The organism is Acinetobacter halotolerans (assembly GCF_004208515.1).
Classification (GTDB): domain Bacteria; phylum Pseudomonadota; class Gammaproteobacteria; order Pseudomonadales; family Moraxellaceae; genus Acinetobacter; species Acinetobacter halotolerans.
The window spans coordinates 115,343-164,915 of record NZ_SGIM01000008.1; the positions used below are offsets into that span (position 1 = coordinate 115,343).

53 protein-coding genes (1 of these 53 only partly in view) are annotated in these 49,573 nt (G+C 39.2%); 24 read left to right on the forward strand and 29 right to left on the reverse strand.

Translation table 11 applies throughout. The features are described 5' to 3' along the window. Positions 1-69, reverse strand: partial view of a cytochrome b gene (locus EXE30_RS10780; protein ID WP_130162383.1) — the 5' end (the start) only. The gene continues 486 nt to the left of window position 1, outside the view; the window shows 69 of its 555 coding nt (coding positions 1-69); the start codon lies at positions 67-69; the stop codon falls past the left edge of the window. Positions 70-288: 219 nt separating this feature from the next. On the opposite strand from EXE30_RS10780, the gene EXE30_RS10785 reads away from it, so the two are divergent. Beyond that, positions 289-669 carry a hypothetical protein gene (locus EXE30_RS10785; protein WP_130162384.1) on the forward strand — a complete coding sequence of 127 codons (381 nt, stop codon included), beginning with the start codon at positions 289-291 and terminating at the stop codon, positions 667-669. A gap of 49 nt (positions 670-718) precedes the next feature. Beyond that, complete coding sequence (rnhB, locus tag EXE30_RS10790; protein WP_130162385.1) at positions 719-1,288, forward strand: ribonuclease HII; 570 nt, start codon at positions 719-721, stop codon at positions 1,286-1,288. A 78-nt stretch (positions 1,289-1,366) separates the two neighbouring features. Here the strand turns inward: rnhB and csrA are convergent, their stop codons facing one another. From csrA to alaS, 3 genes are all read right to left on the reverse strand, one after another. Further along, complete coding sequence (gene csrA / locus EXE30_RS10795; protein WP_005197554.1) at positions 1,367-1,636, reverse strand: carbon storage regulator CsrA; 270 nt, start codon at positions 1,634-1,636, stop codon at positions 1,367-1,369. Positions 1,637-1,872: 236 nt separating this feature from the next. Beyond that, positions 1,873-3,153 carry an aspartate kinase gene (locus EXE30_RS10800; protein ID WP_004670609.1) on the reverse strand — a complete coding sequence of 427 codons (1,281 nt, stop codon included), beginning with the start codon at positions 3,151-3,153 and terminating at the stop codon, positions 1,873-1,875. 63 nt (positions 3,154-3,216) lie between these two features. Beyond that, positions 3,217-5,907 carry an alanine--tRNA ligase gene (gene alaS / locus EXE30_RS10805; RefSeq protein WP_171457363.1) on the reverse strand — a complete coding sequence of 897 codons (2,691 nt, stop codon included), beginning with the start codon at positions 5,905-5,907 and terminating at the stop codon, positions 3,217-3,219. Positions 5,908-6,130: 223 nt separating this feature from the next. Between alaS and EXE30_RS10810 the strand changes: the two genes are divergently transcribed. The 6 genes from EXE30_RS10810 (at position 6,131) to EXE30_RS10835 (ending at position 11,310) form a co-directional block, all read left to right on the forward strand. Next, a complete protein-coding gene (locus tag EXE30_RS10810; protein ID WP_130162386.1) occupies positions 6,131-7,153 on the forward strand; it encodes a type I glyceraldehyde-3-phosphate dehydrogenase in 1,023 nt (340 codons plus the stop codon). A 109-nt stretch (positions 7,154-7,262) separates the two neighbouring features. Beyond that, complete coding sequence (locus EXE30_RS10815; protein WP_130162387.1) at positions 7,263-7,577, forward strand: hypothetical protein; 315 nt, start codon at positions 7,263-7,265, stop codon at positions 7,575-7,577. 81 nt (positions 7,578-7,658) lie between these two features. After that, complete coding sequence (locus EXE30_RS10820; protein WP_130162388.1) at positions 7,659-8,027, forward strand: hypothetical protein; 369 nt, start codon at positions 7,659-7,661, stop codon at positions 8,025-8,027. 353 nt (positions 8,028-8,380) lie between these two features. After that, the gene (locus EXE30_RS10825; protein ID WP_130162389.1) at positions 8,381-9,547 is read left to right on the forward strand and encodes an ATP phosphoribosyltransferase regulatory subunit; all 1,167 of its coding nucleotides are present in this window, start codon (positions 8,381-8,383) and stop codon (positions 9,545-9,547) included. A 56-nt stretch (positions 9,548-9,603) separates the two neighbouring features. Continuing rightward, a complete protein-coding gene (locus EXE30_RS10830) occupies positions 9,604-10,923 on the forward strand; it encodes an adenylosuccinate synthase (protein WP_004670618.1) in 1,320 nt (439 codons plus the stop codon). An 81-nt stretch (positions 10,924-11,004) separates the two neighbouring features. Beyond that, a complete protein-coding gene (locus EXE30_RS10835; protein WP_130162390.1) occupies positions 11,005-11,310 on the forward strand; it encodes a putative quinol monooxygenase in 306 nt (101 codons plus the stop codon). A 417-nt stretch (positions 11,311-11,727) separates the two neighbouring features. Here EXE30_RS10835 and EXE30_RS10840 read toward each other — a convergent pair whose 3' ends face one another. After that, the gene (locus EXE30_RS10840; protein WP_130162391.1) at positions 11,728-12,681 is read right to left on the reverse strand and encodes a hypothetical protein; all 954 of its coding nucleotides are present in this window, start codon (positions 12,679-12,681) and stop codon (positions 11,728-11,730) included. 107 nt (positions 12,682-12,788) lie between these two features. Further along, positions 12,789-13,793 (reverse strand): helix-turn-helix transcriptional regulator, encoded by a 1,005-nt coding sequence (locus tag EXE30_RS15970; protein ID WP_130162392.1) that lies wholly within the window; start codon positions 13,791-13,793, stop codon positions 12,789-12,791. Between the two features lie 218 nt (positions 13,794-14,011). On the opposite strand from EXE30_RS15970, the gene EXE30_RS10850 reads away from it, so the two are divergent. The 4 genes from EXE30_RS10850 (at position 14,012) to EXE30_RS10865 (ending at position 17,787) form a co-directional block, all read left to right on the forward strand. Continuing rightward, positions 14,012-15,562, forward strand: coding sequence for a circularly permuted type 2 ATP-grasp protein (locus EXE30_RS10850; RefSeq protein ID WP_130162393.1), 1,551 nt, complete (start codon positions 14,012-14,014; stop codon positions 15,560-15,562). Positions 15,563-15,657: 95 nt separating this feature from the next. Continuing rightward, entirely contained in the window at positions 15,658-16,260 is a 603-nt protein-coding gene (locus EXE30_RS10855) for an alpha-E domain-containing protein (protein WP_130162394.1), read from the forward strand. After that, positions 16,257-17,036: a transglutaminase family protein gene (locus EXE30_RS10860; protein ID WP_130162395.1), complete on the forward strand. Its 780-nt coding sequence runs from the start codon at positions 16,257-16,259 to the stop codon at positions 17,034-17,036. Before EXE30_RS10855 ends, EXE30_RS10860 begins: the two co-directional genes overlap by 4 nt. A gap of 16 nt (positions 17,037-17,052) precedes the next feature. Next, positions 17,053-17,787 carry a proteasome-type protease gene (locus EXE30_RS10865; RefSeq protein WP_130162396.1) on the forward strand — a complete coding sequence of 245 codons (735 nt, stop codon included), beginning with the start codon at positions 17,053-17,055 and terminating at the stop codon, positions 17,785-17,787. Positions 17,788-17,845: 58 nt separating this feature from the next. On the opposite strand, the gene EXE30_RS10870 is transcribed toward EXE30_RS10865, so the two are convergent. The 4 genes from EXE30_RS10870 to EXE30_RS10885 form a co-directional block, all read right to left on the reverse strand. Further along, the gene (locus EXE30_RS10870; protein WP_130162397.1) at positions 17,846-18,313 is read right to left on the reverse strand and encodes a DoxX family protein; all 468 of its coding nucleotides are present in this window, start codon (positions 18,311-18,313) and stop codon (positions 17,846-17,848) included. A 66-nt stretch (positions 18,314-18,379) separates the two neighbouring features. After that, positions 18,380-19,453, reverse strand: coding sequence for an alanine racemase (gene alr / locus EXE30_RS10875; protein ID WP_130162398.1), 1,074 nt, complete (start codon positions 19,451-19,453; stop codon positions 18,380-18,382). 59 nt (positions 19,454-19,512) lie between these two features. Continuing rightward, positions 19,513-20,958 (reverse strand): replicative DNA helicase, encoded by a 1,446-nt coding sequence (dnaB, locus tag EXE30_RS10880; RefSeq protein ID WP_121929666.1) that lies wholly within the window; start codon positions 20,956-20,958, stop codon positions 19,513-19,515. 119 nt (positions 20,959-21,077) lie between these two features. Then, entirely contained in the window at positions 21,078-21,413 is a 336-nt protein-coding gene (locus EXE30_RS10885) for a winged helix-turn-helix transcriptional regulator (RefSeq protein WP_130162431.1), read from the reverse strand. Between the two features lie 133 nt (positions 21,414-21,546). Here EXE30_RS10885 and EXE30_RS10890 point away from each other — a divergent pair, with 133 nt between their 5' ends. Next, positions 21,547-22,101, forward strand: a complete 555-nt coding sequence (locus tag EXE30_RS10890; RefSeq protein ID WP_130162399.1) for an NAD(P)H-dependent oxidoreductase — start codon at positions 21,547-21,549, stop codon at positions 22,099-22,101. Positions 22,102-22,192: 91 nt separating this feature from the next. Here EXE30_RS10890 and rplI read toward each other — a convergent pair whose 3' ends face one another. The 10 genes from rplI to ppsA all read right to left on the reverse strand — a co-directional run bounded on the left by rplI (position 22,193) and on the right by ppsA (position 31,871). Beyond that, a complete protein-coding gene (gene rplI, locus EXE30_RS10895) occupies positions 22,193-22,639 on the reverse strand; it encodes a 50S ribosomal protein L9 (protein WP_130162400.1) in 447 nt (148 codons plus the stop codon). A gap of 12 nt (positions 22,640-22,651) precedes the next feature. Beyond that, a complete protein-coding gene (rpsR, locus tag EXE30_RS10900) occupies positions 22,652-22,879 on the reverse strand; it encodes a 30S ribosomal protein S18 (RefSeq protein ID WP_004648825.1) in 228 nt (75 codons plus the stop codon). Positions 22,880-22,890: 11 nt separating this feature from the next. Further along, entirely contained in the window at positions 22,891-23,274 is a 384-nt protein-coding gene (gene rpsF / locus EXE30_RS10905; RefSeq protein ID WP_004670631.1) for a 30S ribosomal protein S6, read from the reverse strand. Between the two features lie 203 nt (positions 23,275-23,477). Continuing rightward, the gene (cyoE, locus tag EXE30_RS10910; RefSeq protein ID WP_130162401.1) at positions 23,478-24,356 is read right to left on the reverse strand and encodes a heme o synthase; all 879 of its coding nucleotides are present in this window, start codon (positions 24,354-24,356) and stop codon (positions 23,478-23,480) included. Between the two features lie 10 nt (positions 24,357-24,366). After that, positions 24,367-24,696: a cytochrome o ubiquinol oxidase subunit IV gene (locus EXE30_RS10915; RefSeq protein ID WP_121929670.1), complete on the reverse strand. Its 330-nt coding sequence runs from the start codon at positions 24,694-24,696 to the stop codon at positions 24,367-24,369. Further along, complete coding sequence (gene cyoC, locus EXE30_RS10920; RefSeq protein ID WP_130162402.1) at positions 24,696-25,316, reverse strand: cytochrome o ubiquinol oxidase subunit III; 621 nt, start codon at positions 25,314-25,316, stop codon at positions 24,696-24,698. Before cyoC ends, EXE30_RS10915 begins: the two co-directional genes overlap by 1 nt. A 4-nt stretch (positions 25,317-25,320) precedes the next feature. Then, positions 25,321-27,303, reverse strand: a complete 1,983-nt coding sequence (cyoB, locus tag EXE30_RS10925) for a cytochrome o ubiquinol oxidase subunit I (protein ID WP_130162403.1) — start codon at positions 27,301-27,303, stop codon at positions 25,321-25,323. A 3-nt stretch (positions 27,304-27,306) separates the two neighbouring features. Next, the gene (gene cyoA, locus EXE30_RS10930) at positions 27,307-28,350 is read right to left on the reverse strand and encodes a ubiquinol oxidase subunit II (protein WP_130162404.1); all 1,044 of its coding nucleotides are present in this window, start codon (positions 28,348-28,350) and stop codon (positions 27,307-27,309) included. A gap of 299 nt (positions 28,351-28,649) precedes the next feature. Beyond that, positions 28,650-29,426, reverse strand: a complete 777-nt coding sequence (locus tag EXE30_RS10935; RefSeq protein ID WP_130162405.1) for an RDD family protein — start codon at positions 29,424-29,426, stop codon at positions 28,650-28,652. 66 nt (positions 29,427-29,492) lie between these two features. Continuing rightward, positions 29,493-31,871, reverse strand: a complete 2,379-nt coding sequence (gene ppsA, locus EXE30_RS10940) for a phosphoenolpyruvate synthase (RefSeq protein WP_130162406.1) — start codon at positions 31,869-31,871, stop codon at positions 29,493-29,495. Positions 31,872-32,029: 158 nt separating this feature from the next. Between ppsA and ppsR the strand changes: the two genes are divergently transcribed. Together ppsR and EXE30_RS10950 are read left to right on the forward strand one after the other, a co-directional pair. Further along, the gene (ppsR, locus tag EXE30_RS10945; protein ID WP_130162407.1) at positions 32,030-32,866 is read left to right on the forward strand and encodes a posphoenolpyruvate synthetase regulatory kinase/phosphorylase PpsR; all 837 of its coding nucleotides are present in this window, start codon (positions 32,030-32,032) and stop codon (positions 32,864-32,866) included. 85 nt (positions 32,867-32,951) lie between these two features. Further along, a complete protein-coding gene (locus tag EXE30_RS10950; protein ID WP_130162408.1) occupies positions 32,952-33,671 on the forward strand; it encodes a hypothetical protein in 720 nt (239 codons plus the stop codon). A 43-nt stretch (positions 33,672-33,714) separates the two neighbouring features. Here EXE30_RS10950 and EXE30_RS10955 read toward each other — a convergent pair whose 3' ends face one another. Both EXE30_RS10955 and EXE30_RS10960 read right to left on the reverse strand, forming a co-directional pair. Next, positions 33,715-34,716 (reverse strand): LLM class flavin-dependent oxidoreductase, encoded by a 1,002-nt coding sequence (locus tag EXE30_RS10955; protein WP_165382405.1) that lies wholly within the window; start codon positions 34,714-34,716, stop codon positions 33,715-33,717. 141 nt (positions 34,717-34,857) lie between these two features. Then, complete coding sequence (locus tag EXE30_RS10960) at positions 34,858-35,361, reverse strand: glycine zipper 2TM domain-containing protein (RefSeq protein WP_130162410.1); 504 nt, start codon at positions 35,359-35,361, stop codon at positions 34,858-34,860. Between the two features lie 250 nt (positions 35,362-35,611). Between EXE30_RS10960 and EXE30_RS10965 the strand changes: the two genes are divergently transcribed. Then, positions 35,612-36,325: a pseudouridine synthase gene (locus EXE30_RS10965; protein WP_130162411.1), complete on the forward strand. Its 714-nt coding sequence runs from the start codon at positions 35,612-35,614 to the stop codon at positions 36,323-36,325. Here EXE30_RS10965 and EXE30_RS10970 read toward each other — a convergent pair whose 3' ends face one another. From EXE30_RS10970 to EXE30_RS10980, 3 genes are all read right to left on the reverse strand, one after another. Next, positions 36,326-36,769: a GNAT family N-acetyltransferase gene (locus EXE30_RS10970; protein ID WP_130162412.1), complete on the reverse strand. Its 444-nt coding sequence runs from the start codon at positions 36,767-36,769 to the stop codon at positions 36,326-36,328. Positions 36,770-36,868: 99 nt separating this feature from the next. Continuing rightward, complete coding sequence (locus tag EXE30_RS10975) at positions 36,869-37,177, reverse strand: type II toxin-antitoxin system RelB/DinJ family antitoxin (protein WP_004670645.1); 309 nt, start codon at positions 37,175-37,177, stop codon at positions 36,869-36,871. 109 nt (positions 37,178-37,286) lie between these two features. Continuing rightward, positions 37,287-38,195: a pseudouridine synthase gene (locus EXE30_RS10980; RefSeq protein WP_130162413.1), complete on the reverse strand. Its 909-nt coding sequence runs from the start codon at positions 38,193-38,195 to the stop codon at positions 37,287-37,289. Between the two features lie 117 nt (positions 38,196-38,312). Between EXE30_RS10980 and tsaE the strand changes: the two genes are divergently transcribed. The 7 genes from tsaE to EXE30_RS11015 all read left to right on the forward strand — a co-directional run bounded on the left by tsaE (position 38,313) and on the right by EXE30_RS11015 (position 44,873). Further along, a complete protein-coding gene (gene tsaE, locus EXE30_RS10985) occupies positions 38,313-38,789 on the forward strand; it encodes a tRNA (adenosine(37)-N6)-threonylcarbamoyltransferase complex ATPase subunit type 1 TsaE (RefSeq protein ID WP_130162414.1) in 477 nt (158 codons plus the stop codon). Then, positions 38,779-40,731, forward strand: coding sequence for a DNA mismatch repair endonuclease MutL (gene mutL / locus EXE30_RS10990; protein WP_130162415.1), 1,953 nt, complete (start codon positions 38,779-38,781; stop codon positions 40,729-40,731). The genes tsaE and mutL overlap by 11 nt, the downstream gene beginning before the upstream one ends. A gap of 6 nt (positions 40,732-40,737) precedes the next feature. After that, positions 40,738-41,682 (forward strand): tRNA (adenosine(37)-N6)-dimethylallyltransferase MiaA, encoded by a 945-nt coding sequence (miaA, locus tag EXE30_RS10995; RefSeq protein WP_130162416.1) that lies wholly within the window; start codon positions 40,738-40,740, stop codon positions 41,680-41,682. Positions 41,683-41,772: 90 nt separating this feature from the next. Continuing rightward, positions 41,773-42,294: an RNA chaperone Hfq gene (gene hfq, locus EXE30_RS11000; protein WP_130162417.1), complete on the forward strand. Its 522-nt coding sequence runs from the start codon at positions 41,773-41,775 to the stop codon at positions 42,292-42,294. A 184-nt stretch (positions 42,295-42,478) separates the two neighbouring features. Further along, positions 42,479-43,336: a solute carrier family 35 transporter gene (locus EXE30_RS11005; RefSeq protein WP_130162418.1), complete on the forward strand. Its 858-nt coding sequence runs from the start codon at positions 42,479-42,481 to the stop codon at positions 43,334-43,336. A gap of 245 nt (positions 43,337-43,581) precedes the next feature. Next, the gene (locus EXE30_RS11010) at positions 43,582-44,178 is read left to right on the forward strand and encodes a TetR/AcrR family transcriptional regulator (RefSeq protein ID WP_130162419.1); all 597 of its coding nucleotides are present in this window, start codon (positions 43,582-43,584) and stop codon (positions 44,176-44,178) included. A gap of 68 nt (positions 44,179-44,246) precedes the next feature. After that, on the forward strand, positions 44,247-44,873 hold the full coding sequence (locus EXE30_RS11015; RefSeq protein ID WP_130162420.1) for an NAD(P)H-dependent oxidoreductase: 627 nt from the start codon (positions 44,247-44,249) through the stop codon (positions 44,871-44,873). Between the two features lie 115 nt (positions 44,874-44,988). On the opposite strand, the gene nfsB is transcribed toward EXE30_RS11015, so the two are convergent. From nfsB to EXE30_RS11030, 3 genes are all read right to left on the reverse strand, one after another. After that, a complete protein-coding gene (gene nfsB, locus EXE30_RS11020; protein ID WP_130162421.1) occupies positions 44,989-45,642 on the reverse strand; it encodes an oxygen-insensitive NAD(P)H nitroreductase in 654 nt (217 codons plus the stop codon). Between the two features lie 180 nt (positions 45,643-45,822). Then, on the reverse strand, positions 45,823-46,539 hold the full coding sequence (locus EXE30_RS11025) for a UDP-2,3-diacylglucosamine diphosphatase (protein WP_130162422.1): 717 nt from the start codon (positions 46,537-46,539) through the stop codon (positions 45,823-45,825). 21 nt (positions 46,540-46,560) lie between these two features. Then, positions 46,561-47,070 (reverse strand): peptidylprolyl isomerase, encoded by a 510-nt coding sequence (locus EXE30_RS11030; protein WP_005197485.1) that lies wholly within the window; start codon positions 47,068-47,070, stop codon positions 46,561-46,563. A gap of 168 nt (positions 47,071-47,238) precedes the next feature. Between EXE30_RS11030 and EXE30_RS11035 the strand changes: the two genes are divergently transcribed. Beyond that, positions 47,239-48,966, forward strand: coding sequence for a glutamine--tRNA ligase/YqeY domain fusion protein (locus tag EXE30_RS11035; protein WP_130162423.1), 1,728 nt, complete (start codon positions 47,239-47,241; stop codon positions 48,964-48,966). A 92-nt stretch (positions 48,967-49,058) separates the two neighbouring features. On the opposite strand, the gene EXE30_RS11040 is transcribed toward EXE30_RS11035, so the two are convergent. Continuing rightward, positions 49,059-49,370, reverse strand: coding sequence for a hypothetical protein (locus tag EXE30_RS11040; protein ID WP_130162424.1), 312 nt, complete (start codon positions 49,368-49,370; stop codon positions 49,059-49,061). Between the last annotated feature and the right edge of the window lie 203 nt (positions 49,371-49,573).

Sequence of the window (49,573 nt, forward strand, 5' to 3'; positions counted from 1 at the left end):
AAAAATAGCAGCCATGAGCCAATGCAAAACTTGGGCAGTGCGTGTGTAGTATTGTGTAGAGGTTGACATCGCAACATCCTAGCTGAGATTTATGTGCTTTGATTTTAAATATCCGTTTTTCCTCCTCATATGGCGTATCTGTAACAGAGCGTTTTATCGTTAGAACGGTCAAGCTAAAATAGGCCAGTTATCACTGTTATATTATGTAAAGATAACTTTGAGTCATATCATAAAGTTTGCCTTTTAGGCACAATACGCCTGCCAAAAATTTAGATACAGGTTAAAAATATGAAAAAGTTGGTATTGGTTATTGCTCCCGTTGTTTTAGCATTTGCAGGATGTGCTGCGACAGATACAAATAATTCAGCGACGACTTCGCAGCAGCTTGGTGTCGCAGCACTTAAAGTTGCTGTAAACGCAAAATGTTTAAATGAAATCAATAATGTTGCAGCTTGGAAAACAGCGACACGTTATATGACTACAGAACAGCGTAATGATATTCAAACCAATGTTTGTGGTTGTGTCAGCGATAAAGCGCCAGAAAGCGTTACTACTTTTGAGTTAGCAACAGCTGCAATTGACCCATCTGCACGTGCAACGATTGTGAATAAAGTGGTTTCTGAAACTGTGAACGCGTGTGTAAATGAAGCTTTAAAACAAGCGAAGTAATAGAAGTAATATATGAGGCTGAGTCATCAGCCTTTTTGAGAGTTTAAATATGTTTGTTGCTGGTGTTGATGAAGCAGGTCGTGGACCTCTGGTCGGTTCTGTAGTTGCTGCTGCTGTGATCTTAGATCCGAATAACCCTATTGAAGGTCTAAATGACTCTAAAAAGTTAACCGAAAAAAAGCGTGAAAAACTTTTTTTAGAGATACAAGAGAAAGCGATTGCATGGTCGATTGCTGAAGCAAATCATCATGAAATAGATGAGTTTAATATTTTACAAGCCACTTTTTTGGCAATGCGCAGGGCAGTTGAAACTTTAAAAACTCAACCGATTAAAGTTATCGTCGATGGCAATCAAATTCCGAAAGGAATCACGATTCCATGTGAAGCTATTGTGGGGGGAGATGCGAGCCATGCTGAGATCAGCGCAGCGAGTATTTTGGCGAAAGTCACCCGTGATCGCCAAATGCAGATCTTAGATCAGCAATATCCTGATTTTGGTTTTGCCAAGCATAAAGGTTACCCAACAAAAGCACATTTCGAAGCAATTGCTGTTCACGGTGTGATCGATGAGCATCGTCGCAGTTATGGACCTGTCAAGAAAGCTTTGGGTCTATTGTGAATTAAAAAATACGAAGTCTAAAAATAATTAAAGCGACTAAGATAAGTCGCTTTAATTATTTGAGAAGAGTTTTTCATATCAACGATTAAAATTATTATGTTGAGTGAAATCGGTAGCATTCTCTTCTTCATACGAAGGATGTTGATAGTCTTGATCAAGATGTTGTAAATGCTCATGCATGGCACGTTCATGTTGGATACGTTGGTAAATTTCCTCACGATGCACAGAAACTTCTTTTGGAGCATTTACACCAATACGCACCTGATTGCCTTTTACGCCAAGCACAGTAACACTGACTTGATCCCCAATCATTAATGTTTCTCCGACACGACGGGTCAGAATCAGCATGTTTATCTCCTTGCTAAACGCTTAAAACTTGCGACAGGGAATTCATTATTTGAAAGCACAGCCTAATATACAGAAAATTCTAACAAAAATATGTAAAAAAATTTTTTTCGTAAGTTTTGTGAGAACTTTCTGAAAAACCTCAAGGCTAATATAACAGAGCCACTATAAAAAAAACTATAGTGGCTCTGTTTTTTTTACTATTTACATGAAAGTAAATATGTTTAACTAGCTAATAATTAAGCACGTACACTGCTTTCGCCGTGTTCGCGGTCTAAACCAAAAGCTGTATGTAAACAACGAACTGCTAGCTCAAGATAGTTTTCTTCGATGATGACAGAAACTTTAATTTCTGATGTAGAAATCATGAGAATATTAATACTTTCTTCAGCCAATGCTGTGAACATTTTGCTCGCAACACCAGCATGAGAGCGCATGCCAACACCAACGATAGATACTTTAACAATATCATCACGTGTTACAACTTCACATCCTTCAATGCTACTTGCTGTTTGATCTAAAATCGCTTTTGCTTTCGCTAGATCATTACGGTTCACGGTAAACGTAAAATCAGTTGTTCCATCTTCTTCTACATTTTGGATAATCATATCCACTTCGATATTGGCATTGCTGATCGGCGACAAGATTTTAGACGCAATACCTGGTTCGTCAGGAACACCCAAAATCGTTAATTTTGCTTCGTCACGGTTAAATGCAATACCTGCGATGATTGGTTGTTCCATATCGTCTTCTGCCTCAGTGGTAATTAGTGTGCCTACATTTTGTTTGAATTCTTCATCAAAAATACCATCATCATCATTGTCAAAACTAGATAATACGCGCAATGGAACTTGATATTTACCTGCGAATTCAACAGAGCGAATTTGTAAAACTTTTGAACCTAAAGATGCCATTTCTAACATTTCTTCAAAAGAAATACGATCAATTTTCTTTGCTTTAGGAGCAACACGCGGGTCAGTGGTATAAACACCATCGACATCCGTGTAAATTTGACATTCATCTGCTTTTAATGCAGCAGCAAGCGCGACACCAGAGGTATCTGAACCACCGCGACCTAAAGTTGTGGTATTGCCTTTGGCATCGAAGCCCTGAAAGCCCGCAACAACCAATACACGACCAGCGTCTAAATCTTCGGTCATGATATCTGTGTCAATTGATTCGATACGTGCTTTGGTAAATGCGCTGTCAGTTTTAATACCAACTTGACGACCTGTATATGATTTAGCATCTACACCAATTGAATTCAGTGCCATAGCTAACATGGAAATCGTTACTTGTTCACCCGTTGACACCATTTGATCTAGTTCACGTGGGTCAGGGGTGCTGGTAATGGCCTTTGCAAGCGCAAGTAAGCGGTTGGTTTCACCACTCATTGCAGACACAACCACAACCACTTTGTGACCATGATCATGCCAACGCTTGACACGACGAGCAACATTTAAAATGCGCTCAGGAGTACCCATCGAAGTACCGCCATATTTTTGAACGATTAAAGCCATAGTTATTCCATATAAGCCATGACCCTGAATGGCATCAGGGTCAGTTACACAAAAGTGAAGTTCTTATTGCTCAAGCCAAGCAGGCAGTGCTGCAATCACTTGATCAAACTTCTCGTTTAGTGGCGCGCCACCTTGTGCTAAGTCAGGTTTACCACCACCTTTGCCACCTAGCTCTTGAGCCAAGTGTTTGATGATGTCACCTGCTTTTAGATGTGCAGCATGTTGTTTAGCGACAGAGGCGATTAAACTCACTTTATCACCATCAACGCCAGCTAAAATAATGACTGCATCTTCCAATTTTGATTTTACGCTGTCATGCAAATTGCGTAATGATTTTGCATCCAAACCTTTTACCGTAGTAATCAGTGTTTGACGACCTGCAATTTCTTTCACTTGATCAAGCAAATCAGCGGCTTGAAAGCTTGCTAATTTTTGATTTAATTGCTCGATTTGCTTTTGCAAAGCGGAAGCAGTTTCAGCAATTGCTTCAACTTTTTCTACAGTTTGATCTTTTTGTGCTTTTAACAAGCTATTGATCGTTTGAATATCAGCATCTGCTTTCTGAATAACGTCAAGTGCTTGAGTACCAGTCACAGCTTCAATACGACGGATACCTGCTGCAACACCACCTTCAGACGTGATTTTGAATAAACCGATATCACCTGTACGCTTCACGTGGATACCACCGCAAAGCTCGATCGAGAAATTCTTTTCATCAATCACAGAACCCATTGAAAGTACACGAACCTCATCACCATATTTTTCACCAAAAAGCATCATTGCACCTTTGGATTTGGCAGATTCAATATCAAGCAGTTCAGTGTTAACGGGGGTATTGGCAATAACTTCAGCATTGACCAAACGCTCAATTTGTTGCAACTCTTCAAATGAAACAGGCTGATCATTGGCAAAGTCAAAACGTAAAATGTCACTTGCAACCAGAGAACCTTTTTGCTGTACGTGTGAACCTAAAATCTGACGTAAAGCAGCATGTAACAGGTGAGTCGCAGAGTGGTTACGCGCAGTCGCATCACGAATGTCTGCTTTAACTGTTGCTTCAACATTCTGCGTTGCTTTGAGGCTACCCACAGTCACGATACCTTGATGTACAAATGCACCACCAGATTTCTTGGTATCTTGAACTTCGAAGATGCCCGTATCGTTTTTGAAAATACCCGTGTCACCGATTTGACCGCCACTTTCCGCATAGAAAGGGGTTTGGTTTAAAACGATCAGTGCTTCATCGCCTTCATGGATTTCATCAACTTGAACGCCGTCTTTATAGATTGCAACAATTTGACCTTGACCTTGTGTTGCATCATAGCCATCAAATTGTGTTTCACCTTCAACTTTAACAATGCTGTTATAGTCAACTGCGAATTTGCCAGCATCACGCGCACGTTGGCGTTGTGCTGCCATCTCTACTTCAAAACCTGCTTCATCAATCGTCAGGTCACGCTCACGCGCAATATCAGCGGTCAAGTCAGTCGGGAAACCATAAGTATCATAAAGTTTAAATACCGTTTCACCCGCAATCACATTACCTTTAAGTTGAACAAGTTCAGCCTCTAATAGCTTCAAACCTTGTTCAAGTGTTTTTGCAAATTGTTCTTCTTCTTTAAGAAGCTGTGCCTCGATGCGTGTTTGCTGTGCTGCAAGTTCAGGATACGCATCGCCCATCACTTCAATCAGAGGTTGCAACATCTTGTAGAAGAATGAACCTGTAGCACCTAATTTATTACCATGACGTACTGCACGGCGAATAATGCGGCGTAATACATAACCGCGACCTTCGTTTGAAGGATTTACACCATCAGCAATTAAGAATGAGCATGAACGGGCATGATCAGCAATTACTTTTAAAGAAGCTGGATATTCAACAGGTTTATTTTGTTCTTTCGCTTCAGCCTCAAGTGCCGTTGTATCTAAACCAATGATTTCAGCTGCCGCTTTTAATAAGTGCTGGAACAGATCAATTTCGTAGTTTGAATTGACATGTTGAAGTACAGCCGAAATACGTTCCAAGCCCATACCAGTATCAACCGATGGTGCTGGAAGAGGGTGCATTACGCCATCTGCAGTACGATTGAACTGCATGAAAACGTTATTCCAAATCTCAATAAAGCGATCACCGTCTTCTTCAGGTGAACCTGGTAAACCACCCCAGATATGATCGCCATGATCAAAGAAAATTTCAGAACAAGGACCGCAAGGACCCGTATCACCCATTGCCCAGAAGTTATCTGAAGCGTATTGACCACCTTTATTATCGCCAATTCGGATAATACGTTCAGCATCTAAACCAATTTCTTTATTCCAAATATCAAAGGCTTCATCGTCTGTATGATAAACCGTCACGTATAAACGATCTTTAGGGAGCGCTAACCACTGTTCGCCAGTTAAGAAATCCCAAGCAAACTTAAGGGCATCACGTTTGAAATAATCGCCAAAGGAGAAGTTACCTAACATTTCAAAGAAAGTATGGTGACGAGCGGTATAACCGACATTATCTAGGTCGTTATGTTTACCACCAGCGCGGACACATTTTTGTGATGAAACTGCACGAACATATTCGCGCTTTTCTAAACCTAAGAAGCAATCTTTAAACTGGTTCATACCAGCATTGGTAAATAGCAAAGTTGGGTCGTTGGCGGGAACAAGTGAACTCGAAGCGACACGTGTATGCCCTTGCGATTCGAAGTAACGCAAAAATGCTTCACGGATTTCAGCGGATGTCATAAAACGAGTACTCACAACCAAGCGTCCATAATTTTGAAAGTGCTAAATTATAACGGAAATTACCTGTGCAACCAACGATTTTACAAGCAATATCATATAAAACTGTGATTAAGCTAAAAATCTATATTCAACAGCGCTACTCATGTTTTACCATAGAGGAGTTTGTTGATACTTGATAAATAGAGTATCAGTAGATATTGATACACAAAGATGATGTTTTTATGAATAAGGGTTCTACATGCAACGTATCGCGATTAATGGATTTGGCAGAATTGGTCGGAATGTATTACGTGCGTGGTTTGAAAACCCTAAGCATTTTCAATTTGAAATCGTTGCGATTAATGATATTGCTGACGTACAAACCTTAGTCCATTTGTTTAAATATGACACTACACACGGACGTTTTGCTGGGCAAGTCGAAATACAAATTGAAAATGAACAAATTTTTCTGAGTATTCAATCCAACCAACGTCAATTAAAATTACAAATATTTAAACAAGCTGAGCCTGAATTATTGCCATGGGATCATCTAAAGATTGATGTCGTACTTGAGTGTACGGGTTTGTTCCGTTCCAGAGCGGATGCGACACGTCACATAGAAGCAGGGGCAAAACGAGTCATTATCGGGGCTGCTCCATTTGATTCTGTGGATGCTGCAATTGTGTATGGTGTCAATCATGCCGATGTCAAAGCAACAGACCAAATTATTTCCAGTGTCTCGTGCACCACACAAGCCTTGGTTCCATTGGTCAAGATTATCGATGACGCATTCGGTATTGAAACAGCTTTAATGACTGAAATTCATGCAGTGACCGCAGATCAATCGGTACTTGATCACGCACATCGAGATTTACGTCGTGCTAGGGCATCAGGACAAAATATTATTCCAACAACTTCGAGTGCATTAGGTGCACTCAAGCGTGTCATGCCGAAAATGGAAAATCGAATTGATGGCTATTCGATCCGAGTACCGACGATTAATGTTGCTGCGATTGATTTAACTTTTGTGTCACATGCGCCGATTACCGTTCACAAAGTCAATGAAGTATTAAATAAAGCAGCGCAATTTGATTATGCACAGATCATGCAAGTCACGGATGAAGATCTTGTGTCTAGTGACTTCAATCATTCACCTTATTCTTTAATTGTTGATTTAACTCAAACTATCGTTGTCGGCCATCAAGCGAAAGTTTTTGCGTGGTATGATAATGAATGGGGATATGCAAATCGTTTGCTTGATTTATGTGAATCATTTGTGTGAATTATTTAGTTTAAAATTTATAAAATTCGATTACTTTGGTTTCTCGCTCTAGGTGAAATACGAAGTAGCTAAATAATGATGAAAGAAGGTTATTAACTTGGGGAAATAAATGACATTGATATTGATTTGGGGATTTATAACGCTTTTATTCTTGGCAGTTATATTCTTGTTTTGGTTGCAGTTTAAGAATGAAAAAGTGTCAAACTATGATGCTCAGGTTTTACAGGTCGAAGAAAAAGTTTTGCATTTAGAGCTGCATCTTAAAAAGAGTTTAGAAATTATGCAGGACCTAGCCAAGAAAATGCATACTCAGCAAGAAGTACTCGATAAAATGATCGCCAATGTTGCTGCACTGGAAAAGCAAAATGTTGAGTTGGTGAATGTTTTGGAAATGATGATTAAAACTGGGAATAAGAATTCTTGATACTAAGTTACTTATCGATCGACTAATTTGAATATTAAAAGCGATTAAGTTATAACCCGAAAGTTAGAAAAGAGCATAGTGATGGATTGGACTCCTATGGAAGAAGTCGAAATATTAGATACTATTAATGCATCTTATTCTCGAATGACTTTAGAGCAGCGAAGGCTTTGGGAAGTAATAAAACTATACCCTCAAAAGTGGAGCCAAGAACCGTATGGTGATATTGGTAATGGTTTTTGGGTGGTCGCGATTATTGGTAATACAGTTATCTGGTTTAATGATATTGAAGATGGTTTTAATCGTTCATCTTTTTTTGAGTTTGGGAAAATAAATGAGTATTACTGCAATCAAGATGATCTTGAATGGCACATACAAAACGTTTTAAACCAAATTCGAGATGGGTATGATGCTGCGGGCTATTGTAGTGGAGCAAAATCTTTCATTAAGTAAATTTATCATCTGTTTTCCCAAAATGATCAGTATCCACATTTAAATATAAATCTTATTTATTTTCTTTGACTCGTCCTTTTGTGAATTGGTCGTTCAGGTATTGGGCTGTTCTTTGGACAGCGAACTTGGATTTTTGAGCCAAATCTATAGTAATAATCTATTGAAAATATTGGTTAATTATATAAAATCTGTTTGTTTTTTAGAGAGTAGAATAAGCAGTTTTTATTCAAATTCTCAGGTGCATCGCATAAATCTTCATGCTACACTACGCTGAATCGGGCATTCACCCGATTTTTTTATGTGGCTGCTTTTTGTGTGGATGCTTCCACGGTGAACAGATTTTAGGTTTGAACATGACCATTTCAGAGACATGGTTGCTCCCTGACGGGGTAGCAGATGTATTACCCGAACAAGCGCAAGTGGTTGAAACTCTGCGCCGAGAAGCTTTAGATTTCCTCGCAGTTCGAGGTTATCAATTGGTCTATACGCCATTTATTGAACACATCGAATCGTTGTCCTCACTTTCCGAATCCAATCAAGATTTAGATTTAGTTACTTTCAAAGTGATTGATCAACTATCTGGTCGTTTGCTTGGAATTCGTGCGGATATGACACCGCAAGTTGCGCGTATTGATGCACATGTTCTTCCCGTTGAAGGTGTTGCACGTTATTGCTATGCAGGCACAGTGTTACATACAAAAGCACAGAACTTTAATGCAACGCGTACACCTTTACAGTTAGGTGCGGAGTTGTATGGTCATGACAGCATCGAAGCTGATGTTGAAATGATTGATGTGATGTTAGGTTTAATCGAACATGCGCATACCTTAGAAGGGGTTCATTTAGATTTGGGACATGTTGGTTTATTCCGCAGCTTGGTCAAACGAGCAGGATTAAATAAAAATACCGAAAACCAACTGTCGGATTTGTATCAACGTAAAGCATTGCCTGAGTTAGAGGAATTTACCCAAGACTTAGCAATGGGCGCTGATTTTTATGCATTAGGTCGTTATGCAAGTGATCTTGATGCATTACAAACGCATTTAAGCCCAGATATTTTGAATGATGTTGATTTTAAAAATGCATTTGATGCATTAAAAACAACATTTGCTCAAATTCAATCACAATGGTCTAACCTGAATATTGGGATAGATGTGATCGAATTACGTAGTTATCACTATCATACCGGTTTGATGTATGCCATTTATGCACCTAATCGTGCTGCGCCACTTGCACAAGGTGGGCGCTATGATGGAATTGGTGAACATTTTGGACGTGCACGTCCAGCAACAGGATTTAGTTGTGACCTATATGCTTTAGGCGCTACCCAGTTTGTAGAAATAGAAACTGTAGTTGCACCTAAAGGCCATGACCGTGACTTATTAAAAGCAATTGCAGATGCGCGAAGCCAAGGTCTACGTGTGGTGCAATTGTTAGGTAATGATGATTTAAGCTCGGTGCCTTATGCGACCCATCAAATGGTGTCTCACACTGGGCAGTGGATGATTGAAAAAATTTAATTGCTAAGCTCACAGCTTGGTTTCCAATTTTAACAGCATGATGTAATGAGGCTATTATGGGCAAAAATGTTGTGGTACTTGGTACCCAATGGGGCGACGAAGGCAAAGGTAAAATCGTCGACCTGCTCACAGATCAAGCGGCTGCGGTCGTACGCTATCAAGGTGGACACAACGCGGGTCATACGCTTGTGGTCGGTGGTAAGAAGACTGTATTACACCTCATTCCATCAGGTATCTTACGTGAAAACGTATTATGCTTAATTGGAAATGGTGTGGTTCTATCTCCTGAAGCATTAATCAAAGAAATGGCAATTTTGGAAGCAGAAGGCGTACCTGTTAAAGATCGTCTCCGTATTTCTCCAAACTGTCCATTAATTTTGCCAAACCATATTGCGCTTGATCAAGCACGTGAGAAAAAACGTGGAAATGCCAAAATTGGTACAACAGGTCGCGGTATCGGTCCAGCTTATGAAGATAAAGTTGCTCGCCGTGCTGTGCGTGTAGCAGACTTGATTCGTGGTGGTGCGTTACTTGAAGAAAAACTTCAGGAAATGTTAGAGCTTCATAACTTCCAACTTTCTCAATTCTATGGCGTTGACGAAGTGAAGTTTGAAGATGTGCTTGCGCTTTGCAATGAGTGGCGTGAAGTACTAGCTCCATTAGTCATTGACGTGACTAAAGTGTTACATGATTACCGCAAAGAGGGTAAGGCGATCATGTTCGAGGGTGCGCAAGGTTCATTGCTTGACATCGATCATGGTACTTATCCATATGTAACCAGTTCAAATACAACTGCTGGTGGTGTGAGCTCTGGTTCAGGTATGGGACCACTTCATTTAGATTATGTATTAGGTATTACCAAAGCTTATACAACTCGTGTTGGTGCTGGCCCATTCCCAACTGAGTTGCACTATGATGCAGTGACAGATCAAGGTGATGCGATTGGCCGTCATTTAGGAACGGTAGGTCACGAGTTTGGCGCGTCTACTGGTCGTCAGCGTCGTTGTGGTTGGTTTGATGCTGAGATTTTGCGTCGTTCAGTTGAAGTAAACTCTTTATCAGGTATCTGTTTAACGAAGTTAGATGTTTTAGATGGTTTAGAAGAAATCAAAATCTGCGTGGGTTATGAAGATGTAGATTCTGGCTGTGCTGGTTCATCAGATGCGATTTCATTTGAAAGCCTAAAGCCAATCTATGAAACCATGCCAGGTTGGAGTGAGTCTACCGTTGGTTTGACTCAAATTGATCAACTGCCTGCAAATGCATTGGCTTATGTACGTCGTATTGAAACGTTAATTGGTTGCCCAATTGATATCGTTTCAACGGGTCCTGACCGCGCAGAAACAATTGTTTTACGTCATCCATTTTCAGCATAAGCTGAGTCGATGATAAAAAAGCTCTCAAATTTATTTTGAGAGCTTTTTTTATGGAAAACTTTTGAATAAGGGGGAGGTTATATGACATTAAAATTAATTGCCGAAGATTTTATTCAGCCAGATAAAATTAAAATTGTTTTACCACTTTATCAAGAGCTTGTTGAGAAAACAAAAGCTGAAGCTGGGTGTTTAGCCTATGATCTTTATCATGATATAAAGCAGAAAGGGCACTTTGTTTTTATTGAAGAATGGGTTGATCGAGCTGCTTTAGATCAGCATATTCAGTCAGAGCATTTTCAAAGACTTGTAGCTAAAATAGATCAATATCAAGTTCATGCGGGACGTTTTACTCATTTGCATGGTTTTGAAAAATTATTGCAAGAATAGTTTTTGTGTATTTAACATCTATTTATAAAACCAGCAGCAATACTTTTATCATGGTTTAGCCGCCTTATATGTCTCCCAACGGGAGAAAAAAAGGGATGTATGTAAAAAGTTTAATAGCAAAAAATCAGCTTTTGAATCCTATCTTTGTTATTTCACAAGTAGAAAAATCCTCGTTATATTATTTTTACATTCAAAACAAAGAGGATTTTAATGATGACGATGAAAACGATTCGCTACAATGGATATGAATTAGCATGCCGATGCTGAATTATATTCCAGTGATGAAATGGCACAAACCAATTCTAATCGCATGGGGGGAAAGAATTGGTTTGATTATTTTAATAGAACAAAATTGAGCTTATTTCTAAATAAAAAATTATAAAAAGTTTAAGAGAACCAAGTGGTTCTCTTTTTTATTTATAATCCTGTTGAGCCATTGAGATACCCTATACCTGCCAGAGCACTATTGACTTTAGTATTGCTAAAAGTAACTTCATAATTGCTTGGGTTGTAGGATGTGTTTTGACATGGAGTATCTGTTGGATTGCAATAGATTGCTAATAAACTTGGAGATAAGGCAGGCTGATAATATAAACTTTCAACTTTATTATTTTGAATTGAAATAATTCCTGAGTCTTCAATAGTAGTTCCATCTCCCAAAAACAATTCGACTTTATTATGGTTTGTGAAGTCAAGTTGGTGGTAGTTACTTATTAGGTTTAAACCATCTTGATCCGATGGAGTAATTGACCATTGGAGCTGGTGAACTTGACTCGCTGGTAATTGAACTGTACTAGGTGCTTCTGTAAGAAACCCTTCAACAGAGCCCGCAAGGGTAATCGTATTGATCTGGCCATCTGCCCAAGATGATTTAGTTAACAATAGATTGTTAAAATCAAGCTTTGCTTGGCCCGTTTTCATATTGACTGAATTTACAATGTTAGCGCATGGATTGTTATTTTGTGAGCATTGAAATTCTTTTTTAAAAGTTATGCTTTGTCCACTTTTTTCAAATTCCATTAATTTGACTGAGTTTGGTGTGGCATTAATTAATGTATCATAATCCGCTTCTAAGCGATAAAGCGTATTTGCATCCATGTCAAAATCAAACTCTAATCGATAGCTTGTTTTGAATTGATCGTTTTCTTTATTAAAAATTTGAGTATAGCGATATACAGGAGTATCTACATTTGTCGATTGAGCAGAGGGTAGAGATGTATTTAAGAATTTTAAATCAGTTTTAACTTCACTCATTACTTTAGGAGAGGTGTAACTACTATTCGAACTTGTAGAGCTACCACCACAGGCAGATAAAAATGAAATCGTAGTTATGAGACCAAGAAAAGTTATACATTTATTGGGGCTATGCATTTGAATTCTTCCAATAGAAATATTTTAATAAATTATCTGTGTTTGATTAATGATAATTTTTTCAATGCAATTATATAGAATGTTATGTGCATATGACCACTTATTTATTAATCTTCATTGATTTCCTTCACCGCATTATAAACAACGGCTGGTTCAATATTTAATAACTTTTTACCAAAACTTCTTAACCACCATACCAGTTGCGAGGTAAAAGGGACAGTAGCAGAAACAACAACGATATTTTCCTCTAGAGGCTGAATGACCTGATCTTTGCTGAGCTGACTTTCATAGAAACTTTGAGCGGTACTTTCAGTCATGGTAAGTTTTAGTTCAACGAGCTCTGTCGCTTTACTATAATCAACTCGGAAACCCAGTGCTCCGGAATCAATATAGCTATCAATATCGAAATTTACAGGATGTAATGCACGGCTATCTAATACTGTAGCTGCTTTAAAACGGTGCAATGCAAAAGTTTGTACATCAGTTTTGTCATTTCGCGTACAGATTAAATAAATCACAGCACCCTTTTGAACCAAAGCTAGAGGATTCAAAATATAGCTCTTATCTTCACCTTGATTGATTCTTGCTCGGTACATGCACTCAATTTGCTTGTCTTGTAATAGTCCCTCATAAATTGCTTGTTGCGCATTTTTGTCCACCATAGGCGGAATTAATGGTTGATTGGCAGGGACAATACGAACGCGGTTGATCCATTGTCTAACGTTATTTTGTGTAGAGAGACTTCGTTTGGCTAGATCAAACCAAGGTGTCATTTCTTCAAGTAAGCTTGGTGGAAGCAAGTGACGTAAATGTTCTTCAACCATCATAAAGGTCACTGCTTGTGAACTGGTCATATGTGGCAAGCTTTGTATAGGTGCATCCGAACGCCAGCGCCAACCTTGTGGTACGGTCTTATTGCTTTCAATAGGAAAGCGTTGTGCAATTTGATTTAAATCACGTTGAATCGTTCGAAGACTAATTTCAATCCCTTCACGTTCAAGTATTTCTTGTAGTTCTCGTGTGCCCATCCATTTTCCTGTAGAAAGACGCGATAAGATCTGCCATTGGCGATAAAGGCTGTTTGAGGTTTCTTTTTCTTGTATGGATGACATAAGCTGGGTACGTAATTTAATGATCTAAAGCAGACACAATAAAAAAACTATATCTATTTAGCAAGCCCATCATATTTAGATTACGTATTTACGACTGAAATGTACTCAAACTTGCTTAAGTATTTTAGATCTGAACAAAAAAAAGAAGTCATGTATATGTGTGGCACTGAAATTGCTTATTTGATTTATGAATAAATAAATGGTGAGACGAGGTTTATATGTCAGAACAAGAACACAACCTAGATATCAGCACAGAATATTACGCTCCTGATCAGACAGCGACAGTCTCAGTACATTCATCTGCATTTATCTCAAAGCCGAATGTCACGAAAAATTTATTTGAGCAACTTAAATCACAGTTCTTTAATGAAATGCTAGATGATCAAAGTTTTAATGGTGAAGCATCAAAAAAAATTGAGCAATGGTTGAGCCTGCATAGTCTTGATGAGTTGAAAGCTCTTGGTGCTGAGGCAAAACAACATTTTTTATATCAAGGTATTACCTTTAATGTTTATGCCGATCAAGAGGGAGTAGAGCGAACCATTCCTTATGATTTGATCCCGCGTGTCATAGAAAAAAAACAATGGGAAAAGATTGCAGCAGGTTGTACACAGCGCGTCAAAGCCTTGAACTATTTTCTAGACGATATTTATCATGGACAAAATATTCTTAAGGAGGGGGTAATTTCAGCGCATCAAGTGATTACCCATGAAGCCTTTCAACCGCATATGTTAAAGCATCACTTACAAGGCAAAATTTACTCACAAATTAGTGGGATCGATATTGTTCGAGATAGTCAGGGCGATTTCTTTGTGCTTGAGGACAATTTAAGAACACCATCTGGTGTGTCCTATATGATTGAGAGCCGTAAGATTAGTCAAAAATTGATGCCTGATTTGTGTATCAGTAATAATTTACAGGGTATAGAGCAATTTCCAAGCCTGTTACGAGAAATCTTAGAAGAAAATGCATATGTGGACCATCCATTAATCGTGGTTTTAACACCCGGGCGCTTTAATTGTGCTTATTATGAACATGCATTTTTAGCACGTGAAATGGATGTGCCTTTGGTGACGAGTCGAGATTTATTTGTAGAGGATGAAAAGGTTTTTATTAAAACGATTCGTGGTCGCCAACAAGTTGATGTGATTTATCGTCGCGTGGATGATGACTTTTTAGACCCGTTAATCTTTAGACCCGATAGCTGTTTAGGTGTTGCTGGCCTTATGGCGGCATATCTGGAAAATAATGTTGTGATTGCCAATGCCCCAGGAACAGGAGTAGCAGATGACAAATCTATTTATCCTTATGTGGATCAAATGATTCAATTTTATTTAGGCGAAACACCCATTTTAAATAATGTTCCGACCTATCAATGCCGTGATCCTGAACAACTTGATTATGTGCTAAGAAATTTGGAAAAATTGGTGGTAAAAGAGGCGCAGGGCTCAGGTGGCTACGGTATGTTAATTGGACCGCAAGCGAATGAACAACAAATCGAGGCATTCAGGCAAAAACTTATTGAAACACCACATTTATATATTGCCCAAACAACTTTAGCTTTATCTGTTGCGCCGACATTGACTTCTGAAGGGGTGGCAGAACGACATATAGATTTACGCCCATTTGTGCTGAGTTCACCATATCGGACTGAAATTGTCCCTGGTGGTTTAACACGTGTGGCGATGCAAGCAGGCTCGCTGGTGGTCAACTCTTCTCAGGGAGGAGGTATCAAAGATACATGGGTGGTTGAAACTTTACCTTCTTAAAGGTCTTCCTAACGGAGCTTTAACCTAAAACACGAAACTGTATTTAATCGAAACGTGTTTTAGGGAATTTTTACAATATATAAGGGAGGACATGTATGGTTTTACTTCGCTCAAATGCCGAACATATTTATTGGTTAGGACGTTATTTATTTAGGATTGGCCATGTCGCTCAACAGTTACCATTAACAACTGATCAGCAAGCCGCAGCGTTTGCTCAAGCACTTTATTTGCCGATCGAGGATGCTGAAAACTTAAATCAGTTCATGTTGGATCGAAAGCAACCTTATTCATTGTTGAGTCAGTTTGAGATTGCGCGAAATAATATTCAAGAATTAAGAGGATTGTTATCGGCTCAAGCTTATGCGGAACTCAATCATCTCATTAAAAATGCCCCATCAGATGCTTTGACGATTGGTGATATAGTGAAGCAATGTTGTGCAATTTTAGACGACGAGCAAGAGGAGATCTGTTTATTTCTACAGATTGGCCAAAATGTAGAGAGACTCGATACATACTTCCGTTTTCAACATAATATTAACAATGCGCTTGCTGTGATTGAACCCGTCATTGAGCGGTTATTCCATTTAGGTTGGGACGATTTAAAACCGAGTTGGGAAATATTGAAAGATCAGCCTTATTTAAATCAGTTTTATGCATTTACTTATAAGCTGGAAAATCAATTCGAGGTAAGCTCATGAAGCTAATGGTGAATCACCAAACCCATTATCGCTATACTGAGACTGCACGGAATAGTGTGCAGTCTATAAAAATGATGCCGCAAAGTTCTCAGCATCAAATTGTTGAGACTTGGCATGTGAGTGTGCCGGGGCAATACACGTGTAAGCGAGATGCGTTTAATAACTTATGGATTACTGCAACTCAACGACATGATTATCGCTATTTAACCATCATGGCACAGGGGATTGTTGATTTATTAGATACTGAATTTGGTTATTTTGAAAGTGATCTTACCCCAATGCTTTTTCAGCAACGTACTGCAATCACCTGTTGTGATTTAGCCATGTCAGACTTTGCACATTCGGTGGTTAAAGTTAAAGATCGTCAACATTTGATTCTTTTATCAGAGAAAATTTTACAACAAATCGCTTATCAACCAGCAAGTACCTCTGTCACAACCTCAGCGATTGATGCATTTTATGCGGGTCAAGGTGTCTGCCAAGACCATGCACATGTATTAATTGCGATGTGTCGGGTGTTACAATTACCTGCACGTTATGTTTCGGGATATTTGTACGATCGAAATCAACCCCACCTTGCCAGTCATGCATGGGCTGAGGTTTTTTTGGATAATCAATGGTATTGTTTCGATGTAAGTAATCAAATATTTACGCCTCAGAGTCATATCTATGTTGCAGTTGGACGTGATTACCTTGATGTTGCACCGATTCGTGGCGTTCGTGAGCAAGGTGGCATTGAAAGTATGATGTCTACGGTTCAGGTACTGGCTTGTTGAATGTAAAGAGAGAAAGATGACCTATTGTTGTGCATTAAGATTAGAGCAAGGTTTGGTGCTGATTAGTGATACTCGAACCAATGCTGGGGTTGATCATATTTCTGTATTTCGTAAATTGCATACCTTTGGCGTGGACGGAGAGCGTTTTATCGCATTGCAAACAGCAGGCAACTTGGCAACGACTCAAGCTGTGCTTGGCCATCTTCAAAACGCTTTAACTTTACATCAAGAGCCAAATCTCTATACGGTAAATACCATGTTCGAGGTTGCTGAATTGGTCGGCAAAACTTTACGGCGTGTTTTAGAAGACATTACGACCAATACACATGAACAAATGAATTATTCATGCAGCATTTTGGTGAGTGGTCAAATCTTAGGTGAGGACATGCAACTCTATAATGTCTATCCAGAGGGTAATTTTATTCGTGCGACAACGGATACACCATATTTCCAAATTGGTGAGAGTAAATATGGCAAGCCCATCTTAGATCGTGCATTACACTATACGATGCCTTTAAGTGAAGGCTTACGTTGCTCATTAATTTCTTTTGATTCGACGTTGCGTTCTAACGTTTCGGTGGGTTTGCCTTTAGATGCTTTGGTTTATCATAGAGATAGTTTTAAAAGCCCTGCTGCCAAGCGTATCAATGAAGAAGATCCTTATTTCACTCAGATCAGTAAACAGTGGTCAGAAACCTTGCGCCGTGGTCTACAAGAGTTGCCTGAACCAACAAAAGATTATGGTGTATAAAAATCTAAAAATGAACCAATCACCTTATCAAGCATCTCTTTTGTAAAGCATTTTCATATTAAGATCTAAGTTTTTTGCTTATAAAATGATCTAATGCCATACATTGAGGTTTAGATGTGATTAGTATCGCCAAGATCAGCATATACAGAAGGTCGTGAACATAAAAAAACCAACTGAGCCAGCTGATGGAATCTAGATTGGGCGGAATCGTGTGAATTCCAACCGTGTAAAGTGCAGTAAGACAAATGATAAATAATAAAATACTGCTGATTTGTGTAAATAATCCAATAATCAGCAAGAAGCCAGCTAGCATTTCCGTGGCTGAAACAAAGCTACTCATCATCTCAGGAAATGGTATGCCAGCATCAATAATGGTTTCTAGCATAATTAATTTATTTTTCTCAACAAAAAGTTTATTGAAACCTGTTGTGAAGAAGAAAATGCCGAGTGAAATTCGTGCCAGAAAAAGAACAAATTGCTGTATCGGCATTTTATAGAGTGGATTATCGTAGATGAGTTTCAACATTTTTTCAGTTAAATCGTCAAAACTGTATTAAAGATAAAACAAAAAAAGCGCACAAGTATTGTTTAGTTACTTGTATGTTCGTCGTGATGGTCTTTGTGTTAAACGACACAGCAGTTCATATCCAATGGTAGCGTTGGCATCTGCAACATCATCGACTAAACGTGTTTTCCCCCAAAGCTCAACCTGAGTTCCTATCTCAGCTTCAATATCTGTAACATCAATGGCAATCATATCCATACTGACACGACCAATGACAGGTACAAGTTGATCGCGTATCGCAACGAAGTTTGGCTTTTGATAAACACGTGGGTAACCATCGCCATACCCAACTGAGACGATGGCGATATTCATATTTTTTGCTGCAGTGAAACTTGAACCATAACCGACATGCTCACCTTGTTGAATATGATTTAATGCAATGATTTCCGCACTAAAGGTCATGACAGGTTTTAAATCAAGTTTATGAACATCTTGATCTGCAAAGGGGGTAGCACCATAAAGCATGATTCCCGGACGGACAAAATCGAAATGTAATTTAGGGTATTTAAAAATCGCGGCGGAATTACAACAAGAAGCCATGATCGGCTCACAAGCCTGTTTTACTTGTAAGAACTGAGCTATTTGTTGTTCGTTTAAAGCGTGGTCTGCATCTGCGTTGGCGAAGTGCATGGCCAATACACAAGTGAAACCTTCCACCTTTAAACGATTGATCACATCAATAATTTCAGAGCTTTTAAAACCTAAACGATTCATGCCGCTATTTAATTTTATCCAAACTTTTAAGCCAAGTGCGTTATAAGTATTTTTATGTGCAATCAACCATTCGACTTGTTGGATACGGTGAACGATGCATTCAAGTTGATATTGAATTACATCTACCATTTCATCTGCTGAAAAAACGCCTTCAATTAATGTAATCGGCTGTGTATATCCAAGTTGCCTGATCTCAATGGCTTCTTCTAAGCAGGCGACACCAAAGGCATCTGTGCTCTCTAAGGCGGCTAAGCAATCTTTGATTCCATGTCCGTAAGCATTGGCTTTAACCATGCTTACAATTTTTGAATGTGGAGCAAGTTGTTTGACACGGTTTAAATTATATTGCAGCGCAGAACTGTCAATATAAACTGTTGCTTGGCGCACCCTGATTTCTCCTTTGGGACGACTTGGAAAAGTATATAAAGCAGGTATTAAATCAAGTATTATTCATCGTTATCATATTGCGCATAGAATTCTGGTGAAAGATTACTAAAACGCGTGTATTGACCTTCAAACGCTAAACGGACAGAACCAATCGGGCCATTACGCTGTTTTCCGATAATAATCTCAGCAGTTCCAGCTTCTTTAGACTCTTTGTTATAGACTTCATCACGATAAATAAACATGATTAAGTCAGCATCCTGCTCGATGGCGCCTGATTCACGTAAGTCAGACATAACAGGGCGTTTGTTTGGCCGGTTCTCCAAACTACGGTTAAGCTGTGATAGTGCAATCACAGGGCATTGCATTTCTTTTGCTAATGCTTTCAAGCTTCGAGAAATTTCAGAAATCTCACCGACACGGTTATCTCCCATGCCTGGAACTTTCATCAACTGTAAATAATCAACCATGATGCAGCCAATTTTGCCATCATGCATTTTGGCAATACGACGTGCACGTGCTCTCAATTCAGTTGGGGGTAAGGCAGAGGAGTCATCAATATACAATTGCATTTGTTGTAGTTGCAAAATTGTACCTGTGACTTTGGTCCACTCGTCCGCATCAAGATTACCTGATCGCAAGTGTCCTTGATGGACTTTCCCCATCGCGGAAATCAAACGCATAGCGATCGAGTCTGCTGGCATTTCCATAGAAAAAACCAGTGCAGGCAATCGATTGTATTGCAGAACACTTTCGACCAAGTTCATCGCAAAGGTGGTTTTACCCATTGATGGACGCGCTGCAACAATAATTAAATCTCCAGCTTGCATTCCCGAGGTTTTATTATCGAGTTCAAGGAAGCCAGTGGTTAAACCTGTGATACTCCCTTCTAATTTAGAAAGTTCATCAAGTTTTGTAATTACATCAGCAGTGACTGAGCTGATCGATTTAGGCCCTGAATCTTTTTTATTATTATTGTGCTGTTCAGCCAGTGAGAAAATTTGGGTTTCAGCAAGATCGAGGATTTCGCTAACTGGACGACCTTTCGTATCATAAGCATTTTGTAGAATATCCGTACTTACTTTGATCATTGTACGTAAGGTAGAAAATTCTTTGATTTTATTGGCATAAGTTTCAAGATTATAAAAACTTGAAGGCGAATCAGCCATCAATTGCATTAAATATTCTTCGCCACCAATTGCATCGAGTAGATTTTGTTTAAGTAACCAATCATTGACTAAAACTGCATCATAAGGTGAGTTTTCTTGGGCAAGTTTCTCAATTGCGCGATAGATATATTTATGCCGTGTCGCGTAAAAATCATTTTCTTTGAGCATGTCACTGACTTGTTCAAATGATTCAGCAACCGTCATCAATGCAGCAAGTACAGCTTGCTCAATAGCAAGATTGTGGGGAGGAGTACGGAATTCCTTTAGTTGACCTGAGTCACTCATTTTACTCTCTGTCTTTGGAGGATTTTTTGTAAAATTGGCATTCGCCTGTGACATAACAAGACCTAATAAAAAGATGAAACATAACCGAGTGACTATCTTAATCCAAATGAATCACATCAAGTGAACTTAATTTAGAAAAATTGTTTAATTGGTGAAAAAGTGTAGTTTAAGTTCTAGATTCGATTTGAAGCTCCCCATTGGCACATCATGTCTAAAAGTGGAATCAATGAGAGTCCACGTTCTGACAGACTGTATTCAACTTTGGGCGGGATTTGAGGATATTCATTACGAATAATAAGTTGATCTCTTTCCATTTCTTTCAAGGTAAGACTTAAAGTCTTGAATGAAATATTGCCAATCGAGCGCTTTAATTCATTGAATCGCATGATTGGTTTATGCTGATAAAGCCAATACATGATAATCATTTTGTACTTTCCATTGATCAACGAAAGTGTATATCCAAAATCTGTTTGTTCTAAATCTATGAGTGGTGGGGCACAAACTTCCATCATTTTTCTTCTTACACTAACTTTTGGTATAGTATATAACCATAATTACCGTACTTCAATTATGTTTAGCATATTCCTATAATGTATTTCTCGCTTATTAAAGAAAATATTTATGATTTTGGAGTCGGTTAGAATGAAAAAAACCTTAGTGATTGTTGCTCATCCTGATATTAAAAATTCCGTCATTAATAAACGCTGGATTGAAGAGTTACAACAATATCCAGATAAGTTCACTGTACATGAGCTTTATACGAGTTATCCTGATGGCCGTATTGATGTAACGAAAGAACAGGCCTTGGTTGATGCACATCAAGATTTGGTATTTCAATTCCCGATTTATTGGTTTAACTGTCCTCCATTGTTAAAACAATGGTTGGATGATGTGCTTACCTATGGTTGGGCTTATGGTTCAACAGGGAATCACTTAAAAAATAAGAAAATAACGCTGGCTGTGTCGGCGGGTATTAAAGAGAAAGACTATTCAACAAATGGGCGATACCAATTCAGCCTGAAAGAATTGTGTTCCCCTTTTGAGCTTACAGCACATTATGTGAAAGCTGATTACCAACCGATGTATACTTTTTATGGGATGGATACCAATCCAGAAGAAGGGGAGATTCAGCCCACCATAAATGAGATTGAGCAGAGTGCGAAGAATTATGTGAAATATTTATTTGAGATGGGTTAAGTGCATTTTCAATGTGTGGATTTATTTGAAAAACATTAGGATCAGGCATAAAAAAAGAGCATGTAAAACATGCTCTTTTTCTTTGCAAAAATTACTCAGATACGATCGTAACGAGTACTTCAGCAACAACATCATGGTGCAATTGAATTGCGATGTTGAATTCACCAGTGTGACGAAGCGCACCGTTTGGTAAACGAACTTCTGCACGATCTACAACTAGACCAGCATTAGTTAAAGCATCAGCGATGTCACGAGTACCGATAGAACCGAAAAGTTTACCTTCATCACCAGCTTTAGCAGTGATAACGATATTAACTTCGTTCAATTGTTCAGCACGTGCATTTGCAGAAGCTAAAATGTCAGCTTCTTGTTTCTCAAGTTCAGCACGACGTGCTTCAAAAGCAGAAGTATTTGCTTCAGTAGCAGCAACTGCTTTACCTTGAGGAATCAAAAAGTTACGACCGTAACCAGCTTTCACTGATACTTTGTCGCCTAATTTACCAAGATTTTTAATGCGTTGTAATAAGATAACGTCCACAGCTCACCTCACTTACTTATGGTTGTCAGTGTACGGAATCAAAGACAAATAGCGAGCTTGTTTAATAGCTAATGCTAATTGACGTTGATAACGAGCTTTAGTACCTGTAATACGGCTAGGAACAATCTTGCCGTTTTCAGTAATGTACTGTTTTAAAGTGTCGATATCTTTATAGTCGATGTACGCAACTTTCTCAGCTGTAAAGCGGCAGAACTTGCGACGACGGTAAAAACGTGCCATTGAGGTTCTCCTTATTCAGCTTCTTGAGTGACGTGTTGTGCTTCTTCACGTTGAGCTTTACGCGCACGTTTTTCTTCAGCACTTTTCGCAAGTAAAGATTCTTCAGTAATTGCGTGTTCACGACGAATAATGATGTTACGAATAATTGCATCGTTATAACGGAACAATTCTTCTAATTCATCAAGAGTCGTTTGACCACATTCAACATTCATAAGAATGTAGTGCGCTTTATGAATCTTGTTAATCGGGTAAGCCAATTGACGGCGGCCCCAATCTTCTAAACGGTGAATTTGACCTTCAGCTTCTTTGATCTGAGAGATATAGCGTTCTACCATACCTACAACTTGATCGCTTTGATCTGGGTGTACTAAAAGTACGATTTCGTAATGACGCATTGTCAGCTCCTTACGGTTTAAACAGCCCCTAACAACAATGTTAGAAGCAAGGAGTCATAACTTAAAAAGTTATGTCGCAAATTGCGAAGCTGCGATTTTAGACAGGTTTAGTTGAAATCGCAAGCGATATTCGCCGTTTGGCGTGAAGTAAGGCCGTAAAGCTTCGATATGGGAATAAAAAGATAGAGTTGACCTCTATCTTTTTAAAAAATTGGGAGGAAAGGTGCAGGGCTATTGAATGTAAAACTAAAGCTCAAACTAATCACAGTAATTAAAATCACTGAAAATAAGAAAAATCGTTTTGCCCAAAGCTGATCGTTCTCAGCTTTAAACCCTAAAATACCAATGTAGAACCAGTACGCGCAAAGTGCATTACAGATCACCAGAAAAATAACATCGGTGTATCCATAGACATACAGCGCATTCATCGCCAGTGTAAATAAAACCACATAAATAAGTGATTCTATTTTTGTTCGGAGAATAGAACGGGCTACAGGTAAAATAGGAACTCCTGCGTTTTTGTAATCGTCAAAGCGATAGATTGCGATTGCCCATGAGTGTGGCATTTGCCATAAGGCGTATGCGACAAAAATCAAAAGAGCAGCCATATCGAATTGATGACTAACAGCCGTATAACCAATAACAGGAGGACTCGCTCCAGAAATACTACCAATGACGGTTTGATGGATTGTGGTGCGTTTCGTCCACAAACTATAAAAACCGACATAGACCACAAAACCAAGAACTGCGAATAAAAATGCATAAGCATTGACATAGAACCAGAGAATGCTAAAGCCAATCACACCAAGTACCAAGGCATAAAGTAATGCTATGGGGGAGGAGATGGTTTTTTTAACAAGTGCACGGTTCATGGTGCGTTGCATTTTTTGGTCGATGTCTTGATCAATTACATTATTAACTACACAACCTGATGCAACGACGAATGTTGTTCCAATTAAGGTCAATAATAATAACAAGAGGTCTATAGCGCCTTGGGCGGCTAGAAAAAAGCCGCCCAAGGTGGTAATGAAATTACCGAAGAGAATTCCTGGCTTAGTCAGGAATAGGTATTTTTTCAACATGTCAATCAGTTTAGATCATCATGTTGTAATGTAGATAATTCATAATCCACACAGAGCCGACTAAAAGTACAGCAATACATAAAATTGTGTAGATAAATGCAATAAGATTCCAACGTTGATCAGATGATGTATTCATGTGTAAGAAATACACAAGTTGTACAAGTACCTGAGCCACGGCAGTGATTGCAATCACTGTTACTAAAACACCACGACTGAAACCACCAGCCATCACCATCCCAAAAGGGATGATGGTGAGCAGGACAGAAAGGATAAAACCAATCGTGTATTGTTTTACATTACCGTGTGATGCGCCAGCAGCATTATGATCATGACTACTCATTAGAGAACTCCCAGTAAGTAAACGACGCTGAATACACAGATCCAAACGATGTCAAGGAAGTGCCAGAACAAGCTTAAGCAAGCAAGACGACGTGTATTCGGTAGTGTCAAACCGTTCTTCTTGATTTGATACATGAGTACGATCATCCACACTAAACCAGAAGTTACGTGGATACCGTGTGTACCAACTAAAGTAAAGAACGCTGATAAGAATGCACTCTTAGTTGGGCCATAACCTTCATGAACAAGGTGATGGAATTCGTAGATTTCCATCCCAATGAACGTTGCACCAAAAATAAAAGTAATGATTAACCATAAAAGAACTTGGTTAACATTCTTTTTATAAGATGCAAGTACTGCAAAACCAAATGTCACAGAAGAAATAAGGAGTGCAAAGGTTTCAGCTAATACGAATCCCAAAGAATCATGGAATAAGTCGTATGCACTAGGTGTACCTGGTGGAATATGACTGCTTAATACAGCAAATGCGATGAAGAGTGATCCGAAAAGGATCAAGTCACTCATCAAATATGTCCAGAAACCAAAGACCGTTAAGTCGGTATCATCATGTTCGTGATGACCGTCATGTCCGTGGTTATCGTGATGAAGTACTTCAGCCATATCCTTAGTCCTTCTTCAAGTGTTTTTCAAGTAACGCATAGCGTTCATTCTCAATACGTTCTACTTCAGCAGCAGGAACATAGTAATCCACATTCTTGGTGAATGAGCTTACGATGAAGCTGATAATAGCAGCGACGAATGAAACGACAGCAAGCCACCAAATATGCCAGATGAGAGCAAAACCAAGAATGGTAATGAACATCGCAATGACGAAACCAGCAGCACGATTTGTCGGCATGTGGATATCTTCATATTTAGTATTGCGAGCGTAAGCTACACCATTTTCTTTGTCTGTCCAGAAGCGATCGATACCATCAGCAGCAGGAACATGTGCAAAGTTATAAAATGGAGCTGGAGACGAAGTTGCCCATTCTAATGTACGGCTATCCCATGGGTCGCCAGTGTAGTCCATATTGTCTTTGCGTTGTAAGAAGCCAACGATGATTTGCATTAAGAAACATGCAATACCGATTGCAATCAAAACAGCACCAAACAATGCAATCGCTAAGTATGGATCCCATTCAGGGTTGTCATATGTATTCAAACGACGTGTCATACCCATGAAACCAAGGATATAAAGTGGCATGAATGCAAAATAGAAACCGATGAACCAGAACCAGAATGATGCTTTACCCCATGCTTCATTGAGTTTCCAACCAAACATTTTCGGCCAGTAGAAAATGATGCCGGCAAACATACCAAACACCACACCACCGATAATCACGTTATGGAAGTGAGCAATCAAGAATAATGAGTTGTGTACAAGGAAGTCCGCAGGTGGAACAGCCATAAGTACGCCAGTCAAACCACCGATACCAAAAGTTACGAGGAAGCCAAGCGTCCATAACATTGGTGTCGTGAAGGTGATACGACCTTTATACATGGTGAATAACCAAGAGAAGATCTTCACACCTGTAGGAATCGCAATAACCATGGTCATGATACCGAAGAACGCATTCACGTTCGCACCAGCACCCATGGTAAAGAAGTGGTGAAGCCATACAACAAACGCCAATACAGTAATCGCGATCGTTGCATACACCATTGACTTATAACCGAACAACGCTTTACGAGAGAAGGTTGCTACGATTTCTGAGTATAGACCAAATGCTGGTAATACTAAGATATATACTTCAGGGTGACCCCAAGTCCAAATCAAGTTCACATAAAGCATTGGACTACCGCCAAGCTCATTTGTGAAGAAGTGGAAACCGAAGTAGCGGTCAAGCGTAAGCATTGCAAGTGTACCTGTTAATACAGGGAACGAAGCAATGATTAATACAGCCGTACAAAGGGAAGTCCAAGTGAAGATCGGCATGTCCATTAATTTCATGCCTGGTGCACGCATCTTAATGATAGTAACAAAGAAGTTAACACCTGTTAAAAGCGTACCGAGACCAGAAACCTGAAGTGCCCAAATATAATAATCAACACCAACACCAGGTGAATACTCAATACCCGATAGAGGAGGATAAGCCATCCAACCTGTTGCTGCGAACTCACCAAGTGCAAGAGATGCCATCATTAAACCAGCAGCACCGGCGAATAACCAGAAGCTTAAAGAGTTTAGTAATGGGAAAGCCACGTCACGTGCACCAATTTGCAGTGGAACGGCGATGTTCATCATACCTACAACAAGGCCCATTGCTACGAAGAAGATCATGATTACGCCATGCGCAGTGAAAATCTGATCGTAGTGTTCTGGGTGTAAATAACCTTCACCGCCACCTTTGGCGAGGAAAAGTTGTAAACGCATCATGATTGCATCAGCAAAACCACGCAGAAGCATGACCACTGATACAATGATATACATGATACCAATTTTTTTATGGTCTACAGATGTGAACCATTCGTTCCACAAGTAGCCCCATTTTTTGAAATAAGTAATACCTGCAAGAAGTGCGATACCACCTAAAACCATTAATGCAATAGTCACCAACACGATTGGATCGTGTGGAATTGCATCCAACCCTAACTTTCCAAACATGTCTTATTCCTCTGTAGAAGCTGTCGCATGTTCAACATCAGTGGTGTGGTCAGCAGAAGAAGCTGAGTGATCTGCACCATGATAGTTGCTCATGTATTGATTGATTACAGATTCGAACAATTTAGGCTCAACCGAAGAGTAATAAGTCACTGGATGTGGGGCAGTAGGATATGATTTCATTTCCTCAGCCGCTTGTTTCTCTTCTGGTGTTTTTGCTTTGGCGATTAGAACTTCGATCTGATGTTTAGAACGGTTACCATCACGTAAAGTTGCTAATTCAGCTTGGTCAAGTGTACCTTTTTGAATTGCTTCTGGATTGATACTTGTACCATTACCAGCTTTTACCGCTTCAACCCACTGTGCAAATTCTGCGTCAGTAACACCATGCGCCATGAAACGCATTTGTGAAAAGCCATAACCAGAATAGTTCGCAGAAATACCACGGAAGATACCTGGCTCATCTGCTAATAAGTGAAGATGAGTTTGCATACCTGCCATCGCATAAATTTGACCGCCTAACTGTGGAATGAAGAATGAGTTCATTGTGAAGTTAGAGGTGATTTTAAAGCTGAGTGGCGTTTTTACTGGGAAGCGTATTTCATTTACCGTACCAATATTTTGCTCAGGATAGATAAATACCCATTTGAACTGTTCAGCAATTGCTTGAATCGTTAATGGTGCTTTATCTGATTCTAATGGACGGTAAGGGTCATACTTGTGGGAACCCCACCAAGTTAACCAAGCTAAAATACCAATAATAATGACTGGAACACCCCAAACAACGATCTCAATTGTCGTAGAGTGTGCCCAAGTAGGTTTATAGTCTGCATCTTTATTTGACGCGCGATATTTCCAACCAAACCATAATGCCATAATGATTGATGGGATGACCACCAATAGCATTAGATAGATCGCAGTCATCATCAGGCTACCTTGACCCTGACCAACTGGACCTTTACTGTTTAGAAGTACCATATCACCACCACACCCAGTTAAGAGTGCAGCAAGCGTTGATAAAGACAATACAGCTAAAATCGTTTGTCTCATTTTACAACCTCGGTGAAGAGTCCCATTCCCTAATTAAATTATGGGATAGCGAATAAAGTGTCGCATGTTTGCTAAGAATTTCTTTTAATAAATGCTTAACAAACATGCGACACCGCTACGTTGTTGGGCATTATGCCTCATATTGAAAAACTAAGCTACTGATAAAGTGGTGTGAAATGCTTGTTTTAAAACCCGATTTATTTTGTAGGGATTGTTATTTGGCGGTATGCTTTTTCTATAAATATCAGCTTAATATAAAGAAAAGAGGATTTAATCCTCTTTTCTTTATTGATTTGTAATTATTGCTTAATCACTTTGGTTTTAGCGAATTTATCATGTAGAGTTTGGCGGTTTTTGCCAAGTGCAAATGCATAATCAATAATGGTGATAATAGGAATTAACAGGAAGTTTAAAATAATAAATAAAACGCTACGCAGCCAAAAAGAGCGAATTAAACTCACTTGATTATTGTTTTCAACATCAACAATTTTAATTCGAGTGAGTTTTTTGCCGATACTCTGACCTGATTTGGCAATAAAATAAGCTTGAATCATAAGCATGACCACGAGATAGATCATGATGCTCTGCCATGCTTCAACTGGAATAAGTTGAAATAATTGTTGTTGCAGTTCAGCGGCTTTGGAAGACGCGAATTCAGTTGCCTGCATTTGTGTCTGCAACTCAACCAGCTGTTGCTGTTGTTCATCATTGAAATAAAATGATGGAATCGCCAAGGCAGGTAACCACAACATGAGATCAACCACTTTGGCTAAGGCACGAGAACCAATCGATGCCAGTTCAACATTGCTTTCTTGAACCGCGATCTTAGACTGATAGGATTGAGTAGGAGATACTGTTTCGGTTTGAATCGGCGCTGGAAATGGAGTCGATGTATGACCAATTGGTTCATACACAAGTTTTCCTTGGGTTAATTCACCGAGCGTTTTCCATTCTGCCATCCCTTCATGCCATGCAAGATCAGTAAGAAGAACTTGTTGACTAGCAAGCATTTGGTTAATTTGTTCTAAGGTATATGGACCAGCTTGCTGATTATTACGAGCCAAGTAAATTTGCATATGTTCTAAATCTCTATCACAAATGATGAAAAAAGACCCCACCAGTGGGGTCTTTTACAATAGTGGTTAAGCTTGCTTGATTTTTTCTTCAGCCAAGAAGAACCAAGTATCAAGAACTGAATCAGGATTAAGTGAAACAGATTCAATACCTTGTTCCATGAGCCATTTTGCAAGATCAGGGTGATCAGAAGGACCTTGACCACAAATACCCACATATTTTCCTGCTTTACGGCAAGCATGAATCGCCATAGAAAGTAAGGCTTTCACTGCTGGATCACGTTCATCAAATAAATGAGACACGATGCCAGAGTCACGGTCTAAACCGAGTGTTAATTGGGTTAAGTCGTTTGAACCGATCGAGAAACCATCGAAGTGCTCAAGGAATTGTTCAGCCAATAAAGCATTGGTTGGTAATTCACACATCATAATGACTTTCAAGCCATTTTCGCCACGTTTCAAACCATTTTGCGCAAGTAATTCGATGACACGTTTAGCTTCGGAAACAGTACGAACGAATGGAATCATGATTTGAACGTTGGTTAAACCCATTTCATCACGTACTTTTTTCAAAGCACGGCATTCAAGCTCAAAACAATCACGGAAGTTGTCAGAAACATAACGACTCGCACCACGGAAGCCCAACATTGGGTTTTCTTCTTCTGGTTCGTATAACTTACCGCCGATTAAGTTTGCATATTCATTTGACTTGAAGTCAGACATACGAACGATGACAGGTTTCCCAGCAAATGCAGCAGCAAGTGTTGAAATACCTTCAACTAACTTCTCGACATAAAACTCGATTGGCGAGGTATAACCTGCAGTACGAGTTAGAACAGCAGCACGTGTTTCACGTGGTAAGCTTTCAATATTGAGTAAAGCTTTTGGATGCACGCCGATCATACGGTTGATGATGAACTCAAGACGAGCAAGCCCAATTCCTTCATTTGGAATTTGAGCGAAGTCAAATGCTCGGTCAGGGTTACCTACGTTCATCATGATTTTGAACGGAAGTTGAGGCATCGAGTGAATCGAGTTGCGTTGAACCTCAAAGTCTAACGCGCCTTCATAGATAAAGCCTGTATCACCTTCAGCACAAGAAACAGTCACTTCTTGACCATCAGTCAGGACTTCTGTTGCATTACCACACCCTACGATTGCAGGAACACCGAGTTCACGAGCAATAATTGCAGCGTGACAAGTACGGCCACCACGATTGGTTACAATCGCAGCCGCACGTTTCATGACGGGCTCCCAATCAGGGTCGGTCATGTCAGAGACAAGAACATCACCGTCTTGAACCTTGTCCATTTCTTTAATCGAGGTAACAACACGAACTTTACCAGAACCAATACGCTGACCGATTGAACGACCTTCACAAATTACTGTGCCGCGTTGTTTGAGTAGGTAGCGTTCCATTGTGCCGACATTTTGACGGCTTTTTACTGTTTCTGGACGTGCTTGAACGATATAGATTTGACCATCATCACCGTCTTTAGCCCATTCGATGTCCATTGGAGAACCATAATGTTCTTCAATGATTAGCGCTTGTTTGGCTAATTCGTGTAATTCGTGATCATTTAATGCAAATTGTTGACGTTCTGGTTTCTCAACATCAACTACCATTACAGATTTACCCGTAGAACCCTCTTCTCCATAAATCATTTTTTGGTGTTTAGAACCGAGGTTGCGGCGTAAAACAGAGTGTTTGCCGTTGCTTAATAGTGGTTTAGATAAGTAGAATTCGTCAGGGTTAACTGCGCCTTGCACGACCATTTCACCCAAACCATATGACGCGGTAATAAACACGACATCACGGAAACCTGATTCTGTGTCTAGGGTAAACATAACACCAGCAGCACCAGTTTCTGAGCGAACCATACGCTGTACGCCAGCAGAAAGGGCAACAACACTATGCTCAAAACCTTGGTGTACACGATAAGCGATTGCGCGGTCATTATACAGGGAAGCAAAAACTTCTTTAATCGCAATAAGAACGTTATCAATACCGCGAATGTTTAAGAAAGTTTCTTGTTGTCCTGCAAATGAAGCGTCTGGGAGGTCTTCAGCAGTAGCGGATGAACGTACAGCAACAGCGATGTCTGGATTACCGTTTGAAAGTGCTGCAAAAGCATCACGAATTTCTTGTTCTAATGTGGCAGTAAGCGGAGTCTCAACAATCCATTTACGGATTTTCGCACCAGTTTCAACAAGTGCATTTACATCGTCAACATTCAGTTGAGCCAATTCAGCCTGAATTCGAGCGTTTAAACCGCTTTGATCTAAGAACTCACGATAGGCAGCTGCAGTCGTTGCAAAACCACCAGGTACTGATACACCAGCATTGGATAAATGGCTGATCATTTCGCCTAGAGATGAGTTTTTCCCACCTACGAGTTCGACATCGTGTTTCCCTAGTTTTTCCAGACCGATTACGCGCGCTTCCAAAGTATTTACTCCACTTTTTTTGCAGTATGAATGACCATCATTGGTATGAAATTATACGAAAGTGCTTAGAATTAGTATTTTACTAAGCGACAGTCATGTTAGATGAGTTTACTATAAAGATTATAGAGCACTAAGACAAATGTTTAAGGAGAATTTTGATGCCCGAAAGTAAACAAATTAAACGGAGCGTATTTTTTATTTCAGATGGGACCGCAATCACCGCAGAAACCCTTGGGCATTCACTACTTGCGCAATTTCCAAACGTAGATTTTGACATTCATATTATGCCTTATATCACCACTGAAGAAGCGGCAATGAATGTGGTTGTAGAAATCAATGCATGTCAAAAACGTGATGGTTCTTTACCGTTGGTTTTTGATACTTTGGTTGATCCAAATGCCCGTGAAATTATCAATACTGCCAAAGCCGTAAATTTGGATGTATTTGAAGGCTTAATTAGTAAACTTGAACAAGAAATAGGTATTCCACCTACGACATTGGTTGGTCAAACGCATGCAGTAACAGACTCTGAGTCGTACAAGGCACGTATTGATGCGGTGCATTTTGCGCTGGATAATGATGATGGTGCGCGAACACGCCATTATGATAAAGCGGATTTGATTTTAGTAGGTGTTTCACGTTCTGGGAAAACCCCAACTTCGATTTACCTGTCACTACAATTTGGGATTCGGGTTGCAAATTATCCCTTAACTGAAGAAGATCTGGACGATAACCGTCTACCAACAGTATTGAAAGCACATAAAAATAAGCTATTTGGTTTAATGATCGATGCTGAACGTCTAGTTGCGATTCGGAGTGAGCGAAAAGCAAATAGTCGTTATGCAAGCTTTAGTCAATGTCAGATGGAATTACGTGCAATCGAGGGTATTTATATTTCAGAAGGGATTAAATACTTAAATGTCACTGAAATGTCGATTGAGGAAATTTCAACTCGTATCTTACAGTCGACAGGCCTAAAACGTCGTATTGGTTAAATCTTATGTTTGATTGAAGGATGTAGACGACTGTTTTACATTCTTTAATTTAAACTTGATGATTTAAATATCTTGGAAAATTAGAATGAAAAATATTGTTCTGTTATTACCACTTATTTTTATTTCCCAGACTTATGCAGAGTCTTTGGTACAGTTTGAAAAAAATCTGGCAAAAAAATACGGACAAAAAAACTTTTATGAAGTGAATCAAGAGATTGAGTCTGAAGTCGTAAATAAATTAGCGCATGATTCAGCTAGTTTTAATTATGCTTTTTCAAGTGTCCAAGAACAATATAATTTGCGCATCCATTTTTCACCTGATAAGACTTTAAAGTTTTATACCTTTGATATAGGCGGCGGTGGAACCATGGGAGAATATTCCTCCTATGTACAAGCCCAAAAAGCTGGAAAAACGATATTAACCCCTATTAAGACGGGGTTTATATTAGATGTAAAACAGACTCAGTTTGTAAACAAACAGCCAATTTATTTGGTAAAAAGTTACTATAAGGGAAGTAGTTGTATAGGTGCTTACGCTATAAATGCGTTTAAACTGACTCAAGCAGGCAAGTTGCAAGCAGCGAAAGCTTTCCAAACGAAAAGTGCGCAATTAGATCATATCAAAGTTGATTTTGACTGTAAAAATCATGAAGTGGGGCATAGTACACCTGATTATATCCGTAGCAGTGAAAATATGAATACCGTTGATATCATATTGTTAGATAAAGATTATAAGCCACAAGGCAAATATTTACGTTACGCTAAAACCAATACTGTTTATAAGTATCTTGGAACGGTGAAGTAGGTATCATTATTATCAATAATACTTACTTCACTCGGTTAAGAACTTAGCTGTTTTTAACATCCATCAATAGATTAAAATTCTCTAAACGCTTGTGTGTATTGTAAATATCACAAGTGAAGATGAACTCATCAATGTCATATTGTGTCGCGATTTTATTTAATCCTGCTTTGACGGTAGCTTGAGAACCAATTTGCGCCATTGCATAAAAATTCTGAATCGCCAGTTGCTCAGCACTAGTTGCAAGGCCTTGAGTAGATTCAATAGGTGCTTTGAGTTTTAGACTATGGCCACGAATGAGATTTAAAATACGTTGATAAGAACTGGTGGATAAATATTGTGCCTCTTCATCAGTTGCTGCAACCACAGTTGGCACACCCATCGATACATAAGGTTTGTCTAAATATTCTGATGCTTGAAAATTATCACGATAAATTTCGATCGCTTGTCCTAACATTCTTGGTGCAAAGTGCGAAGCAAATGAATAGGGAAGTCCGAGCTTTGCAGCGAGCTGTGCACTAAACAGACTTGAACCTAATAACCAAACAGGTACATGCGTATTTTGCCCTGGTGTGGCAATAATTCTTTGGTTAGCTTGTGGCGCTTTGAAGTACTGTAAGATTTCCATTACGTCTTGAGGAAATTGATCCTCAGTTTCTTGGCGTCCGCGACGTAATGCACGCATAGTGAGTGGATCTGTTCCGGGTGCACGTCCCAAACCGAGTTCAAAACGGTTTGGATAAAGCGTGGCTAATGTCCCAAACTGTTCCGCCACAACTAAGGGAGCATGATTAGGGAGCATGATGCCACCCGAGCCTAAACGAATATGCTGAGTATTCGCTGCGATAAAACCCAATAGCACTGCGGTTGCTGAACTGGCGATACCATCCATGTTGTGGTGTTCTGCTAACCAAAATCGTTCATAACCTAGCTTTTCAGCATGTTGAGCGAGTTCAAGTGCATGGCGCAGTGAAAACTCAATACTTTTATCATCTCGAACGGGTGCTAATTCTAAAATAGAAAACTTAATATCTTGCAATGATTTCATCATCGATTCTCATTTGTATATATCGATATAATACGATATGTACCAAGACCTGTATATCTGTTTTTTTCGATATAATGTTTCTATTCGATACAACAAAAAAAGCACCCGAAGGTGCTAAAGAGGTAAAGTATTTTTATCTGATTAACGATTTTTGTACCAACCACGATGCAAGCCATTGTCATGACGAGATTTTTTACGTGATTTGTAATCGCGACGATCATCATAACGACGGTTGTCATAAGAGCGACGATTATCATAACGACGATTATCGGCATCACGATCTTGTCCCACTTTATTGCCTAAGGCTGCACCACCAGCAGCACCAACTGCTGCGCCGATGTATCCACCATTGGTACCACCCATGTTATTACCAACAGTATAGCCACCGACACCACCTAAACCGCCACCAATTGCAGCTTCAGTACGATTACGTTTATTGCTAGATGCTGCAGCTCCACCAGCGCCACCGATTGCAGAACCTATCATTGCGCCTGTATGTCCACCGAGCTCTTTACCGACGGCTGTGCCCACAACACTACCTAAAGCAGATGTTGCAGCAACACGTGTTGTATTATTTGCATGAGCAACAGACATCATTGAAGCGCTTGCTAATAGAATGCTATATAACCAAATATTCGATTTCATGGTGAAACTCCTTGTCCTTTATGTGCTGGACAATATTCTTGATAACTTGAGATAAATGTAACAAGACTTTCGAGTAAAAATATGGAGCGCAACCTCTAGATTGATAGAGTTTCACGAGGGTTTTGTAGGGTTTCTATTACATATGAAGAAATTGTGAATAAATTATAAAATTTAAGAATGAGGGGGAGGCAAACACCAGTAAGTGCTGCAATCAAGTACAATAGATTGAGTTTAGATTTAGGGTTTGGTTATGCTGTTGGAAAAAATATTGCAATCTCAAGGTTTTGGTTCACGTAAGTATTGCCAACAGTTGATTAAAAATGGTGCTATATGCATTGAAAACCAAGTGTGTGATAACCCGAAACAGAACTTTAATCTTGGTCAGCTCCATTTTCAGGTTTTTGGTGAAGACTATCTATATCGGGAACATGTTTATATTGCGTTAAACAAACCATCAGGTTATGAGTGTTCACATCAAGCAACCCATCATAAAAGTGTGTTTAGCTTATTGCCTGAGATACTTATTCATCGTGGTATTCAGTGTGTAGGACGTTTAGATCAAGATACGACAGGTCTTTTATTGTTGACAGATGATGGTCAGTATCTACAGTCGCTTACTCATCCACGTAAACATGTACCCAAGGTCTATCATGTGACTACGGCAGATCCAGTAACCACTGAACAAAAACAACAATTAGAGTTGGGCGTGGAATTGCGTAATGAAAAGGGTGTGTATGCGGCAACCGGTGTCGAGTTAATCTCAGAAAATCACCTTTCGATGACCATTCATCAAGGTGTCTATCATCAAGTTAAACGCATGTTGGCAGCCGTTGGGAATAAAGTTGAATCTTTACATCGGCATCAAATCGGATTACTGGAACTTCCTCGGCTTGACGAAGGTGAGTATCTTTATTTAACACCTTCGCAAAAGCAGTTGAGTCAGAATATTCAATTGGATGTGTAATTATTTTAAAAAGCAGTGAAATGTTTTAAATTCATCGTCATGGATAAATCCCATTTTTTCATAGAGCTGATGGGATTGATAATTATTTTTTTGTGTCTCAAGCGTAATTCGTTGAGCATTTTCATGACGGGCAAACAGAATGGCCGTATCGATTAATTGTTTTGCAGAACCTTGTTTCCGATAAGTCGGCGTAACGTAGACATCATCTAATACATAATAGGTTTCACAAGCAACAGAGGAAAAGGCGAGATAAAGTAAAACAAAGCCTGTAAAAATTTCATCTTTAACATGGATAAAAATGACACTGTCTTTGTTGTCAAATCGATGATTTAAAAATTGGAAAGACTGCACAACATCGGATGAAGCACCGTAGAACTGACGATATTCATCAAATAAGACTGCCAATTGATGGAGGTCTTCTTTGGTTGCTCGCTTTACAATCATCCTTAATTCATCCTATAGCTTATCGTTTTATTTGGACTGTCAGGATAGCGAAAAAAATTCAGCTTAAAAATTAAAAACTTGTGTATAAATGCAACATTGTTAAGTTTTGTCACTTTCGCCTAAAAGTGCATTCAGCTCTTCAAATAAATCCTCATGATCATCTTCAATATTCACATCTGATGGATTCTCTGTTGTTGCTGTCGCTTTTGATTTCCGCAGTTTGAGCAACTGTTCCATATTGATATTCTGGTTTTCAATTGCAAAAGGAATAGATTTGGTAAGCACCACCTGTTTAAAGAAAAGGCGGACTGCTTGAGCAGGGGAGATACCAAGCTGTTTAAAAACGGCAAAGGCTTGTTTCTTTTCCTGTGAATCAAGTCGAACCTGATAAACTTCTGTTTTTCGCATGAAGGATAAGACCAAATATTTTTAGTTATGGTCATGTATTTTAAACGATCACAATGTAATTTCAATATTTTTGCAGTGAAAAAATAGAATTTTTGTCATTACGTTGTGTTTACAGTGTTAGTTCATAGTTAGAGCTAAAGCTCATTTGTGTATTTAAAATGGGATCTATGAAGTGAATTGCTTTTGCAAGTAATTGTAATGGATGACTAAAGTCTTCATCTGCTTTGTGAACAACGGTTGGATAAAATGAGTCATTCATGATTGGAATGCCTAAGTAATTTAGATGTACACGTAACTGATGTTGTTTACCTGTTTTTGGTTTTAGTTGATATTTTGCGTGTGCTTGGTCGTGATCTAACAATTCGATCAATGTCTCAGTGTTACTGGGTTTATTCGCATTAACTCGCATAGTGTAAAAAGGATCACTTTTCTCTAAATGCAGTTGTAAGGTCTGTGGAAATTTGAGTTCAGGACGATAGCCCGCAATGGCGTGATAAGTTTTTTGAACTTTTCGTTCTGCGAACAGTTGTTGATAAATACCACGTGATTCAGCTCGTTTACAGAATAGAACAACACCTGCTGTTTCACGATCAAGCCGATGAATTGGGGTTAAATCGACATAGCCAGTTTGTTTTTTCAATCGAACCAATAATGTCTCTTGAACATATTGACCAGTTGGGCTCATCGTTAAAAAATGCGGTTTGTCCACCACAAGGAGATCATCATTTTCATACAGAATTTCGTGTTGAAAGGGCACGTGGATTTCATACGCCAAAAAACGATAATAAAAAATATGAGTATTCGGCGTATAAGGGCTATTTAATTGTAATATTGAGCCGTCTGCAGCATAAATCAGTTCATCATCAAAGCGTTGTTGCCATTCTTGAGATTGGATATGAGAAAAATGCTGACACAAATACTCAAAAATAGTAGGTGTAGAAATATCATTGGGTAAAAAAACTTTACTGGCACTCACGCCATTGATGAGTGGTGGTGTGAATTCAATGATGGGTTTCATGCAACAATACTAACCTAGAGTGAACGCTGTAAAATAATCCAGTTTAAAAGCTGTTTATTAGGCTTTAAAGCAGCGCAATGTTATCATAGCCACCATCCCAATTTTGTTTTATTTGCCATGTCATATTCAGTGAAATTTACCTTAAATCATGAACAAGACACTCAACATTTTGCACAAGTCCTTTCTCAACATGTGCATTCAGGCGTTATTTATTTAATTGGGGATCTTGGTGCAGGTAAAACCACATTCACACGCTATTTTCTCCAACATTTAGGGCATCAGGGTTCGGTCAAAAGTCCAACATATACGTTGGTAGAACCGTATACGATTCAGGGTAAAGAAATTTTCCATTTTGATCTTTATCGCTTAGATGATCCTTATGAGTTGGAGCTGATGGGAATCCGTGATTATTTGGAAGTAGAGGATGCGTTATTTCTATTTGAGTGGCCATCAAAAGGTGGTGATGAAATTCCTAAAGCGGATGTTGTTGTTGATATCCAAAAATCGGACGATGAATTAACCCGATTTGTAACTTTAACAGTGAACTCAGAATCGTTATTTCAAACCTTGCAGGAACAATTGAATGGTGCATGATTCAACGCGTCGTATTCATACACTCAATGCCGCTTTAGCCAACCAGATTGCTGCTGGTGAGGTGATTGAACGCCCATCCTCAGTGGTGAAAGAGTTATTAGAAAACTCGATTGATGCGGGTTCAACTGAGCTGATTATTCGTATTGCTCAAGGTGGTTCGACCCTGATCGAAATCATTGATAATGGTAATGGCATTCACGCTGAAGATTTACCATTGGCCGTGATGCGTCATGCCACCAGTAAAATTCAAACAGCTGAAGATTTACATGCCATTGTGAGCTTAGGTTTTCGGGGTGAGGCATTAGCCTCTATTGCTGCGGTTTCACGGTTGACAGTGACCAGTAGCCAAGATGAAGCTGGGATTGGTTATCAAGTTGAAGTCAATGGCACGGCTTTTGATCACCAACAAGTACAAGCTGTCGCAGCACAAAAAGGCACACATATTCGCGTGCAAGATTTATTTTTTAATGTGCCTGCTCGCCGTAAATTTTTGAAAAAACCGAGCACAGAATTTGGTCATATCGAAGAAATTGTACGCCGTTTGGCCTTAACCCATTTCGATATTCGTTTTGTACTTGAGCATAACGATCATATACGTTTGAATTTACCGATTGCTGATAGTGGGGAGTTGCGTTACCAACGAGTACAACAATTACTGGGTCAACAATTTATTCAAAATGCCTATTGGATTGATGCCGAAAGTATCAGTATGCGATTGTCGGGTTGGTTAGGTCATCCTTCAGATGCCAGAGCACAAGCCGATATGCAATATGTTTATGTGAATGGTCGTATTGTTAAAGACAAAACCATTTCCCATGCGTTGCGTATGGCCTATGAAGGAATTTTGCATGGGCATCAACATTCTTCTTATTTATTGTTTCTAGAAGTAGATCCTGAAAATATTGATGTCAATGTCCATCCAACTAAGCATGAAATCCGTTTCTTGAATCAGCGTGAAGTACATGAGTTCGTACGGCACTATGCCAAAGCAACTTTATCTCAGTTTCAAACCGCCAGTGCAGATTTAGCACAAGCGATGAAAGTGGATGAACTGGTAACCGAGAATACCCAATACCAGCCGCAGCCTAAGTATCAAGAACAGTTTCCTTTGCATCGCGCAAATCATGCGATTGAGCCACAGTCGCATGATCAAAATCAAACTGATGTATCGACAGATTTACTTACTGAGTTTAATCAAAGTCGACCTCAGGCAGTGCAATACAATTCATCTCAATCGCAACAACCAAGATATAATGGCTCTACGCAACTGAATAATGCACTAAAGAGCTATTTATCGCCGTTACGTGATGATGCAGAACTTGATTCGGAACAACAAATACCATCTAGAGTAGATGAGTTTCCACTGGGTATTGCGATTGCACAATTGCATGGCATTTATGTTTTGGCACAAAATACTGAAGGCTTAATTATTGTTGATATGCACGCTGCACATGAGCGAATTTTGCTGCAACAAATGAAAGCCGCATGGGATAAACCTGAATTCTGGACATCACAACAATTACTGATCCCTAAAATAGTGTCGATTACCCGAATGCAAGCAACCCGTATTGACGAGTTGCAATCACAATTGCAACGTTTGGGCTTGGAGGTCGATCAGTATGGTGATGAGCAAGTGATTGTTCGTGGCGTACCTGCGATTTTACACAAAGCAAATTTTGAAAAACTTATTCCTGAGCTACTCAATGATCTTGATCCAAATGACGAAGCGAGAGGATTGTTGCAAAAGCGTGATGAGCTATTGGCAGGAATGGCGTGCCATGGGGCAGTGCGAGCACATCGACAATTGAGTTTGTCAGAGATGAATGCTTTGTTACGTCAAATGGAACAAACTGAATTTGCCAGCCAATGTAATCATGGTCGCCCAACCTGGCGCGCATTTCCATTGCATCAATTAGATAAATTATTTGCTCGAGGAGAGTAGTTTTACATGTCAAATCAATTGCCCGTGATTAATTTAATGGGGCCTACCGCAAGTGGTAAAACAGCATTGGCATGTGAGCTATATGAGCGTGGTAATTTCGAGTTAATTTCTGTTGATTCGGCCTTGGTGTACAAAGATATGGATATTGGCACTGCGAAACCGACCAAGGAAGAGCAAGCGCAATATCCACATCATTTGATTGATATTATTACGCCGTTAGAGGTTTATTCTGCGGCTCAATTTGTTGAAGATGTTTGTCCTTTAATTGATGATATGCATGCGCGTGGCAAAACACCGATTTTAGTGGGTGGAACCATGCTGTATTTCAAAGCTTTGCTTGAAGGTCTTGCAGACAATCTGCCAAATGCAGATCAGGCAATACGTGATGCGATTGTTGCTAAAGCCGAGGCGGAAGGCTGGCAGGCAGTTTATGATGAGCTGGTTGCAGTTGATACTGTGGCAGGTGAGAAGTTTAAAGTATCTGATAAACAAAGAATTATTCGAGCTTTAGAAGTTTATCGGATTACAGGTGAGCCAATTACAAAATTACAAGCGGAGCAGCCTAAAAATCAACCGTATCGTTACATATTTCATAACTACGCACTGATGCCTGATCGGTTAGAATTACATCAACGCATCGAGCAAAGATTGAGCAAAATGTGGAGCATTGGTTTTTTAAATGAAGTAGAGGAATTAATTAGAAAATACGATTTAAATGATAATTTACCCTCTATGCGGTCTGTAGGTTATCGCCAAGCTTTAGATTTTTTATTAAAAAGTGACTTAAGTCTCAAAAATAAAGTAGAAATGGAGAACAAAGCGTTATTTGCGACACGGCAACTAGCTAAACGTCAATACACTTGGTTACGTTCTTTGCAAGAAATACACGATTTTAAAACTTACGTGACGATAAAGCAGGCGAAAGAAGACTTGCGAAACTTCTTGGGATAAAGCAAAATTCGCAGGCTGTCTTTTTATAATTTTTAGTTGAAAAATAAAGATAGTTTTTTTGCGCTGATTTAAAAATTTTTGGAGTTAAAAATGTCTAAAGGTCAAACTTTACAAGATCCGTTCTTAAATTCTCTCCGTAAAGAACGTATTCCAGTTTCTATTTTCCTTGTGAACGGTATTAAATTGCAGGGTCATATTGAGTCTTTTGACCAATATGTAGTTTTATTAAAGAATACTGTAAGCCAAATGGTTTACAAGCACGCGATTTCTACAGTCGTTCCTGCGCGTAATCCACGTCCAGCTGGTGCTCAAGGCACTGGTGGCTTCCCAGCACAAGCTGGCACTACTGGTGGTTTCGGTGGTGGTCAAGGTGGTGCTGCTGGTGGCTTTGGTGGTCAAGGCGGCGGCTTCGGTGGTCAAGGCGGCGGCTTCGGTGGCCAAGGTGGCTTCGGTGGTCAAGGCGGCTTTGGTGGTCAAGGTGGCTTCGGTAGTCAAGGTGGCTTCGGTGGTCAAGGCGGCGGCTTCGGTGGTCAAGGTGGCTTCGGTGGGCAAGGTGGTTTTGACAGCGAAACTAAATTTGAAGATGGTCAAGAAGACGAAAATAATCGTTAATTGATGGATTATCTTTAAAAAAATGCCAGTCTTAAAATAGACTGGCATTTTTGTATGTGATTTAAGGGTCTGTTGACATTTCAGCCATGCATTGCGTTATAGGCTAAAACAACGCAAACAAGGCATGAAACGTAGGTAATGGCTACTCCCTTGTCAAGTTCCTTATATAAGTTCAAGAATTGCTATGGAAATCATTTTTGCTGCGGCATGTTGTAGCGTCATTGTTTCGATTTTGCTGAAGTTTCTTAAAACTAAAGGTTTTGATGTTTTACAAATGATCGCATGGAACTATTTCAGTGCGAGCATTTTATGTTTTTATTGGTTTAAAACCGATATCACCCATATTTCATGGTCGCATACACCTTGGTGGTTGATTTTAGTCCTCGCTGTGCTATTACCTAGTATTTTCTTGTGTTTAGCAAAGTCATTACAGTATGCAGGGATTTTAAAGACGGAAATAGCTCAACGCTTAGCCGTGATACTTTCTTTGTTAGCTGCCTATTTTATTTTTGCAGAGCAGTTTAGCCAATTAAAATTAATCGGTGTTGTTTTAGGGGTTATTGCGATATTGGCCATTATTTTTGGTCAAGTAACAGAAAAGACCAATAGAAGTTTGAATCTGAAATCGGCATTGTTTTTATTTTGTGTCTGGTTTGGTTATGCGGCCATTGATGTGCTACTCAAATACAGTAGCAGTTTAGGTTTACAGTTTGCAGTTACGCTAAATTTAACTTTTATTGGGGCATTTATTTTATCGATTGCTTACCTTGCAGTGACTCAACCCCAATGGCAGCCTAAGAATATTTTCTTGGGTTTAGTTCTGGGTGGACTTAATTTTGCCAATATTGCTTTATATGTCAAAGCACATATGATTTTTAAAGATACACCAGCTATTGTATTTGCAGGGATGAATATTCTTGTGGTGGTACTCGGGGTGTTGAGTGGTGTGGTCTTATTTAAAGAACGCTTAAAACTCTATACTTGGGTGGGACTGATCTGTGGAATTGTTGCGGTACTGTGTTTAGCCAAAGCTATGATGTAGAAATTGTATGTTGTAAAAGCAGGTCTTTTAAAATTCTGATTCAAAGAGTTTTAATGAAAGATACGACTACTTTCATGAACCCTTGTATCCTTTTTCATGAGAGATGCAAAGTGGGTGTACATAATGATGAAAGCGGTCTATGGGGATGATGTATAGGCATGCATATAGTTATTACTGAAGATAACTGAGTTTAAAGTTGTATTCTAAGTAAAATATACAATGCGAATGATGATGAGATCGTATATATGACTGGTAAAAGACTCAGCAAAGATGACCGTAGACAGCAGCTTTTACATGTCGCTCGATCCATTATTCGTACTCAAGGTGTAGAAGCGTTGACCTTGGGTTATTTAGCAGAGCAAGCCGGCATTACCAAACCGATTGCGTATCGGCATTTTAAGGATAGAGAAGGTTTATTAATTGCTATTTATAAAGAGTTTAGTGACAAGCAAAAGCAGGATTTATCCAATGCATTAGCACAGCATGCTCATAGCTTAGATCAGACCATTCATTTTTTTTGTAGCGCGTGTTTGAAATTTCATATTGCAATGGGTCCTGAGGTGGGTTTGGTTATTGCTGCGCTTTCTGGCACTGATATTCTGCAAACTTATCTACAACAATGCCAACAAGAGTTTATCGATATTTTTAAAGAGAGTGTTGATCCCTTTATTCAACTCGAAGCTCAAGCAGGTGAAGCAATCATTATTGCAATAACAGGATTGATGGAAGCAGTTTGTGTGGCTGCAAGTAATAAGGTAATCGACGCTGCGGCTGCACAAAAGGTGATGGAAAATTCTATTCTTCTTATACTTCATGATTTTTTAAACACAACGAATGTTTGACAAAGACTATTGATTGAATAAGTTACCAATGGTAACTTATGATTCATAACATCTTTGGAATAATAGTTATGTCAATTTTAGAACAAAATAAAAATGCATTGATTATCATTGCTCACCCTGACATGAAGTCGTTATCGCATCAAATCTCACACCATATCGCGACTTATTTGACTCAGCAGGGAATAAATGTCGAAATTGCTGATTTGTATAAAGAGGACTTTAAACCAGCCATCACCATTCCTGATCTCGAGGCCTATCGTGGTCAGCAAGTACTGAGTACTGATATTTTGTTGGAACAAGCACGGTTTGACCGTGCTGATATCGTTTATTTTGTTTTCCCCATTTATTGGTGGTCGATTCCTGCTGTTTTAAAAGGTTGGTTTGAACGCGTATTTACTCACGGTTGGGCTTTTAAAGTAGATGAGCAAGGTGTGTTGACTGGCGAGCTTAAGAGGATACCTATAAAACTGATTGCAACGGGTACGGGCGATGAAGCTGGATATGATAAGCATGGTTATACTCAAGCAATACGCACACAAGTCGTAGAGGGGATTTTTGGTTTTTGTGGCATAGAAGATGTGCAAACATCGATTCTGTATAATTCTGATTTTATTCAGACTGAGGATCTGCAGGCATTCTTAAAAGAACTTGATACTAGGATTTTAGATATAAATCAACGAAGTATGAGTTGTTAAATAAATACTTGTAGATAGATCAAGTAAAATGCTGTTTTAACAAGTGCTTACTTGACCTATCTATCGCTAATATTACGAATTAAACGAGCGCAGTTTTTCGCTACAAATTCGAAAATTATAAACGAGTAAAAATAACTTCCTCTGGAAGTCGTGATTTTGGCAAAATCGCATTGAAATCTTGTTCACTACGATACCCTAAAGCGACGATGACAGAGGCTTTTAAACCTTTTTCAGTTAAACCAAACTCTTGATCAATGGTATTTCGATCAAAACCTTCCATCGGTGTCGCATCAATCCCTTCAAGCCCAGCAGCAAAAAGGAGTTGACCCAGTGCTAAGTACGTTTGATTTTCCATCCACGCAGAAAGATTTTTCAATTCGTTGCGATAAAACTCAACGTAGCCTTGACGTGTATCACGTTGACCTTGTTTAGCTGCCTCATCTTTAAAGCGACCACTGGCAGCATCTTGTTGAAGTAGCTGTTCTAAATACTCCGGTGAAATATCGGTACGCGTACAAAAGATTAATGTGTGTGAAGAATTCAATACTTTAGCTGAATTATAAATGTAACTACCTGTCAAACCTGATGCAATACGTTGTTTTGCTTCGTCTGTTTCTGCGACGAGGAAATGCCAAGGTTGAATATTTACAGAAGATGGGCTAAAGCGTAAAACTTCTAACAGTTTTTCGAATTGTTGTTTTGGGATTTTTTTATTTACATCGTAAGCTTTAGTTGCATAACGTGTTTTTGCGGTAAGTAATGTATCCATATTTTTTGAATCCAATTAAAACTCGCTTTATTCTACTGGATATATATTTCACTGAAAGTAGCTAAATGTGATTTCTATATAGATTTAAGTCGTATATGAGTGCGTCGTAGCAGTTATTTTTAGGTAATGAGTGTAAGTATAAATAAGGACCATGATTGATGATTTGAATGTTAACTGATCCTAATATAACCACTGCTTAAAATCTAATTGATAATTTTCTTGCTCATTGATTTCTAGAATCCAAGCCGAATCTGCGCGCCAGTCACCTAATACAATACGTTGTTTGTTGCCTAGTTGATGGATGTTAGGACGGTGTGTATGCCCATGGACTAAAAGATCGACGTTAGTAATCACATTTTCTACAGCTTGTGCATTTACATCCATGATGTCATAGTTTTTCAGTTGTTTGGTTTCACTGCTTTTTTTACGGAATCCATTGGCAAGTTTTTGTCTAAAACTTAATGGTGTGCGCTTTAAAAAACCGAGTAAAACTCGATTACGAATTATTTTACGGAAACGTTGGTATGCAATATCGTCAGTACACAGAGCATCGCCATGTTCGAGACGAATTTTCATGTGGTTGATTTCGAGGCTATAGACATCAGGTAGCAAAATTCCGTCGAATTGATCTAAGAATTTTTGACCTAAAGCGAAATCACGATTACCCACTTGGAAGTAAACCCGATTGCCAGCAGAAGTAAATGCTTGCAAGGCACTGATAATTTCATTTAACCACGGTGCAGTATAATCATCACCGATCCAAGCGTTGAACCAATCACCTAAAATATAGAGTTGGGTATTTTTATTTTGATATTCGTTCAGTAAGTCTAAAAACCCTCGAACGAGTCGAGGGTGATCAGGTGACAAATGTAAATCTGAGATAAACAGGTGAGTCACAAAGAGTCCTGTTGGATAAAATTATTCAGAGATAATTTTAGCAGATTCGATCACAACATTCTCTAAAGGAACGTCTGCATGATAACCACGGTTGCCTGTACGTACGCCTTTAATTGCATCTACAACGTCCATACCTTCAACAACTTTACCAAATACGGCATAACCCCAACCTTGAGCTGTTTTGCCTGTGTGGTTTAAGAAAGAGTTGTTTTTAACGTTGATGAAGAACTGAGCAGAAGCAGAGTGAGGTGCTTGAGTACGTGCCATTGCAACAGTACCTTCATCGTTACTTAAGCCGTTGTCAGCTTCATTTTCGATTGAATCACGCGTTGCTTTTTCTTTAAAGTTTTCGTCCATGCCACCGCCTTGGATCATAAAACCTTCAATCACACGGTGGAAAATTACGCCGTCATAGAAACCGTCACGTACATATTCTAAGAAATTTGCAACCGTTTTTGGTGCTTTTTCAGCATTAAGCTCAAGAACAATACGGCCTTTATTGGTATTTAATTCGACTTGAGGAAAACTCATTACATTAATCTCCTAAACATGGGCAAATTGACCATGGGTTTTTGGTTGAGAGAAGCATAAGCAAACTGTAAACTACAAGGCAAGTAAAAAACGTTAAAATCTTTGAGAAAAAGTAAAGATTGCGTTTTTATTCCCTATTTTTTAACTGTAAGAAGTGATTTACACCCTATGAAGCCAAATGATGTTGTTTCAGAACTGCCAAAGACCCCGACACCGAATACTCATGCCTCTGTCGATGCTGCGCAGCAAGAACAACAGGCCGGCTTAGATTTTGTACGCCAAGTTATTACTGATGATTTAACTGAAGGACGTACCCAAAAAGTCGTTACTCGCTTCCCACCAGAGCCTAATGGTTATCTACATATTGGTCATGTAAAAGCGATTTGTTTAAACTTTGGTATCGCCGAAGAGTTTGGCGGTTTATGTAATTTGCGTTTTGACGATACGAATCCTGACGCTGAAGAACAAGAATATGTGGATGGCATTGCCAATGATGTGAAATGGTTAGGCTTTAACTGGAATGGTGAGCCACGTTACGCTTCGAGTTATTTTGATCAACTTTATGCATGGGCGGTGCAATTGATTGAACAAGGTGATGCTTATGTGGATCTACAATCTCCCGAAGAAATTAAGTTGAATCGTGGTAACTTCGTAGAGCCAGGGAAAAACTCACCGTATCGTGATGCGACTGTTGAAGAGAACTTAGCGCGTTTTGAACAAATGCGTAATGGTGAAATCCAAGAAGGCGGTGCTGTATTGCGCGCCAAAATCGATATGGCAAGTCCAAATGTCCATATGCGTGATCCAATTTTGTATCGTGTATTGCATTCTGAACATCACCAAACAGGTGATAAGTGGAAAATATACCCAATGTATGACTATGCTCATCCATTGTCTGATGCGATTGAAGGCATTACCCATTCACTCTGTACATTAGAATTCCAAGATCACCGTCCATTTTATGATTGGATCGTTGCAAAGGTTCATTCTCAAGCTGTACCACGCCAATACGAATCATCGCGTTTAAATATTGATTACACCATCACTTCTAAACGTAAGCTGCGTAAATTAGTTGAAGGTGGTCATGTCAATGGCTGGGATGATCCACGTATGCCGACGGTTGTAGGAATGCGTCGTCGCGGTTTTACTGCTGAAGGTTTAAGAGATTTCTGCAAACGTGTTGGTGTTTCAAAAACCGATGGTATTGTTGATGTTGCAATGCTTGAATTCTGTATTCGCCAATCTTTGGAAAATACCGCAGCGCGCGGTATGGCGGTATTGAATCCATTAAAAGTGACTTTGACCAATTTACCTGAAGAATTGGACTTAACCCACGCACGTCATCCAAATGTCGATATGGGTGAACGTATCATTCCTCTGACACGTGAAATTTATATTGATCGTAAAGATTTCGAAGAGGTACCCCCTAAAGGCTTCAAACGTTTAATTCCTGATGGTGAAGTTCGTTTACGCCATGCTTTTGTCATTAAGTGTGATGAAGTGATCAAAGATGCCGAGGGTGAAGTGATTGAACTAAAATGTTCAATTGATCCAAATACCTTAGGTAAAAACCCTGAAGGGCGTAAAGTTAAAGGGGTCGTGCATTGGGTCTCAGCGAGTAAAGGTATTCCAGCGGAAGTGCGTATTTATGATCGCTTATTTACAGAATCTGATCCTGAAACAGGCGATGATTTCTTGGCAAATCTTAATACAAACTCACTGCAAATCGTACAAGCGGTGGTAGAACCTGCTTTAGCACATGCGAAAGCTGAAGATCGATTCCAATTTGAGCGTGAGGGATATTTTGTTGCTGATCAATTTGATCATCGTGCAGAAAAACCAGTGTTTAACCGTATTCTTGATTTAAAAGACAGTTTTAAAGTCGAGAAAAAGTAAAAATCTAGTGAGTTGTCTTTTATTTTGAAATATTTGAGAACTTGAAATAAAAAAAGCCTCTGTGATCAGAGGCTTTTTTTAGTCTCAACGAATTATTGTTGAGCTTTTTCTTTCATATCAGCAGCAGTTGATTCAACAGCGCCCGCAGTATTTGCAGCAGCTTCACGCGCAGCAGCTTCAGTTTCTGCAGCAGCCTCAGCAGTTGCAGTTGCAGTGTGATCAGCGGCAGCATCGATTTGATCACCAGTCGTGTCAATTGCAGTCGCAATGTCATGACCCGCTTGATCAGCAGCATTCTCTAAGTGTTCGCCAGTAGTCGCCCCTGTTTCAGGTGCTTTATCTTTATTACAGCCTACAAGAGCAACAGTAGCAGCGAGACCTAAAGCAACAAGTAATTTATTCATTTTCATGTTTCCTTTTCGTTGTGGCATCCAATAACTATGGATAGCCAAAATATAAACATAAAGTGAGGGGACAATAAAGTTGAATATTTGTTGATAACTTGTAAAAACACGCACTTAGGTTTAAAAATGTAAGTGCGTGCACATATTTCTTAATGTTGTGTTATGTACCAGAACGAATCATATAATCAAAAGCAGAGAGTGAA

Excerpts from the sequence above, each read along its gene's own strand:
- EXE30_RS10835 (WP_130162390.1), top strand. The coding sequence starts at position 11,005 with ATGACATTAAAATTAATTGCCGAAGATTTTATTCAGCCAGATAAAATT.
- cyoC (WP_130162402.1), bottom strand. The coding sequence starts at position 25,316 with ATGGCTGAAGTACTTCATCACGATAACCACGGACATGACGGTCATCAC.
- EXE30_RS15970 (WP_130162392.1), bottom strand. The coding sequence starts at position 13,793 with ATGTCATCCATACAAGAAAAAGAAACCTCAAACAGCCTTTATCGCCAA.
- EXE30_RS10810 (WP_130162386.1), top strand. The coding sequence starts at position 6,131 with ATGCAACGTATCGCGATTAATGGATTTGGCAGAATTGGTCGGAATGTA.
- EXE30_RS10860 (WP_130162395.1), top strand. The coding sequence starts at position 16,257 with ATGAAGCTAATGGTGAATCACCAAACCCATTATCGCTATACTGAGACT.
- hfq (WP_130162417.1), top strand. The coding sequence starts at position 41,773 with ATGTCTAAAGGTCAAACTTTACAAGATCCGTTCTTAAATTCTCTCCGT.
- EXE30_RS10980 (WP_130162413.1), bottom strand. The coding sequence starts at position 38,195 with ATGAAACCCATCATTGAATTCACACCACCACTCATCAATGGCGTGAGT.
- EXE30_RS10975 (WP_004670645.1), bottom strand. The coding sequence starts at position 37,177 with ATGCGAAAAACAGAAGTTTATCAGGTTCGACTTGATTCACAGGAAAAG.
- rnhB (WP_130162385.1), top strand. The coding sequence starts at position 719 with ATGTTTGTTGCTGGTGTTGATGAAGCAGGTCGTGGACCTCTGGTCGGT.
- EXE30_RS11035 (WP_130162423.1), top strand. The coding sequence starts at position 47,239 with ATGAAGCCAAATGATGTTGTTTCAGAACTGCCAAAGACCCCGACACCG.
- EXE30_RS10855 (WP_130162394.1), top strand. The coding sequence starts at position 15,658 with ATGGTTTTACTTCGCTCAAATGCCGAACATATTTATTGGTTAGGACGT.
- rpsF (WP_004670631.1), bottom strand. The coding sequence starts at position 23,274 with ATGCGTCATTACGAAATCGTACTTTTAGTACACCCAGATCAAAGCGAT.
- EXE30_RS10865 (WP_130162396.1), top strand. The coding sequence starts at position 17,053 with ATGACCTATTGTTGTGCATTAAGATTAGAGCAAGGTTTGGTGCTGATT.
- EXE30_RS11015 (WP_130162420.1), top strand. The coding sequence starts at position 44,247 with ATGTCAATTTTAGAACAAAATAAAAATGCATTGATTATCATTGCTCAC.
- EXE30_RS10830 (WP_004670618.1), top strand. The coding sequence starts at position 9,604 with ATGGGCAAAAATGTTGTGGTACTTGGTACCCAATGGGGCGACGAAGGC.
- nfsB (WP_130162421.1), bottom strand. The coding sequence starts at position 45,642 with ATGGATACATTACTTACCGCAAAAACACGTTATGCAACTAAAGCTTAC.
- EXE30_RS10970 (WP_130162412.1), bottom strand. The coding sequence starts at position 36,769 with ATGATTGTAAAGCGAGCAACCAAAGAAGACCTCCATCAATTGGCAGTC.
- EXE30_RS10820 (WP_130162388.1), top strand. The coding sequence starts at position 7,659 with ATGGATTGGACTCCTATGGAAGAAGTCGAAATATTAGATACTATTAAT.
- EXE30_RS10825 (WP_130162389.1), top strand. The coding sequence starts at position 8,381 with ATGACCATTTCAGAGACATGGTTGCTCCCTGACGGGGTAGCAGATGTA.
- csrA (WP_005197554.1), bottom strand. The coding sequence starts at position 1,636 with ATGCTGATTCTGACCCGTCGTGTCGGAGAAACATTAATGATTGGGGAT.
- EXE30_RS10870 (WP_130162397.1), bottom strand. The coding sequence starts at position 18,313 with ATGTTGAAACTCATCTACGATAATCCACTCTATAAAATGCCGATACAG.
- EXE30_RS10850 (WP_130162393.1), top strand. The coding sequence starts at position 14,012 with ATGTCAGAACAAGAACACAACCTAGATATCAGCACAGAATATTACGCT.
- EXE30_RS10935 (WP_130162405.1), bottom strand. The coding sequence starts at position 29,426 with ATGCAAATTTACTTGGCTCGTAATAATCAGCAAGCTGGTCCATATACC.
- EXE30_RS10950 (WP_130162408.1), top strand. The coding sequence starts at position 32,952 with ATGAAAAATATTGTTCTGTTATTACCACTTATTTTTATTTCCCAGACT.
- EXE30_RS10800 (WP_004670609.1), bottom strand. The coding sequence starts at position 3,153 with ATGGCTTTAATCGTTCAAAAATATGGCGGTACTTCGATGGGTACTCCT.
- EXE30_RS11010 (WP_130162419.1), top strand. The coding sequence starts at position 43,582 with ATGACTGGTAAAAGACTCAGCAAAGATGACCGTAGACAGCAGCTTTTA.
- miaA (WP_130162416.1), top strand. The coding sequence starts at position 40,738 with ATGTCAAATCAATTGCCCGTGATTAATTTAATGGGGCCTACCGCAAGT.
- EXE30_RS10965 (WP_130162411.1), top strand. The coding sequence starts at position 35,612 with ATGCTGTTGGAAAAAATATTGCAATCTCAAGGTTTTGGTTCACGTAAG.
- EXE30_RS10960 (WP_130162410.1), bottom strand. The coding sequence starts at position 35,361 with ATGAAATCGAATATTTGGTTATATAGCATTCTATTAGCAAGCGCTTCA.
- EXE30_RS11030 (WP_005197485.1), bottom strand. The coding sequence starts at position 47,070 with ATGAGTTTTCCTCAAGTCGAATTAAATACCAATAAAGGCCGTATTGTT.
- EXE30_RS10840 (WP_130162391.1), bottom strand. The coding sequence starts at position 12,681 with ATGCATAGCCCCAATAAATGTATAACTTTTCTTGGTCTCATAACTACG.
- EXE30_RS10815 (WP_130162387.1), top strand. The coding sequence starts at position 7,263 with ATGACATTGATATTGATTTGGGGATTTATAACGCTTTTATTCTTGGCA.
- EXE30_RS10955 (WP_165382405.1), bottom strand. The coding sequence starts at position 34,716 with ATGAAATCATTGCAAGATATTAAGTTTTCTATTTTAGAATTAGCACCC.
- cyoA (WP_130162404.1), bottom strand. The coding sequence starts at position 28,350 with ATGAGACAAACGATTTTAGCTGTATTGTCTTTATCAACGCTTGCTGCA.
- EXE30_RS11005 (WP_130162418.1), top strand. The coding sequence starts at position 42,479 with ATGGAAATCATTTTTGCTGCGGCATGTTGTAGCGTCATTGTTTCGATT.
- EXE30_RS10885 (WP_130162431.1), bottom strand. The coding sequence starts at position 21,413 with ATGGAAGTTTGTGCCCCACCACTCATAGATTTAGAACAAACAGATTTT.
- cyoB (WP_130162403.1), bottom strand. The coding sequence starts at position 27,303 with ATGTTTGGAAAGTTAGGGTTGGATGCAATTCCACACGATCCAATCGTG.
- cyoE (WP_130162401.1), bottom strand. The coding sequence starts at position 24,356 with ATGTTGAAAAAATACCTATTCCTGACTAAGCCAGGAATTCTCTTCGGT.
- mutL (WP_130162415.1), top strand. The coding sequence starts at position 38,779 with ATGGTGCATGATTCAACGCGTCGTATTCATACACTCAATGCCGCTTTA.
- tsaE (WP_130162414.1), top strand. The coding sequence starts at position 38,313 with ATGTCATATTCAGTGAAATTTACCTTAAATCATGAACAAGACACTCAA.
- dnaB (WP_121929666.1), bottom strand. The coding sequence starts at position 20,958 with ATGTCACAGGCGAATGCCAATTTTACAAAAAATCCTCCAAAGACAGAG.
- EXE30_RS11040 (WP_130162424.1), bottom strand. The coding sequence starts at position 49,370 with ATGAATAAATTACTTGTTGCTTTAGGTCTCGCTGCTACTGTTGCTCTT.
- rpsR (WP_004648825.1), bottom strand. The coding sequence starts at position 22,879 with ATGGCACGTTTTTACCGTCGTCGCAAGTTCTGCCGCTTTACAGCTGAG.
- EXE30_RS10890 (WP_130162399.1), top strand. The coding sequence starts at position 21,547 with ATGAAAAAAACCTTAGTGATTGTTGCTCATCCTGATATTAAAAATTCC.
- EXE30_RS10785 (WP_130162384.1), top strand. The coding sequence starts at position 289 with ATGAAAAAGTTGGTATTGGTTATTGCTCCCGTTGTTTTAGCATTTGCA.
- EXE30_RS10915 (WP_121929670.1), bottom strand. The coding sequence starts at position 24,696 with ATGAGTAGTCATGATCATAATGCTGCTGGCGCATCACACGGTAATGTA.
- ppsR (WP_130162407.1), top strand. The coding sequence starts at position 32,030 with ATGCCCGAAAGTAAACAAATTAAACGGAGCGTATTTTTTATTTCAGAT.